We start from the raw sequence: 57,440 nt of genomic DNA on the forward strand, positions 1-57,440 counted from the left end.
AGTGCTGTTGTAGTGCACGTTATAAAAATTAAACGGCACTTTAAAGTTGCTGTCCGTCGGACCGGCAAAGAAATTCAGGCAACCATCTTCCGCGAGTAAATCGTCAGCCATTTCAATGACGGCTGGCACTGCCGCATACACAAAGACATCATCAAAACCTGCGTCATTAGTAAGGGCGCGCAGCATCGCGGTCGGGGAGTCCATACCGAAGGTATTCACATAGATAAGTTCAATCCCTTTTTCTGCCGCGAGCTCAACCGGCAACAATTTTTTAGCCTGCGTCAGTCGTGCTTCGTCAATGTCGACCACCACCACGCGTGACGGCTGAATACTGCCGTTAATGGCATAATCTATTGCGCCGATACCCATCGGCCCGGCGCAGGCCAGAAGCGCAATGCTTCCCCCCGGCTTAATCCCCATGCGATGCTCATAGACGTAAGGCGTGGTGTGAAAATTCGCGTTATACGCGCCAATAATGCAGCACATCGGTTCTGCCAATGAGGCGGCGGCAAAATAAGAGCCGTGGTAAGGTAGAACGCATCCCAGATTAATCGCCACTTCCGGGATAATCATATATGTCGCATTACCGCCAAAATATTCGTAGCTGTATCCCGCGGAATATCCACTTGGCAATCCCATCGCGGGTTGCAACACAAAACGCTGACCTTTCTTATATTTATCCGTAAGGTTTTTTCCCACCTCAACAATTATACCTGCACATTCATGTCCGGTAATGACCGGATGATTTTCCAAATCGTCCGGCACGCGTTTATGATCGCTCCCCAATGCCGCCGCTTTCCAGGTGGACAAACAAACGCTATCGGATATTACGCTTACTAACAATTCGTTATCTGTAATTTCAGGCAGATCAAATTCGCGGATACGAATATCCTGCTTGCCATATATGGCAGCCACTTTCGTTTTCATACTTACTCCCAAAATAGAAGAAGGTTAGTTCGCAGTAATGCGTTTAAATAAATCATCCAACAGTGGATCACCAATATAGTTCTTAATAAGTACTAATGGCTTTTCACTCACTCGTTTAACACGACCTTCAAGACTGGCATGGGTGACAATAATATCGGCATCTTGTGGAACGTTTTCGATAGCATAGTGCGTGACGTTAATATTTAATCCCGCTTTCTCCAGACGCTTACGAAACGTGGTTGCCCCCATCGCACTGGAACCCATTCCCGCATCACAGACAAAAGCGACGCGTTTAATATTTTTATAAGAGAATTTACCTTCCTGCTTCATCGCTTTGACGGTTCTGGCTGATTCAGCAAAGTCATCCTCACTTTCTGTTTCTACGCTCTTTTCCATTTTCAGGATTACAGATGTAATCACAAAAGTAACAATTGTTCCCGCTGTAACGCCTGCAATGGTCGCGAGGAAAGATCCTTTTGGCGTTAATGCCAGATAGGCGAATATTGATCCTGGGCTCGGTCCTGCAACCAACCCACCGTCCAGCAGGTGGAATACCCACGTCCCGGTCATTCCCCCGGCAATCATCGCAATCAGGGTTAAAGGCTTCATCAGCACATACGGGAAATACAGCTCATGAATACCACCGAGGAAGTGGATAATCATGGCACCTGGCGCGGATTTTTTACTCATCCCTTTACCGAAAATGGCAAAGCCGAGTAACAGGCCTAACCCCGGCCCTGGGTTAGATGCCACCATGAAGAAAATCGATTTTCCCGTTTCAGAAGCTTGTTGCATTCCCAGCGGATAATAGACGCCCTGATCGATAGCATTATTCAGAAAGAGGATTTTCGCGGGTTCATTGATTACGGATAGCAACGGCAGATAACCCGCATGAACCAACGCTTCAATACACTCTTTCACAAAGTTATTGGCAATGAGAACCGCCGGGCCAATGACTTCAAATCCCAGCAAACATAAGAGCATTCCCGCAATACCCAGGGAGAAGTTATTGATAACCATCTCGAAACCAGCGGGGATGCGTTTTTCCAGCAGGCGGTCGATATGCTTAATCACCCAGCCGCCAAGTGGTCCCATCACCATCGCGCCAAGGAACATCGGGATATCCGCGCCCACAATAACGCCAATAGAACCAATGCCTCCCATTACCGCGCCACGTTTCCCGCCAACCAGATGTCCCCCTGTGGAGCCAATCATGACAGGCAGTAAATAGGTAATCATCGGACCGACAATTTTGGCGAAATGCTCATTCGGCATCCAACCGGTAGGAATAAACAATGCGGTTATAAAACCCCAGGCAATAAAGGCACCGATATTGGGAATGACCATTGCAGTCAAAAAACCACCAAAAGCCTGGACTTTGGCACGAGCAGACTTGTTTTCCATAATATTATCCTGAAAGGAAACGATGAATTATGCAAAGGCGATAATATCCGCCAGCTGTTTTTCTGATTTAGCCGCTAACAAAGCGCTTAGCGCTTCCTCTTCACATAATAATTCGCTTAAAGCCTGAATAGCGCCAATGTGAGAGTCAGCATTTGCCGCCGACAACCCGATTAATAATCTGATACCTTCATCATCATCGGCAAATTTCACTTCCTGTTTAAGAAGCGTTAATGACATTCCGGTTTTTAACGCGCCACATTCCGGACGAGCGTGTGGCATGGCGACACCAGGCGCTAAAATATAATAAGGGCCATTGTTAATCGTTGAGTCTTTGATCGCCTGAATATAATCTGAATTGACATAATGATTGGCGAGTAAGGATGACATAGAAAAGTCAATTGCTTCCTGCCAGTTCTTTGCTGAATCTTTTATTGAGATAGATGATTCGGGAAAGTAATCAATCAGCCGCATACATTTTCCTTATTTTATTTTTAGGGTACGAGTTAGCGTTAAAAATAAAATACGCGTGCGGCAAAATGAAATCAATCGAGGGGGAAAATACGTATGGCGCGGAATGTCTTTTTGTGAAGTCTTTAAAAACAATGAATTGAGCCATTGAAAATAAAAAGCAACACTAATTGTGTGATGTGCATTGCAAATACCAAATAATACTAAATATCATATTTGTGATTCAGATCTAAATTTACTGATTGCGCAATGTGAATTAGATTCAGCTAAATTAAAAACGGGCCGCCTGAGCGACCCGTTTTCACCTGTAATCGAAATTACAGCAGTTCTTTTGCTTTCGCGACCACGTTGTCTACGGTGAAGCCGAATTCTTCAAACAGCAGTTCTGCCGGTGCAGACTCACCAAAGGTAGTCATACCGACAATAGCGCCGTTCAGGCCCACGTATTTGAACCAGTAGTCAGCAATGCCAGCTTCGATAGCGACGCGAGCAGAGACGGCTTTCGGCAGTACGGATTCACGGTAAGCCGCATCCTGCTTGTCGAATGCATCGGTAGACGGCATGGAAACCACGCGCGCTTTCACGCCTTCAGCGGTCAGTTTGTCCCAGGCAGCCACGGCAAGTTCAACTTCAGAACCGGTGGCGATGAAGATCAACTCCGGCTGACCCGCGCAATCTTTCAGCACGTAGCCACCGCGAGCGATGTTCGCCAGTTGCTCTGCAGTACGTTCCTGCTGTGCCAGGTTCTGACGGGAGAGGATCAGCGCGGTCGGGCCGTCCTGACGCTCAACACCGTATTTCCATGCTACTGCGGATTCAACCTGGTCACACGGACGCCATGTGCTCATGTTCGGGGTCACACGCAGAGAAGCAACCTGCTCTACCGGCTGGTGAGTCGGGCCATCTTCACCCAGACCGATGGAGTCGTGAGTATAGACCATCACCTGACGCTGTTTCATCAGCGCAGCCATACGCACCGCGTTACGGGCATATTCCACGAACATCAGGAAGGTGGAGGTGTACGGCAGGAAACCACCATGTAGGGAAATACCGTTTGCGATAGCGGTCATACCGAATTCACGTACACCGTAATGGATGTAGTTACCGGCAGTATCTTCGTTGATGGCCTTAGAACCAGACCACAGAGTCAGGTTAGACGGTGCCAGGTCAGCAGAGCCGCCGAGGAATTCAGGCAGCAGAGGACCGAAGGCTTCAATCGCGTTCTGAGAAGCTTTACGGCTGGCGATTTTCGCCGGATTAGCCTGCAGCTTAGCAATGAACTCGTTGGCTTTCGCGTCGAAGTCAGACGGCATTTCACCTTTCATACGACGGGTGAATTCAGCAGCTTCCTGCGGGAAAGCTTTGGCATAAGCAGCGAACTTCTCGTTCCATGCGGCTTCTTTTGCCTGGCCGGCTTCTTTCGCATCCCACTGCGCGTAGATTTCAGACGGGATTTCGAACGGCGCGTATTTCCAGCCCAGCTGTTCGCGGGTCAGTGCGATTTCTGCATCGCCCAGCGGTGCACCGTGAGAGTCGTGGGTACCGGCTTTGTTCGGAGAACCGAAACCGATGATGGTTTTGCACATCAGCAGGGACGGTTTGTCGGTCACTGCGCGTGCTTCTTCAACAGCGCGTTTAATCGCGTCAGCATCGTGACCATCTACACCACGAATCACGTGCCAGCCGTAAGCTTCGAAACGCTTCGCGGTGTCATCGGTGAACCAGCCTTCAACGTGGCCATCGATAGAGATGCCGTTGTCATCGTAGAACGCAACCAGTTTACCCAGTTTCAGCGTACCAGCCAGGGAACATACCTCGTGAGAGATACCTTCCATCATGCAGCCGTCGCCCATGAAAGCATAGGTGAAGTGGTCAACGATGTCGTGACCAGGACGGTTAAACTGCGCCGCCAGCGTTTTTTCAGCGATAGCCATACCCACTGCATTCGCAATGCCCTGACCCAAAGGACCGGTCGTGGTTTCAACACCCGCGGTGTAACCCACTTCCGGGTGACCCGGCGTTTTGGAGTGCAGCTGACGGAAGTTCTGCAGCTCGGACATAGGCAGATCATAGCCGGTGAGGTGCAGCAGGCTGTAAATCAGCATTGAACCGTGGCCGTTAGACAGCACGAAACGGTCACGGTCAGCCCAGGACGGGTTAGTCGGGTTGTGGTTCAGGAAATCACGCCACAGGACTTCGGCAATGTCAGCCATACCCATCGGGGCACCCGGGTGACCGGATTTGGCTTTCTGTACTGCGTCCATGCTCAGCGCACGAATAGCATTGGCAAGCTCTTTACGTGAGGACATTTTGACTCCAGATCGGATAATGAAGGCCACGCCCTAAACGACTTGACGACAGCGCGTTTTGGGCTACGCCGGAAAAAAGTGCCAACAATGTAACCCAAGCCGCGTGTCATGTACATGGAGCATCCTTTTACCGCTTCAGAAATCTCTGGATCATGCGCGCAAGTTGCGCAATCTTCTCGCCCGCTTATTGTTCTTTTCTTTATACTTATGCCGAGCGTCGGTTCACCTGCAAACGACGCATTTTTTAGAATAATCCTGACTTTGTGCGGAAGAGAAAAAATGAAAATTCGCGCTTTACTGCTTGCTACGAGCATGGCGGCGGCATTGACCGGCTGCCAGAACATGGACTCAAACGGACTGCTTTCCTCAGGCGCAGAGGCTTTTCAGGCCTACAGTCTGAGCGATGCGCAGGTAAAAGCGCTGAGCGATCAGGCCTGTAAGGATATGGACAGCAAAGCTACCATCGCCCCGGCTGGCAGCGAGTATGCAACGCGTCTTGGCAAAATCGCCGCCGCGCTTGGCGATAACATTAACGGCCAGCCGGTGAACTACAAAGTCTATATGGCGAAAGATGTAAATGCCTTTGCCATGGCGAACGGCTGTATCCGCGTATACAGCGGCCTGATGGATATGATGACAGACAACGAAGTCGAAGCGGTGATCGGCCACGAAATGGGTCACGTTGCGCTGGGTCACGTGAAAAAAGGGATGCAGGTTGCGCTGGGTACGAACGCCGTGCGCGCAGCTGCGGCTTCCGCTGGCGGTATTGTCGGCAGCCTGTCGCAATCGCAATTGGGCGATCTTGGCGAGAAACTGGTGAACTCGCAGTTCTCCCAGCGTCAGGAATCCGAGGCGGATGATTACTCGTATGATCTGTTGCGCAAACGTGGGATCAATCCGGCTGGCTTAGCCACCAGTTTTGAGAAACTGGCAAAACTGGAAGCAGGACGTCAAAGCTCAATGTTTGACGATCATCCGGCATCCGCAGAACGTGCGCAACATATTCGCGATCGCATGAGCGCAGACGGGATCAAATAATCTTCGAACAGTGCCGGATGGCGGCGTGAACGCCTTATCCGGCCTACAGAATTACAAATTTAGTCCAGCGATCGGGCGTTATTGGCGAAGCCAGTTTGAGACCGGACAGCGCACAGCCACCGGAGCGTACACGTAGTACGTGAGGATGGCGAGCACTGCCCGGGTTCAAAATGGCGAGTAAAATAGCCCGAAACCGTTACTCGCCTTTTTTCGCCGCCTGGATATAGAGCATTTCTAATGCTAACGTTGCCGCCGCCAGTGCGGTGATCTCTGACTGATCGTAGGCCGGAGCCACTTCAACAACATCCATCCCGACGATGTTCAGATCTTTCAGACCACGTACCAGTTTAATAGCACGATCGGAAGTCAGACCGCCGATCACTGGCGTACCGGTTCCTGGTGCAAACGCCGGATCCAGACAGTCGATATCAAAAGTCAGGTATACCGGCATATCACCGACAATCTGCTTAACCTGAGCGATAATGTCATCAACGCTGCGGTCGTTAACCTGGCACGCATCCAGTACGGTAAAGCCGTTGTCTTTGTCAAACTCGGTACGAATACCGATCTGCACAGAGTGATTCGGATCGATCAGACCTTCGTTCGGCGCAGTGTAGAACATGGTACCGTGGTCGAATTCGCAGCCGTTCGCGTAGGTGTCGGTATGAGCATCAAAGTGCACCAGCGCCATTTTACCAAAGTGTTTAGCGTGTGCGCGCAGCAGCGGCAGCGTGACGAAGTGGTCGCCGCCAAAGGAGAGCATGCGCTTACCAGCAGACAGCAGCTTCTCAGCATGCGCCTGCAGTTTTTCACTCATTTCACGCGCATCCCCGAACGCATAAACCAGATCGCCGCAGTCCACCACGTTCAGGCGCTCGCGCATATCGAAGTTCCACGGGAATCGGTTGTGCTCCCAGGCCAGGTTGGTGGACACCTGACGGATTGCCGCCGGACCATGACGCCCGCCCGCACGACCAGACGTTGCCATATCAAACGGTACACCGGTGATCACCCAGTCGGCGTCGCTGTCGTACGGCATGAAGTTCATCGGCAGACGTAAAAAACCAAAGGCGTTAGAAACCAGGGAGTTGTCGTATTGATGACCTAAGGTGCTCATGTACTGACCTCTTTAAAAATCGATGAAAAAAAATCCCCTCCGCGTCGTTAAGCCCGACGAGGAAGGGATTGATTTGGTAACTGCATATTTACGGCAAATTATCGCCGTTATTTTGTACGGATTCAAGTGAGTGCCACAAATGCTGCCCCCGCGGATTCCGACTGCCGGATGGCGGCTTCGCCTTATCCGGCCTACTTTCGTAGGAACGGTAAGCGCAGCGCCACCAGGCATTTATCGTTACTCATCTTCCAGATAAGTATAACCGTACAGACCGGCTTCAAACTCTTCGAGGAACTGCTGTTGCAGCTCAGCGTCCAGATCGGTGTTTTTCACCTGGTCACGGAACTGCGTCAGCAGGGTGTTCGGATCCAGCTGCACGTATTGCAGCATATCCGCCACGGTATCCCCTTCGTCGGACAGCTCAACTTCTACGCTGCCGTCAGGGAAGACGAACACGTCAACCGCTTCGGTATCACCAAACAGGTTGTGCATGTTGCCGAGGATCTCCTGGTACGCACCCACCATAAAGAAGCCCAGCATCGGCGGGTTCTCAGGGTCATATTCCGGCATCGGCATGGTGGTCGCAATGCCATCACCGTCAACGTAGTGGTCGATAGCACCATCAGAGTCGCAGGTGATATCCAACAGCACCGCACGGCGTTCAGGCACCTGATTCAACCCTTCCAGCGGCATTACCGGGAACAGCTGATCGATCCCCCACGCATCCGGCATCGACTGGAACAGTGAGAAGTTGACGTAAATCTTATCCGCCATACGCTCCTGCAGCTCGTCGATAATCGGACGGTGCGCACGGTTGCTCGGGTCGAGTTGTTTCTGCACTTCATGGCACATGTTCAGATACAGCTGCTCTGCCCACGCACGCTCCTGCAGGCTAAAGGTGCCTGAAGAGTACCCAACGTGAATATCGTGCAGATCCATCTGGCTGTCGTGCAGCCATTCACGCAGCGAACGACGGGTTCCCGGTTCATGCATCTCTTGCCAGGTTTCCCACATGCTTTGCAGGGCACGTGGCGCATCGTCAGCCGGAGGCGTGGCTTCGGTGTGTTCACTACGCTCAACGCCGATAATGTTAGATACCAGCACGGTATGGTGCGCGGTTACCGCGCGGCCAGACTCGGTGATTACCGTCGGATGCGGCAGACCGTGTTCTTCACAGGCGTCGCCAATAGCCCAGATGATGTTGTTGGCGTATTCGTTCAAACCGTAGTTTACAGAACAGTCAGACTGCGAACGGGTACCTTCGTAATCTACGCCCAGACCACCGCCCACGTCGAAGCACTGGATATTAACGCCAAGCTTGTGCAGCTCAACGTAGAAACGCGCCGACTCACGTACGCCGGTGGCGATATCACGAATGTTCGCCATTTGGGAGCCGAGATGGAAGTGCAGCAACTGGATGCTGTCCAGACGACCACGCTCGCGCAGAATTTCTACCAGTTGCAGCACCTGGTTTGCCGCCAGGCCGAATTTTGATTTCTCACCGCCGGAGGACTGCCACTTGCCAGAGCCCTGCGACGCCAGACGCGCACGCACGCCCAGACGCGGAACGACATTCAGGCGTTCAGCTTCATCCAGCACGATAGCGATTTCAGACATCTTCTCGATGACCAGATAGACCTTATGGCCCATCTTCTCGCCAATCAGTGCCAGACGGATATATTCGCGGTCTTTATAACCGTTACACACGATCACGCTACGGGTCATTCCGGCATGGGCCAGAACGGCCATCAATTCAGCTTTGGAACCAGCTTCCAGCCCCAGCGGTTCGCCGGAGTGGATCAGCGATTCAATCACGCGACGATGCTGGTTGACCTTGATCGGGTAAACGAGGAAATAGTCACCGTTGTAACCGTAAGATTCACGGGCTCGTTTAAACGCGGCGTTAATCGAACGCAAACGATGTTGCAGGATCTGCGGGAAGCAGAACAATGCAGGCAGACGCTGGCCCTGCGCTTCACGGGCTTTCACCAACTCAGCAAGGTCAACGCGCGCTTCGGGTACGTCCGGATCCGGGCACACGCTAATGTGGCCCAGTTCATTGACGTCGTAGTAGTTATTACCCCACCAGGCAATATTGTAAGTACGCAGCATCTTGCTGGCTTCCTGGGAACTCATTGCAACCTCCTGCATGGAGCGTAGTACACCGTGTTCGCCTGCTGACGAAGGCGAACCCAAAGAAATGTCGTCAGACATAGCGAACCTCAAATTTTATTAACAAGTGTAAAACAGTTGACTACTATCGCAATCCGAAGACGCGATAACAACCCAAATACAGGCAGAATTTGCAGCAGATAGTGCTGACGCTCCGACTGTGCGACCGGTTTCTTTTTCATATCAATGTAAACACGTAACCGAACTTAATGCTGACGGTTCGGCGAAACCACGAGAAAACTCTTGTTTACCAAGAGCGCCCTTGTTCAGTTCTTAGTGACCGTTACCAGCCCTGGAGTCCTGAGAAGCGCCGAGATGGGTATAACATCGGCAGGTATGCAAGATGCAGATTGCGGGGAACATATGTACACCAGAACGGTGCGACAGATTCAGCAGAATACAACGGTTCATTATCTCGTATCACCTCCACGGTTGCTCCTTACGGAACGAACCCACAAGCCAAAGCTAAAGTCTTAACCCGGCTGGAAGTGGCAACACGATGAAAACGTCGTGTGCTTTTGTATGAGCCGCGCGCCGCGTTTTATACCCATAAGGAAGTCAAAAAGCAAAAGATAAATGCGCGCATTGCCAGCACCGTCAGGAAAAATTTCCAGTTACATTTTCAGTACAATGCGACCTCAATCAAAAAAAGCTGGAAATCAGGCGAAGAACTGTCCTAAAATAGCCGTCCAGATGTTAATCCATCTATACCGATTAACACTCAGACTGCCAGTGTCCGTCATCTGCAGACTCATGGTAGAATCTTCTACACATGGCTATTCCACTCGACAGTTTGAGCTAACCAAATTCTCCTTAGGTGAAATTAAATATGGCAAAACACCTTTTTACGTCCGAGTCCGTATCAGAAGGGCATCCTGACAAAATCGCTGACCAAATCTCTGACGCCGTACTGGACGCAATCCTCGAGCAGGATCCGAAAGCACGCGTTGCCTGCGAAACCTACGTCAAAACCGGTATGGTTTTAGTTGGCGGTGAGATCACCACCAGCGCATGGGTTGATATCGAAGAGATCACCCGTAATACGGTTCGCGAAATTGGCTATGTGCATTCCGACATGGGCTTTGACGCCAACTCTTGTGCGGTACTGAGCGCGATTGGTAAACAGTCTCCGGACATCAACCAGGGTGTTGACCGCGCCGATCCGCTGGAACAGGGCGCAGGCGACCAGGGTCTGATGTTTGGTTATGCAACCAACGAAACCGACGTGCTGATGCCAGCCCCGATCACCTATGCTCACCGTCTGGTGCAGCGTCAGGCTGAAGTGCGTAAAAACGGCACCTTATCCTGGCTGCGTCCGGATGCAAAAAGCCAGGTTACCTTCCAGTATGACGACGGCAAAATCGTCGGTATTGATGCGGTTGTTCTGTCGACTCAGCACTCTGAAGACATCGATCAGAAATCGCTGCAAGAAGCCGTTATGGAAGAGATCATCAAGCCGGTACTGCCGACAGAATGGCTGACTGCTTCGACCAAGTTCTTCATCAACCCAACCGGTCGTTTCGTAATCGGCGGTCCAATGGGCGACTGTGGACTGACAGGTCGTAAAATCATCGTTGATACCTACGGCGGCATGGCGCGTCACGGCGGCGGTGCATTCTCTGGTAAGGATCCGTCTAAAGTTGACCGTTCCGCAGCCTATGCAGCTCGTTACGTCGCGAAAAACATTGTTGCCGCTGGTCTGGCTGATCGCTGTGAGATTCAGGTTTCCTACGCAATCGGCGTGGCTGAACCGACCTCTATCATGGTGGAAACGTTTGGTACTGAAAAAGTGCCTTCTGAGCAACTGACCCTGCTGGTGCGCGAGTTCTTCGACCTGCGCCCGTATGGTCTGATTCAGATGCTGGATCTGCTGCACCCGATTTACAAAGAAACCGCTGCTTACGGTCACTTTGGTCGCGAACATTTCCCATGGGAAAAAACCGACAAAGCCGCTCTGCTGCGTGAAGCTGCCGGTCTGAAGTAATTCCCTCACGGCTCAACGCTTATGAAGACCAGCCTCGCGCTGGTCTTTTTTATGTCCTTTTCTCTTCCATACCCCATAGCCAAAGCTACGCTAATCTCCCTTGTTGCAAACAACAAATGAAAGCGATTACATATCGTAGAATTTCGATCCAACATGAATCAACATCTCTTCGTTACTATGATTGCATCACTGTTACATTATATTTCAGCATTATCTTAAACCCAGACAATCAATGTTATTCATGTGAAATAAATAACGTTATTTTTCAATCAAATAACCAATAACTTACATGAATGCTAGTGTAACCGATTACACTAATGTGATGTGATTCGCATTTTTTTACCCCGTACTCACCTACCCTTAACATCAACAAAACTAGCTACCCAACCGGAGGGCATCATGCCTGACAATAAAAAAACGGGGCGTTCCAACAAAGCCATGACATTTTTTGTCTGCTTTCTTGCAGCCCTGGCTGGATTACTTTTTGGCCTGGATATCGGTGTTATTGCCGGAGCTTTACCGTTCATCACCGACGAGTTCCAAATTACCCCCCACACTCAGGAATGGGTGGTGAGTTCGATGATGTTTGGTGCTGCCGTGGGTGCCGTCGGCAGCGGTTGGCTCTCCTTCAAACTGGGGCGTAAAAAGAGTTTGATGATCGGCGCAATCCTGTTTGTTGCCGGTTCACTGTTCTCCGCCGCGGCACCAAACGTTGAAGTGCTGTTGGTTTCCCGCGTGCTGCTCGGCCTTGCGGTAGGCGTTGCGTCTTATACCGCGCCGCTTTACCTGTCTGAAATTGCCCCGGAAAAAATTCGTGGCAGCATGATCTCTATGTATCAGTTGATGATCACCATCGGTATTTTGGGTGCGTATCTTTCCGATACGGCGTTTAGCTACAGCGGCGCATGGCGCTGGATGCTGGGCGTGATCATCATCCCTGCCCTGCTGCTGCTGGTTGGCGTTATCTTCCTGCCGGACAGCCCACGCTGGTTTGCTGCTAAACGTCGTTTTGTCGATGCTGAACGTGTTCTGTTGCGTTTGCGTGATACCAGCGCAGAAGCCAAACGCGAGCTGGATGAAATTCGTGAAAGTCTGCAGGTGAAGCAGAGCGGCTGGGCGCTGTTTAAAGAAAACAGCAACTTCCGCCGCGCGGTATTCCTTGGCGTCCTGTTACAGGTGATGCAGCAGTTCACCGGGATGAACGTCATTATGTATTACGCACCGAAAATCTTTGAGCTGGCGGGCTACACCAACACCACCGAGCAGATGTGGGGGACTGTTATCGTCGGTCTGACCAACGTGCTGGCAACCTTTATCGCCATTGGCCTGGTTGACCGTTGGGGCCGCAAGCCTACGCTGATCCTCGGCTTTATCGTCATGGCCGTCGGTATGGGCGTGCTGGGTACGATGATGCACGTGGGTATTCACTCGGCGGCCGCGCAATACTTCGCTGTACTGATGCTGCTGATGTTTATCGTTGGCTTTGCCATGAGCGCCGGTCCGCTGATTTGGGTTCTGTGCTCTGAAATCCAACCGCTGAAAGGCCGCGATTTCGGTATCACCTGCTCTACCGCAACCAACTGGATTGCCAATATGATCGTCGGTGCAACCTTCCTGACGATGCTGAACTCGCTGGGAAGCGCCAATACTTTCTGGGTCTACGGTGGTCTGAACGTCCTGTTCATCTTCCTGACCCTGTGGTTGATACCTGAAACTAAAAATGTCTCTCTGGAACACATTGAACGTAACCTGATGAAAGGTCGTAAACTGCGCGAAATTGGCGCACACGACTAATCACGAAAAGCTTCCTCCCCCGCGGGAGGAAGCCTTCCTCTTGCAGTCCCTTCCCTGTCGCACTATCCTCTGGCGTTATGAAAACCTCCCGTCTCCCTATCGCCATCCAGCAAGCCGTTATGCGCAGCCTGCGGGAAAAACTCGCTCAGGCCAATCTCAAGCTAGAACGCAATTACCCGGAGCCAAAGCTGGTTTACCAACAGCGCGGAACCGCCGCGGGTACCGCGTGGCTACAAACCTACGAAATTCGTCTGAATCCCGTCCTGCTGATGGAGAACGTTGACGCGTTCGTTAACGAAGTGGTGCCCCATGAACTGGCGCATTTACTGGTGTGGAAATACTTTGGCCGCGTGCCGCCGCACGGCAAAGAGTGGAAATGGATGATGGAAAGCGTGCTGGGCGTGCCAGCCCGACGTACGCATCAGTTCGAACTGCAATCCGTGCAGCGTAAGACCTTTACTTACCGCTGCAAGTGTCAGGAACACCAACTGACCGTACGCCGCCATAACCGCGTGATACGCGGCGAAGCCACCTACCGCTGCGTTCACTGCGGCGAACTACTGATTGCAGAATAATCTTCAGAATTATCAGTAACTTTTCTGATCTAACTGATTGCATACAGGAATGACTTTCGCTACGTTGCGGGCTCGTTTTGACACGGAGTTCGTGATGTACCGTAATTTTTCTTTTGCTGCGGCCTTGTTAGCCGCAGCATTTTCAGGCCCGGCTTTAGCCGAAGGCATCAACAGTTTTTCTCAGGCAAAAGCGGCGGGCGTCAAAGTTAACGCCGATGCACCAGGCGATTTCTACTGCGGTTGTAAAATTAACTGGCAAGGCAAAAAAGGGGTCGTGGACCTCGAATCCTGCGGCTATAAAGTGCGAAAAAACGAAAACCGCGCCAGTCGAATTGAATGGGAGCACGTTGTCCCCGCCTGGCAGTTTGGTCATCAGCGTCAGTGCTGGCAGGACGGAGGGCGTAAAAACTGCGCTAAAGATCCGGTCTATCGCAAAATGGAAAGCGATATGCATAACCTGCAGCCTGCGGTAGGTGAAGTGAATGGCGATCGCGCTAACTTCATGTACAGCCAGTGGAACGGTGGCGAAGGCCAGTATGGACAGTGCGCGATGAAGGTTGATTTCAAAGAGAAAGTTGCCGAGCCGCCTGCCCGCGCCCGTGGCGCCATCGCGCGTACCTATTTTTATATGCGCGACCAATACAACCTGACGCTCTCTCGCCAGCAAACCCAGCTTTTTAATGCCTGGAATAAGCAGTATCCGGTCACCGACTGGGAGTGTGAGCGCGACGAACGCATCGCGAAGGTACAGGGGAATCATAACCCCTATGTGCAACGCGCTTGCCAGGCGCAAAAGAGCTAACCTACACTAGCGGCAATATTTTTAACCATGCCCTGCCTGTTGCAGCCCAGGGCCATGACGCGGATGTTTAACTATGCGCATTCCTCGCATTTATCACCCAGAGCCACTCGCTTCCGGTAGCCAAATTTCACTGTGTGAAGATGCTGCCAACCATATCGGCCGTGTACTACGTATGGGGCCAGGCCAGCCGCTACAGCTGTTTGATGGCAGCAATCAGGTATTCGACGCCGAAATTACCCATGCCAGTAAGAAAAGCGTGGAAGTGAAGGTGCTTAACGCTGAACTCGACGATCGGGAATCACCGTTGCATATCCACCTGGGCCAGGTAATGTCGCGCGGTGAAAAAATGGAATTTACTATCCAGAAATCGATTGAACTGGGTGTAAGCCTCATTACGCCACTTTTTTCTGAGCGTTGCGGCGTTAAACTGGACAATGAACGCCTGAACAAGAAGCTCCAGCAGTGGCAGAAAATCGCTATTGCCGCCTGCGAACAGTGCGGTCGTAATCGGGTGCCTGAAATTCGCCCGGCAATGGATCTGGAAGCATGGTGCGCAGAACAGGACGAAGGACTGAAGCTCAATCTGCATCCTCGCGCCAGCGCCAGCATTAACACGCTGCCGCTCCCGGTGGAGCGCATCCGCTTGCTGATTGGCCCGGAAGGTGGGTTGTCGGCAGATGAAATTGCCATGACCGCACGGTATCAGTTTACTGATATTCTGTTAGGACCTCGCGTTCTGCGTACTGAGACAACTGCGCTCACCGCCATTACCGCGCTTCAGGTGCGTTTTGGCGATCTGGGCTAAGGCATAAACGGAGAAGAACATGATCAAGCTCGGCATCGTGATGGATCCCATCGCAAGCATCAACATCAAGAAAGATTCCAGTTTCGCTATGCTGCTGGAAGCGCAACGCCGCGGTTACGAAATTCATTATATGGAGATGGCCGATCTTTATCTGATCAACGGTGAAGCCCGCGCCCATACGCGTACCCTGAGCGTAGAGCAGAACTACGACAAATGGTATGAGTTCAAGAGCGAACAGGATCTCCCGCTGGCAGACCTGGACGTTATTCTGATGCGTAAGGATCCGCCGTTTGATACCGAGTTCATCTACGCGACCTATATTCTGGAACGTGCAGAAGAGAAAGGAACGCTGATCGTCAACAAACCGCAGAGCCTGCGCGACTGCAACGAAAAGTTGTTCACCGCATGGTTTGCCGATCTGACGCCGGAAACTCTGGTCACGCGTAATAAAGCGCAGCTGAAAGCCTTCTGGCAAAAACACAGCGACATCATTCTCAAACCGCTGGACGGCATGGGCGGGGCCTCTATTTTCCGCGTGAAGGAAGGCGATCCGAACCTTGGCGTTATTGCGGAAACGCTGACCGAGCACGGTACCCGCTACTGCATGGCGCAGAACTATCTGCCAGCCATTAAAGACGGCGATAAACGCGTGCTGGTGGTCGATGGCGAACCCGTTCCTTACTGCCTGGCGCGTATTCCGCAGGGCGGCGAAACCCGTGGCAACCTGGCCGCAGGTGGTCGTGGCGAGCCGCGTCCATTAACCGACAGTGACTGGGAAATTGCCCGTCGCATTGGGCCAACGCTGAAAGCGAAAGGTTTGATTTTTGTCGGTCTGGATATCATTGGCGATCGTCTGACGGAAATTAACGTCACCAGCCCAACCTGTATTCGTGAAATTGAAGCGGAGTTCCCGGTTTCGATTACCGGTATGCTGATGGATGCTATTGAAGCGCGCCTGCAAAAATAAAAGAACTCGCCGGTAGAAGGGACCCTACCGATACTAATAGTGACAGCGCTCCTGTTTGTACGCATACTGGGCGCTGTTGCTTTTTTGAACCAGGAAACAGAACCTCTGACAATGAATTTACAGCATCACTTTCTAATTGCCATGCCTGCTCTCCAGGATCCAATTTTCCGCCGTTCCGTGGTGTATATTTGCGAACACAATGAGAACGGAGCAATGGGGATTATCGTCAATAAGCCTCTGGAAAACTTACAAATTGAAGGGATTCTGGAAAAGCTGAAGATTACTCCAGAAGAACGCGATCCGGCCATTCGTCTGGATAAGCCCGTGATGCTCGGCGGCCCGCTGGCAGAAGACCGTGGATTTATACTTCATACCCCACCGTCGCGCTTTGCGTCCAGTATTCGCATTTCTGATAACACCATCATCACAACCTCCCGCGATGTATTAGAAACTCTGGGCACGCAGGAGCAACCATCCGAGGTGCTGGTGGCATTAGGCTATTCATCATGGGAAAAGGGCCAACTGGAACAAGAGTTACTGGATAACGCCTGGCTTACGGCCCCTGCCGATCTCAACATCTTATTCAAAACGCCGATTGCCGACCGCTGGCGCGATGCGGCGAAGCTTATCGGGATAGATATTCAGACCATGCCCGGCGTGGCGGGACACGCATGATGAACGGAACATTACTCTCTTTTGATTTTGGTACGAAAAGTATCGGCGTCGCCGTGGGTCAGCGCATTACCGGTACGGCCAGGCCATTGCCCGCCATCAAAGCACAGGACGGTACGCCAGACTGGAATTTGATTGAACGCCTGCTGAAAGAGTGGCAACCGGATGAAATCATTGTCGGCCTGCCGCTCAACATGGATGGCACCGAACAGCCCCTTACCGCGCGCGCACGTAAATTCGCTAACCGCATTCATGGTCGCTTTGGCGTAACCGTAACGCTGCACGATGAACGTTTGAGCACCGTCGAAGCCCGCTCAGGCCTGTTTGAGCAAGGCGGTTACCGGGCGTTGAATAAAGGCAAAGTAGACTCCGCTTCTGCCGTTATTATCCTGGAAAGCTATTTCGAGCAGGGCTATTAAAGCCGCCCCTGCGCCTGTCGCTGCTGTAAACTTTGTGCAAACGTCTGCATACCTGTCTGCTGCCCGGTTTGAATCACGCCGGGTAGCTGATGCGTTTTCCCTTCGCGGATCAAATTGCCCACGGCGGGCGTGTTGACGAGCAGTTCGAATAGCGCCACGCGTCCCCCCTGCTTATCCTCCTCCAGTTTTTGCGAAAGAACCGCCCGCAGGCTATCTGCCAGTTGGTTACGCACAGGATCTTTCTCTGTTGCTGCAAAGGAATCCACCAGCCGCGCGATGGCCTGCGCCGCACCTCGCGTATGTAACGTTGCCAGCACCAGATGTCCGGTCTCCGCCGCCGTTAATGCCAGCCGAATGGTTTCCACGTCGCGCAGCTCGCCCAGCAAAATAACGTCGGGATCTTCGCGTAGCGCACCGCGCAAACCGGTGGCGAAAGAGGCGCAATGTGCGCCCACCTCCCGCTGTTGAATCAGACAACGTCGGCTGGTGTAGCGATATTCAATAGGATCTTCCAGCGTCAGAATGTGCCCCTCAATATGCTGATTAAGATACTCCACCATCGCCGCCAGGGTCGTAGATTTACCGCTGCCGGTAGCGCCTGTCACCAGAATCAACCCATTTTCACTGTGAAGCAGTTCAGGTATGACCGCGGGAGGCTGAAGATCGTCTAAATGAGGACAATCCAGCGGTAGCAGTCTTAGCGCCAGCGAGGTTCCCTGCAGATGGACAAATGCGCTGGCGCGCAGCCGCCGGGAGTCCGTCAGGGTAACGGCAAAATCAATCTGCCCTTGCTCCTGCAACTGTACCTGTTGTTGCTCACTGAGCCAGCACATCAGCAGATTCTCTACGTCAGGCGCGGTAAACGGTGCGCTTTCGACTTTTCCATGTCTGCGCCAACGCGCAGGCCATGCATTGCACAGGTGTAGATCCGACACGTTATGCTTTACACTAAGGGCCACTATTTCTTCCATATTCATATGAACATCCTCGGAAAATGAACGATATCGCGCATAACCTGGCACATGTCCGGGACAAAATCTCAGCCGCCGCGACGCGTTGCGGGCGGTCTTCAGAAGAAGTTATGTTGCTTGCAGTCAGCAAAACCAAACCTGCGAGCGCCATCGAAGAAGCCATTACCGCAGGGCAGCGTGCCTTCGGTGAAAACTATGTCCAGGAAGGGGTGGATAAAATCCGCTACTTTCAGGAAAAAAGCGTCAACGATCTGCAGTGGCACTTTATCGGCCCGCTGCAGTCCAACAAAAGTCGTCTGGTCGCTGAACATTTTGACTGGTGCCATACGATCGACCGTCTACGTATCGCTGCCCGTCTGAGCGAACAGCGCCCGGCAGACCTGCCGCCGCTGAATGTGCTGATCCAGATTAATATCAGCGATGAGAACAGTAAGTCAGGGATTCCGCTGGCAGAGCTTGATGCCCTGGCCGCTGAAGTCGCTGCGCTGCCGCGCATTACCCTGCGTGGTTTGATGGCTATTCCCGCTCCTGAGTCAGATTATGTAAGGCAGTTTGAAGTTGCACAGCAAATGGCTGTAGCATTTGCCGGGTTGAAAACACGCTATCCAAATATCGATACGCTCTCGCTGGGGATGTCTGATGATATGGATGCCGCTATCGCGGCGGGTAGCACGATGGTGCGCATCGGCACTGCCATTTTTGGTGCTCGTGATTACACTAAAAAATAAGGAAAATTAAGGAACACCATGAATACGTTGACCTTCCTGCTCTCAACGGTAATTGAGCTGTATACCATGGCGCTGCTGCTGCGCGTGTGGATGCAATGGTCTCGCTGCGATTTCTACAACCCGTTCTCGCAGTTTATTGTGAAAATCACTCAGCCCATTATTGGGCCGTTACGCCGTATTATTCCGCCAATGGGGCCCATTGACAGCGCATCAGCATTAGTCGCGCTCGTTCTCAGCTTTATCAAAGCCATCGTGCTATTTAAGGTGGTCACGTTCCAGCCGATCATCTGGATCGCCGCCGTGCTGATTGTCCTGAAGACCATTGGGCTGCTGATTTTCTGGGTGCTGCTGGTAATGGCGATTATGAGCTGGGTCAGCCAGGGTCGCAGTCCGGTGGAGTACGTGCTGATTCAACTGGCGGATCCGCTGTTGCGTCCTATCCGTCGCATACTTCCAGGCATGGGCGGGATCGATTTCTCCCCAATGATTCTGGTTCTGCTGCTCTATGTCATTAACATGGGTATCGCGGAAGTGTTACAGGCGACAGGCAACATGCTGCTGCCGGGGCTGTGGATGGCGCTATGAGTGCCGTTACACCCTGCGACGACGGTCTGGTTTTACGGCTCTATATTCAGCCGAAAGCCAGCCGTGACAGTATTGTGGGTTTACATGGCGACGAAGTTAAAGTCGCCATTACCGCCCCGCCGGTCGATGGACAAGCCAACAGCCATCTGGTGAAGTTTCTCGGCAAACAGTTCCGCGTAGCGAAAAGCCAGGTCGTTATTGAGAAGGGCGAGCTTGGTCGCCACAAACAGGTTAAAATTATTCATCCGCAACAGATCCCGCCCGAAATTGCGGCGCTAACTGATTAGGTATCCCATGCAAAAAGTTGTCCTCGCGACCGGCAATGCCGGTAAAGTGCGTGAACTCTCCTCTCTTCTGAGTGATTTCGGTCTTGATGTTGTTGCCCAAACGGATCTGGGAGTTGATTCTGCAGAAGAGACCGGACTGACGTTTATTGAGAACGCCATTCTGAAGGCGCGTCATGCCGCGCAAATTACGGGTTTGCCAGCCATTGCTGATGACTCCGGCCTGGCAGTAAATGCCCTTGGCGGCGCGCCGGGTATCTATTCAGCCCGCTATTCCGGCGAAGATGCGACCGATCAGCAGAACCTGGAAAAACTGCTGCACACCCTGCGGGATGTCCCGGATGACCAGCGTCAGGCGCAATTCCACTGCGTGCTGGTGTATATGCGCCATGCGGACGATCCCACGCCTTTAGTGTGCCACGGAAGCTGGCCGGGCGTGATTACCCGTGAACCGGCCGGAAACGGTGGTTTTGGTTACGACCCAATCTTTTTTGTGCCGTCCGAAGGAAAAACAGCTGCTGAGCTGACCCGCGAAGAAAAAAGTGCGATTTCTCACCGCGGACAGGCACTGAAGCTGCTGCTGGATGCCCTGCGCAATGGTTAACCTTCCGCCGCTAAGTCTTTATATTCACATCCCCTGGTGCGTGCAGAAATGCCCGTACTGCGACTTTAACTCGCATGCGCTTAAGGGCGAGGTTCCTCATGACGACTATGTTCAGCACCTGCTGAGCGATCTGGATACTGAGGTGGCCCACGCCCAGGGGCGGGAAGTAAAGACAATTTTTATCGGTGGTGGTACGCCGAGCCTGCTTTCTGGCCCGGCAATGCAAACGCTGCTCGACGGCGTGCGTGCACGGCTGAATCTGGCCGCAGATGCAGAAATCACAATGGAGGCGAATCCCGGGACGGTGGAAGCCGATCGCTTTGTTGATTATCAACGCGCTGGCGTAAACCGTATCTCGATTGGCGTACAGAGCTTTAGCTCCGCCAAACTCGAGCGTCTGGGACGTATTCACGGGCCGGAAGAAGCCAAACGAGCAGCACACCTGGCGAGCGGTCTGGGGCTACGCAGCTTTAACCTCGACCTGATGCATGGTTTGCCAGATCAGACGCTGGAAGAGGCGCTGGGCGATTTACAGCAGGCCATCGCGCTCAACCCACCGCATCTTTCCTGGTATCAGTTGACCATCGAACCCAACACGCTGTTCGGTTCCCAACCGCCTGTTTTACCAGACGATGATGCGCTGTGGGATATTTTTGAGCAAGGCCACCAGTTGCTGACCGCCGCCGGGTATCAACAGTACGAAACCTCAGCCTATGCGAAGCCGGGCTATCAGTGTCAGCACAACCTTAATTACTGGCGTTTTGGCGACTATCTCGGTATTGGCTGCGGCGCGCATGGCAAAATTACGTTCCCGGACGGGCGCATTCTGCGTACCACCAAAACGCGGCATCCGCGTGGCTACATGCAAGGGCGTTATCTCGAAAGCCAGCGTGATGTCGCCGAAGCCGATAAGCCGTTCGAGTTCTTTATGAACCGTTTCCGGTTGCTTGAGGCCGCGCCTCGCGCGGAGTTCAGACAATATACCGGGCTTACCGAGGACGTTATTCGTCGACAGATCGATGAGGCTATTTCCCAGGGCTACCTGAGTGAATGCGATGAATACTGGCAGATTACTCAACACGGTAAGCTGTTTTTGAACTCTCTGTTGGAGCTGTTTCTGGCGGAGTAATACGGTAACGATGTAGGCCGGATAAGGCCTTGAGCCGCATCCGGCAAATTGCCTGATGGCGCTGCGCTTATCAGGCCTACAGGGTTAGGTCGATGAGCGCAGCCACCTTCAGTCATTAATACTGATTAAACATTTCCTGGATCTGTTTAGGATCCTTGGTTTGAGTCAGCGCAAGCTGCAGCAGAACACGTGCTTTTTGCGGGTTCAGGGAACCTGAAGCCACAAATCCGTATTTTGCATCATCAACTTCTGCATCCTGCGTGGTGGCACCCGTTGGTACACGAGATGAACGCACCACAACGGTACCTTTATGCGCGGCGGTTGCCAGCGTATCGAAAATGGTTTTATACAAGTTACCGTTACCTACACCTGCACTAACGATCCCTGCGTAACCCGCATCTACCAGTGCTTTTGCCGGCAGATCGGAGGCGTTAGCATAGTTGTAAACAATCCCAACTTTCGGCAACTCGGTCAGCTTAGAAACATCGAACGGAGTAGACGTGGTGTGCTTACGCGCAGGCGTACGCTGGTAGTCGATTTTACCGTTATGAATGTAACCCAACGGGCCGTAGTTAACGGATTTGAAGGTAGCAACGTCGGTAGTGTTGGTTTTAGTCACGTCGCGACCATCCATAACGGTGTCGTTCATCACCACCAGCACTCCGCGGTTGGCAGAGGCTTTGTCTGCGGCAGTTACCACTGCGTTATACAGGTTGAACGGGCCATCAGCACTCATACCCGTAGATGGACGCATGGCGCCGACCAGCACGACCGGCTTGTTGCACTTGACGGTCAGGTCGAGGAAATAGGCGGTTTCTTCCATGGTATCCGTACCATGTGTCACCACGAAGCCGTCGGTTTTATCACACTCGGTATTAATCTTTTTGGCCAGCGTTAACCAGACTTCGTCATTCATATCCTGGGAGCCGATGTTCACCACCTGCTCGCCTTTAACGACAGCGATATCTTTCAACTGAGGTACGGCCTCAACCAGATTTTCTACGCCAACCTTGCCTGCCGTGTAGTTAGATTTTGTCGCGGAATCACCACCGCCAGCAATCGTCCCGCCGGTCGCTAAAATGGTGATGTTTGGCAGTGCAAGCGCCGCGCCGCTGAAACCCATAACCAGTGCGGCAAGTGCCGTTTTCTTGAAAAACTCCATGTTATTTCTCCAGTTACTTGAATTTGCAGCATTATGTCTATCCTACAGATGAATAATGTGACGAGTTCCAATTAACCAGATTTATATCTCCACCAAATTGCCATTCTTAGAGATGGATATCAAAAAAACAGAAATATACAAAATAAAACGGCGCAGAATGTTTCTGCGCCGTTAAAAAGAGGTGAAGATTATTTCAGAGTGCTAACCAGCGTTTTACGATCGTTTTCCAGCGTCACGACGCGGGCACAAACATCTTTGCCAAACTGCTGGAAGTCTTGTTCCTGATTCTTCCATTCGTTCTGAATTGAGGTTTGCAAGCCACCGAGACTCCCGAGCACGCCCTGCAACGGATTACCACCGCCTTTGAGTACGGCTTTGGCACCCATTTCGTTGATGCTGTCCTGCAAAATACCGCCCATCGCCTGATTAACCAGCTGTTGTCCGTCCGCGCGGACTTGATCAATCGCCTTATAATGGAAGGTCAGGCCATCAGTTCGATGCTCGATGATGCGGTTCATCTGCTCTTTCAATTGCGCATCCAGCTTGGTTAAGCGGCCACGCATGTTGCTGCTTTCACCGACCTCTTTGGCGATGATTTTATCCAGCGCCACGCGACCTTTCTCTACGCGCGCTCTGGCACCTTCGTCAATCCACGGCAGGCTGCTACGCAACGCCGCCTGATAATCTTTGGCCTGCTCACGCTGTGCGGCGTTCAGGCTGTACTGTTTACCGTTGAAGGTGACATCGCCGGTCTGGGTAATAATCAGGTCGCCGTTCTCGCCCTTCACCTGCACCGTTTGTGGGCTCAAAATCACATCGTCACGCGGGGTGACGCTGCACTGGTAATCTGCATGTGCGGCCATCGCCGTGAACGTTAGGACTGCCGCCAGCAGCGTTTTGCGCATCATATCTTTCCCTCAAGACAAATCGGGCCGGCATTTGCCGACCCTGTGCTACTTAGTCCCACCAAATATCGAAAAGTTCGCTGGTACGCACTTCTTCTAGTTTGTGCTCTTCCAGCCACTTACGCACGATTGCCTGGTGTTCTTCGGTGCATTTGCCGATTTCCTGCAGACAGATCAGACCTTCCCAGGCCAGATAGCCGCTGCCGTCAAAAGCCAGCTTGTTCGGTTCGATAACTTCATTGATAAAGTCATCAACGATTTGATCGACCTGCTCTCCAGATGTACCTTCCGGGAAACGCCATGCAACCGAAAATCCTACTTCCTGGAATTCTTCGATGTGCATCTTTTTACGCAGACGACGGCTACGGTTCTTTGCCATTATTTCACCCTCTCGAACATTAAGTCCCATACGCCGTGGCCAAGACGATGACCACGTTGTTCAAATTTGGTTACCGGGCGCGATTGTGGGCGCGGTACATAATCGTTACTCTCGGACTGGTTTTTATACCCGTCAATGGAGGACATCACTTCCAGCATATGTTCCGCATAAGCTTCCCAGTCGGTTGCCATGTGGAATACGCCGCCCAGCTTCAGCTTACTTAAGATATGCTCAGCAAACGGTACCTGAACGATACGGCGTTTATTATGACGTGCTTTATGCCACGGGTCAGGGAAAAACAACTGAACCATAGATAAAGAATTGTCAGGAATCATTTTATGCAGGACTTCAACGGCATCATGGCACATGACGCGCAGGTTCTCGACACCCTCTTCATGGGCTGAAGCCAGACACGCACCAACGCCCGGCGAGTGAACCTCAATGCCAAGGAAATTCTGTTCCGGACGCGCTTTCGCCATTGCGACCAGCGACGCTCCCATACCAAAACCGATTTCCAGCGTGACTGGCGCATCACGGCCAAACAGTTCTGCGAAATTTACAGGCTCTTCGCTGAACTCAACGCCCATCACCGGCCAGTAGTTTTCCAGCGCGTGCTCCTGCCCTTTCGTCAGTCGCCCCTGGCGACGAACAAAACTACGAATCCGGCGCAGAGGGCGGCCGTTTTCATCAAATTCCGGTGAAATGACGTCGTTCTTCATAAAAGTTTAGTCTGCTGTGTTTGAGTTCTGAAAACGGGCATTATCCAAAGTTAGTTGCCGGATGCAAGTAAAGGAAGAAAGTGAGCAGCGGAAAGTTCCGGTTTACACCCCGTTGCCGCTGTGCTGCAATCTTGCCCCCGGCAATAATGAAACGGTAATCATGCAAGCGTCTCAATTCTCGGCTCAGGTTTTGAGCTGGTACGACAAATACGGGCGGAAAACGCTGCCCTGGCAAATTGATAAGACGCCTTACAAAGTATGGCTCTCTGAGGTAATGCTGCAACAAACTCAGGTTGCGACCGTTATCCCTTATTTTGAACGCTTTATGGCGCGCTTCCCAACGGTAACGGATTTAGCCCATGCGCCGCTGGATGAGGTTCTGCATTTGTGGACCGGGCTGGGTTATTACGCCCGAGCGCGTAATCTGCATAAAGCCGCGCAGCAGGTTGTCACGCTGCATAGCGGTATATTTCCGCAAACTTTTGATGAGGTGGCCGCCCTACCTGGCGTCGGTCGCTCAACCGCAGGCGCGATCCTTTCCCTCTCTCTGGGTCAGCATTTTCCGATTCTCGACGGTAACGTCAAACGCGTGCTGGCTCGCTGTTATGCTGTAAGCGGCTGGCCGGGTAAAAAAGAGGTCGAAAAGAAGCTGTGGGAGTTGAGCGAGCAGGTGACGCCCGCCCATGGCGTTGAGCGTTTTAATCAGGCGATGATGGATTTAGGCGCCATGGTCTGTACGCGCTCAAAACCTAAATGTTCGCTGTGTCCGTTGGAAAATGGCTGTGTGGCCAGCGCCAATGCAAGCTGGGCGTTGTACCCGGGTAAAAAACCCAAGCAAACGCTGCCGGAACGAACGGGCTATTTTTTACTGATGCAGCATGATGACGAAGTGCTGCTCGCACAGCGACCGCCCAGCGGCTTATGGGGTGGTTTATACTGTTTTCCACAGTTTGACGGCGAAGATGGACTGCGCAACTGGCTGGCGCAACGGCAAATTAACGCAGATAATCTGACCCAACTTAATGCGTTTCGCCATACCTTTAGCCATTTCCACTTAGACATTGTGCCTATGTGGCTTCCTGTGTCTTCATTCGGCGCATGCTTGGATGAAGGCAACGCGCTCTGGTATAACTTAGCGCAACCGCCGTCGGTCGGACTGGCGGCTCCCGTGGAGCGTTTGTTACAGCAATTACGTGCCGGTACACACGTTTAACGTACCGGTCGATAGAGAGGATTTTTTATGAGCAGAACGATTTTTTGCACTTTCCTGCAACGCGAAGCAGAAGGCCAGGATTTTCAGCTGTACCCGGGCGATCTGGGGAAACGCATCTACAACGAGATTTCTAAAGAAGCATGGGCGCAATGGCAGCATAAGCAAACCATGCTGATTAACGAGAAGAAGCTCAATATGATGAACGTTGAGCATCGTAAACTGCTTGAGCAGGAGATGATCAACTTCCTGTTTGAAGGCAAAGACGTGCATATTGAAGGCTATACACCAGAGTCTTAAGAACCGTTGCCGGATGGCGCTGCGCTTATCCGGCCTACGATTTAATCTGGTCCTTGCAAATAACAAACACAACACGCACTCCCGGAATGATGAAAAAATTTCTCGCGCTTGCCGTTATTGCGCCGTTGCTCATCTCCTGTTCCAGTTCGACCAAAAAAGGCGATTCCTATAACGAAGCCTGGGTCAAGGATACCAACGGTTTTGATATTCTGATGGGGCAATTTGCCCATAACATTGAGAATTTGTGGGGATTTAAGGAAGTGCTGATTGCGGGTCCAAAGGACTACGTAAAGTATACCGATCAGTATCAAACCCGCAGCCATATCAACTTTGATGACGGTACGATAACCGTCGAGACCATTGCCGGGACAGATCCCGCCGGGCACCTGCGTCGGGCGATTATCAAGACATTGCTGATGGGGGATGATCCAGGTTCTATCGACCTCTATTCCGATGTCGACGACATTAAGATTTCCAAAGAGCCGTTCCTGTACGGGCAGGTGGTCGATAATACCGGCAAGCCCATTCGTTGGGAGGGGCGTGCCACCAATTTCGCTGACTATCTGCTGAAAACACGCCTGAAAAGCCGCAGCAATGGTATTCGCATCATCTATAGCGTGACGATCAACCTGGTACCGAACCACCTTGATAAGCGCGCGCATAAATACGTCGGCATGGTGCGTCAGGCTTCGCGTAAGTATGGCGTCGATGAGTCACTGATTCTGGCCATCATGCAAACCGAATCCTCATTTAACCCATATGCGGTCAGCCATGCCGATGCGCTGGGACTGATGCAGGTGGTACAGCACAGCGCCGGGAAAGATGTGTTTCGCTCGCAAGGGCGCTCCGGCACACCGAGCCGTAGCTTCCTGTTTGACCCGGCCAGCAACATTGATACCGGTACCGCCTATCTGGCTATGCTCAACAATGTCTATTTAGGCGGCATTGATAATCCAACATCCCGTCGCTACGCGGTGATCACGGCATATAACGGCGGTGCGGGCAGCGTGCTGCGCGTTTTCTCGAACGATAAAATCCAGGCCGCGAATATTATCAACAGCATGACCCCGGGGGACGTTTATCAAACGCTGACTACCCGACATCCGTCTGCTGAATCACGCCGATACCTTTACAAGGTCAATTCCGCACAAAAATCATATCGACGCCGCTAATATATCCCCTCTTCTGCCCCGGTAAACGGGGTCCGGAAGAGGGTAAAGTGTTAACTCCATCACTCTTTTGCTTTGCAATCAGAAATTGTTTGCAAATATTTGTCACAGGTAACAAAAAAAGAGTGTCCCTCGTTGATAGAATCACATCATCAAACCCCGGCAAATGTGCCTTTTAAAACATTCATCCGCATTACGGTGTGAGGAAATTAACATGAATCTTAAGCTGCAGCTGAAAGTGCTCTCGTTTCTGCAGTTCTGCTTATGGGGTAGTTGGCTCACTACCCTCGGCTCCTATATGTTTGTCACCCTAAAATTCGATGGTGCATCCATTGGCGCAGTGTATAGCTCGCTGGGGATCGCCGCCGTGTTTATGCCTACGCTGTTAGGGATCGTGGCCGACAAATGGATCAGTGCGAAATGGGTGTACGCCATTTGTCACCTGGTCGGTGCAGCAACGCTGTTCGCCGCAGCCGAAGTCACCACCCCAGGTGCGATGTTCTTTGTGATCTTGCTTAACTCTTTGGCCTATATGCCAACGCTGGGGTTAATCAACACCATTTCTTACTATCGCCTGCAGTCAGCCGGGATGGATATCGTAACGGACTTCCCGCCAATCCGTATCTGGGGCACTATCGGCTTTATCATGGCGATGTGGGGCGTGAGCTTCTCCGGCTTCGAGCTGAGTCATATGCAGCTGTATATCGGTGCAACGCTGTCCGTTGTTTTGGCGCTGTTCACGCTGACGCTGCCGCATATTCCGGTGGCTAACCAGCAGAAAAACCAGAGCTGGTCGTCCATGCTGGGCCTGGATGCTTTCGCGCTGTTTAAAAACAAGCGTATGGCGATTTTCTTCATCTTCTCCATGATGCTGGGCGCGGAGCTGCAGATTACAAATATGTTCGGTAATACCTTCCTGCACAGCTTCGATAACAACCCGCTGTTCTCCGGTAGTTTCATCGTTGAACACGCCTCGGTGATGATGTCGATCTCGCAGATTTCCGAGACGCTGTTTATCCTGACCATCCCGTTCTTCTTGAGCCGTTACGGTATTAAGAATGTAATGCTTATCAGTATTGTGGCGTGGATGCTGCGTTTCGGCCTGTTTGCCTACGGCGATCCGACACCGTTCGGTACCGTGCTGCTGGTTCTGTCGATGATTGTTTACGGCTGCGCCTTCGACTTCTTCAACATCTCTGGCTCGGTATTCGTGGAGAAAGAAGTTCGCCCTGAAATCCGCGCTAGCGCACAGGGTATGTTCCTGATGATGACCAACGGCTTCGGTTGTATTCTGGGCGGACTGGTGAGCGGTAAAGTAGTTGAACACTATACGCTGAACGGTATTACCGACTGGCAGACCGTGTGGCTGATCTTCGCAGGTTACTCGCTGGTTCTGGCTTTTGCCTTCGTGGCGCTGTTTAAATATAAACACGTACGCGTTCCGGCAGGCACCCAAACTATCGCGCACTAACGTTTACGCAGAGAAAAGCGGGTTGCCAAAAGGTAACCCGTTTTTTTTGCGCTTACTTCACAACATATCCATACAGACGCTTAATACCGTCTGCATCCGTTTCACTGTACACACCTTGCAGCTCCGGCGAGAAGCCCGGCAGCAGGTTAACACCCTCTTCCAGCGCCAGGAAATAACGTTGCACCGCCCCGCCCCAGATTTCGCCCGGTACCACGCACTGAACGCCTGGAGGATAAGGCAGCGCACCTTCTGCCGCAACGCGACCTGCGGCATCACAAATACGCACCAGTTCGACATCACCACGGATAAAGGCGCTGTTGGCATCCTGCGGGTTCATCGCCACGGCAGGCAAACTCTCCTGTCGGAACATCGCTTTTTGCAGATCCTTCACATCAAAGCTGACGTATAAATCGTGCATCTCCTGACACAGTTCACGCAGCGTGTAATCCCGATAGCGTACCGGATACTTGTTGAAGATGGTGGGCAGCACATCTGCCAGCGGCGTATCGTCCTCAATATGCTGCTCAAACTGCGCCAGCATCGCCACCAGTTGCGCCAGTTTCTCGGTGCTTTCTGCCGGGGTCAGCAGGAACAGAATCGAGTTAAGGTCGCATTTCTCCGGAACAATGCCGTTTTCACGCAGGTAATGCGCCAGAATCGTCGCCGGAATACCAAACTCAGTATATTGCCCGGTTTGCGCATCAATGCCCGGAGTAGTTAACAACAGCTTACAGGGATCAACGAAGTACTGGTCGCGCGCGTAGCCGGAAAAACCATGCCATTTAGCACCCGGTTCAAAGCTAAAGAAGCGGCGCTCGCTGGCAATCACCTGCGTCGGATAGCTTTCCCACGGCTTACCATCAACTACCGGAGGAATAAACGGCTGAATCATCTTACAGTGGGTAAGAATCGCTTTACGGGCCTCAATGCCCAGCGCTACACACTCCGCCCATAGCCGACGCCCACTCTCGCCTTCATGGATTTTAGCGTTAACATCCAGCGCCGCAAACAGCGGGTAAAACGGACTAGTGGAAGCATGCAGCATAAATGCATTGTTCAGACGCTTATGCGGACAGAACCGCGCCTGACCGCGAATATGGTTATCCTTTTTGTGGATCTGCGAGGTTTGCGAGAATCCGGCCTGCTGTTTGTGTACCGATTGGGTGACAAAGATCCCCGGATCGTCAGCATTGAGCTCCAGTAGCAGCGGTGACCCATCGGCCATCATCGGAATAAATTGCTCGTAGCCAACCCAGGCAGAATCAAACAGGATGTAATCACACAGGCTACCGATCTTGTCGATCACCTGCCGGGCGTTGTAGATCGTACCGTCATAGGTACCAAGCTGAATGATTGCAAGACGGAACGGGCGCGGTTGGTTAGCCTTGTGCGGCGCAACGTCACGCAGTTGCTGGCGCAGATACGCCTCATCAAAGCAGTGCTCGTCAATACCGCCAATAAAGCCAAACGGATTACGCGCCGCTTCCAGATAAACCGGCGTCGCACCGGCCTGGATCAGCGCACCGTGGTGGTTGGACTTATGGTTGTTGCGGTCAAACAGCACCAGATCGCCGCGCGTCAGCAGCGCGTTGGTGACCACTTTATTCGCCGCAGAGGTTCCGTTCAGCACAAAGTAGGTTTTATCCGCGTGAAAAACTTTCGCGGCAAATTTCTGCGCATGTTTCGCTGATCCCTCATGAATCAGCAGATCGCCCAGCTTAACGTCAGCGTTGCACATATCCGCGCGGAACAGGTTCTCGCCAAAGAACTCATAGAAATGTCTGCCCGCCGGATGCTTCTTAAAAAACTCACCGTGCTGGTGTCCCGGGCAGGCAAACGTGCTGTTTCCCATTTCGACATACTGTGTAAGCGTGTCATAGAACGGCGGCAGCAACTCTTCCTCATACTGACAGGCAGCAGACTCCAGCTCCAGCCAGTCCTGAGCCTGACCGCAAATCACCGCGTTAACGCCCGCAGGTACATCGACATCAGACTCTGCGAACAAAAACACCGGTATATGAAAACCAGTGCGTTTCAGCAAAGCCAGGATCCCACTGCGGCTGTCCGCAACGGTAATGACGACTGCCGCGACGTCAGTAAAATCGGTGCTGTCCAGCGCAACCACCTGGCGATGGCTGGAAAGACGAGAAGCCAGTTCACCACTGGCGGCAATTTTCATTGATTTCATAAGCGCAATAACCCGTTTCGGGAAAATCAAAAGTCCCGGGCAAAGCCGCATTGCTTTGCCCACGAAATGACGGGTCAAACTGGTTACCAGCCCCGACCGCCAGACATCAGTAAAAGCAGATAGCCTCTGATCTTACTGTTATCCTGCAGTGAGCATGCGCTGCCCTCACCGCATGGTGGCAGAGTATAGATAAGTCGCAGGAAGGGGAAAACGTCGCGCAAAAAGGCGATATTGAAGGCGATGTAGGGGGAGTAATATCATCCCAGGCAGCCCCATTCAGACAGGAGAAAATTCGCGCAATCATGGCACCTTTCACCTACTGGCGCAAGATAAAATCCTGTGCTTAAACCTCACAGATAAACAAGCATTTCGTCTGACAATAGCGGCATAATAATGCAATCTGAAACATAATTTCACCCAAACAGTTGCCTTTAACATCAAGACGATAATGGGTATGCAGGAGCAAACGTGGTAATCGGACCCTTTATTAATGCCAGCGCCATTTTATTAGGCGGTGTTCTCGGCGCGCTGCTCAGTCAGCACTTACCCGAACGTATTCGGATCTCAATGACCTCAATATTCGGGTTGTGCTCGTTGGGAATTGGTATCTTGTTGGTTATCAAATGCGTTAACTTGCCGGTGATGGTTCTGGCGACACTGATCGGTGCATTAATTGGCGAATTCTGCCATCTGGAAAAAGGAATCAATGCCGCGGTTGCCAAAGCGCAACAGCTTTTCACCAAATCGGATGTCAATGCAACACACGAATCCTTTATCCAAAGCTATGTGGCGATCATCGTGTTGTTTTGCGCCAGCGGGACCGGGATATTCGGGGCAATCCATGAAGGGATGACCGGCGATCCTAATATTTTAATCGCCAAGTCATTTCTCGATTTCTTCACCGCTATTATCTTCGCCTGCTCGCTAGGGATCGCCGTGTCTGCCATTTTCATACCGATGCTGGCAATTCAGTTGACGCTTGCCACCTGTGCAGCTCTGATTTTACCGCTGACAACCCCTGCTATGATGGCCGATTTCAGCGCTGTAGGCGGACTGTTGCTACTTGCAACCGGTTTGCGGATTTGCGGCATTAAAATGTTTGCGGTGGTGAATATGCTTCCTGCCCTTCTACTGGCAATGCCGCTTTCCGCAGCGTGGACGGCTTTTTTTGCCTGAGAATGCGTGCAATAGCAACAATGTGGTGATAGATTGTGCAGTCTGCATTGATTTGAAGAAATTTCGTTGACGAAACGAAGTGAATCGGGTTTAATGCGCCTCGTTGCCCGGATAGCTCAGTCGGTAGAGCAGGGGATTGAAAATCCCCGTGTCCTTGGTTCGATTCCGAGTCCGGGCACCACTATTAAAAGAACCCGCCCAAAAGGCGGGTTTTTGCTTTGGAGTATTTCTAAAATTATTCCCATCAAATAACCCCGTGGTAGTAACATCACCACCACAGGGGGTTGCGATTATTTCTTCACCACAATCAGCGGTTCGATATCGCTCTCTTTTTTAATCACCAGCGACTCATCGCCGCGCAGGCAGGTACCGCCGTAGTTACCGCCTACGGTGAAGGTACAAACCTGAATATATTTACCGGCAATGTTTGGCAGACACCAAAGCTGCTGATAAATGTTCTTCTGCTCGGCAAACTTACCGCTGGTTTTATCCAGTAGCTCTTCCTGATGGCTCACCAGATCGATGTTGCTGCCACAACGTCCTGCAATGGGTTTCACCGCATAACCTGTTTGTGCCAGCTCTTCATTAACAGTGAAATCGGTATCAAGCAGATAGCGGTGGTGCGGGAAAAGCTGCCAGAGGATTGGCAATATCGCTTTGTTGCCTGGGATCACCGTCCACAGAGGTTCGAAGACCAGCACTTCCGGGCGCAGCAACACGTCGATTAAACGCACTTCCTGATTCGTATGCCCGGTACGAATTGGTACCGCGGCGTACTCCGTTTCGCTGACCTCTCGCACCTGCTCAATCGCGGTTTCCCACGCCCAGGTTTTCCAGACACAGTTCACCAGGCGGCCGTCACCGTCAATCAGTTGACCGGCATCATCCCAACGTAGCTCATCGAGGCCACGCAGAATTTTGCTGTCAAACCCGGCCTGACGCAGCGCCTGCTGCATAAACTGCGCGTGATAGTTTTCTTCGATATCCTTATCCTGCATGATGTGGACAAACGGACGTGCGCGACTGTGCTTCCAGGCACCCGCCAGTTCGTTGATCAACCCTTCAGCCGGGTTGTGTCCCTGCCCTGTGTAGCCACGCTCGGCCCATCTTTCGAGAATCAAGCCAGCTTCGGTATGGCACGAGGCGGAATCGGCGTTGTACTCATACACCTTCAGTCCACGTTCATCCATACAGAAATCCATACGACCCGTAATCATATGATGCCGACGACGCTGCCAGGAAAGGCGCAAGCGCGGCCAGAGGATTTTCGGAATATCGAACAGTGCCAGCAAGTTATCGTCTTTCAGCACCTTGTCGGTCGCGTGCAAGTACATCAGGTGCAGCTCGTTAGTGGCTTTGATCAGCTCCTGCTCGGCACTTTCGGTAATGGTGAAGTACTGATGCGGATCCTGATTAATCACATGCCCATTCGCCAGCACGTAGGCTTTTTGCAGCGGATCCTGTTCATCCAGCCATTTACCGTCAAACTGCCCGTTATCTTCCAGTCGTGCGCCGCCAATTTTCAGTGAGTCACTGGCGATCTCCGGCTGCGGCAGGCTGTAACGAGTATCCTCGGTCTGGATCATCCAGCCAAGGATGGTGGTGTCGTCAAAGGTATCCCGCAGAGTGTAGCAACCGTTTTCAACCACCATCTCCAGCTCGCGGGTCCACTGCTGTCCGGGAGGCAGCGGCGTATGGAGCACGTTCTGTTCGGCAATACGGATTTTGTTTTCCAGCAACTGGGTAACGACCGCCACATGCCCGGTATCTTTAAATTCGCCGCCTTTTTGCCAGATAAGCAACGCGCCTGCTACCGGTGCGCGGGGTGAACCATTGGGAAATGCCTGTAACGGCAGGATATTGTCATTCACCACTTCACGCAGGAAGCGTAAGGAGAAGATCTCCCAGGCCATGCCTACATCGGTGAAGACCACACCATAGTTAAGGAAGAGAAAGCGGCGTGCGAACTCTACGCACTGCCATTTGTGGCCCATGTATTCGTCGTCGATATAGCTGCGAAATGCCGCATCATCGTCGTAGTCCCGTGGGTCGAGGGAGCTGTAATCTGAAGAGTAGATTGCTACGCCACCTGGGGCGTAGCCCAATAATGTCCCGAATGGGGCATCCTGACTGGTCGTTCCTTTGCTCATGCACCTTACCTCAAAACAATACAGCCTGAGCAGGTTGGCGTGAATTTTTCGCTCTGATTGCCTGCTCTGCGACACTAACCGGACAGAGGTCGACATCATCATACACCTCAACGCAGCGACTGGCGCTCAGAGGCGAAAAATTCACAACAGGAACTACACCTGGGTAAGGATTACCGGCACGCTTTTATAGGCCGGAGTCAAACTTTGTGTATCCACCGCGTCCAACGAGAGCAGGACATTCGCTTCAGGTAGATACGCGCCAATTGAGCCCGCCGCCATGTTGTAAATCACCACCGTTAAGCCGTACATGATGCGATCCGCGCAGGGCTGACCGTTGTCGTCCAGCGCCTGAACGTTGACCACATCACCCTGGCTCAGACCGCGGCTCATCGCTTCTTCGACGCTTAAAAACACCACATCCCGACGACCGGTAATGCCACGATAGCGATCGTTCATACCATAAATCGTGGTGTTGTACTGATCGTGGCTGCGTAGCGTCGCCAGTATCAGCGTATCGGCAGGCTGATTTTCCCGCTCTACCGCCCGCTGATGGCTGACGATAAAGTTGGCTTTGCCATTCTCCGTTCGCCATTCACGGCGCGAAGCAGGCGTATCCATACGAAACCCGCCCGGTTCAGCAATACGGGCGTTGTAGTCGTGGAACGCCGGGATCACGGCTTCAATGGCATTACGGATCAGCGCGTAGTCCCCGGTCAACGCTTCCCAGTTTACCGGCGAAAGCGGCAGCGTTGCGCGCGCCATGCCCGCCACAATCGCGGGCTCGGATTTTAGCCAGCGGGAAGCCGGCTTCAGCGCGCCACAGGACGCGTGGACCATCGACATTGAGTCTTCGACGGTCACAGACTGAATGCCCGTAGCTTGCAGATCGCGCTCGGTTCTACCCAACGCGGGGAGCAAATAGTTGTGTTTTGCCAGCAGCAGGTGCGATCTGTTCAGTTTGGTCGCCACATGGACCTGCAGATCCAGCTTTTTCATCGCCGCAAAGGTACGCTGCGGCTGGGGCATCGCCACCGCCAGATTGCCACCCATGCAGATAAGTGCTTTTACGTCTCCGCGCTCAATGGCGCGAATACTCTCCACGCTGGAACGACCATGTTTGCGCGGAACACGGATAGAAAAATACGTCTCAAGGCGTTGCAGGAAATCTTCGGACGCCGCTTCGTTGATCCCCACAGAACGATCGCCCTGCACGTTAGAGTGACCGCGCAACGGGCAGATCCCCGCCCCCGGCTTACCTATATTGCCTTTCAGCAGCAGCAGGTTTACCAGTTGCTGGACGTTCTCAGTGCCGTTTTTATGCTGGGTGATGCCCAGGCCGTAACAAACAATCGTGGCGCGGGATTTACTGTAGCTGTGCGCCAGATCTTCCATCTGACTGCGCGTCAGACCCGAGTCCTGTTCCAGCTCCGCCCAGCTACGCTGGCGTAAGTCATCATACAACGCGGCATATCCAGCGGTATGCTCTTCGATAAACGCATGATCGAGCGTCGGCTGCTGATCCAATAAGATCCGCGCTTCGTCCATTTCGATTAGCGCTTTCATGATGCCTTTGAGCAGCGAAGCGTCACCGCCCATTTTTACCTGGTAGTAGTCGTTGCTCAGCGCCGTCGCCTGACCGGTGAACATCTCTTTCGCGCTTTGCGGGAAGCTAAAGCGCTCAAGCCCCCTTTCGTTCAGCGGATTAATGGAGATAATTTTAGCCCCGCGTTTGGCAACGTCGCGTAAGGTGGTCAGCATGCGCGGATGGTTAGTGCCAGGGTTATGCCCGATACAAATCACCAGATCGCAGTGGTCAAAGTCCTCAAGTTCAACGGTTCCTTTTCCAAGGCCAATGGCCGGCGTTAACCCTGCGCTGGTCGGTCCGTGGCACATGTTTGAGCAATCAGGGAAGTTGCTGCTGCCATATTCGCGGGCAAACAGCTGATACAGGAACGCTGCTTCATTTGACGTTCTGCCGGAGGTGTAAAACTCAACCTGCTGGGCTGAATCATAACTGCGCAGACGCTCGCCGATTTCCTGGAAGGCGATATCCCAATCCACCGCCTGCCATGTGTCTGACGCGGCATCGTATTTCATCGGCTGCGTTAAACGACCGATGTTTTCCAGCTCATAATCGCTGTAATGCCAGAGTGTGGAAACCGGGTGACGGCTGAAAAATTCTGGTGACGCTTTCTTGTTGGTTGTCTCCCAGGAAACCGCCTTAACGCCATTTTCGCACAGCTCCATCGGTGCCCGATGGCCAGGGTCCGGCCATGCACAGCCCGGACAGTCGAACCCTTTCACCTGGTTCATTTTAAACATCGCGATAATATCGCGGGCGACAGCCTTTTGCGAAAACAGCGAAGCAGTGACGGCTTTTACCGCGCCCCACCCACCCGCCGGGCCCTGATAACCGCTTACTCCTGGAACACCCTTTTTCATTATTACTGCTTATTCACCGCCAATTTTTGATGGTGAATACGGTAGCAATTTCCGTGCAACAATGATTTCCTCTTCATGGAGTACGGGCCAGGTACAATGAACGGGTTAGATTTATCTTCCCCTTTCAGCACAAAACGGCATAAAGTCCCAATCTGTTAAATTGAGTTCTACCTGGCTGCTACACTGCATCAAACAACCACTCAGAAGGCAGGTCACTATGTCAGACAATACCTATCAGCCCGCGAAAGTCTGGACGTGGGAAAAATCGAACGGCGGCGCATTCGCCAATATCAACCGCCCTGTTTCCGGCGCTACACACGAGAAAACGCTGCCGGTTGGCAAGCATCCGCTGCAGCTCTATTCGCTGGGTACGCCAAACGGGCAGAAAGTGACGATTATGCTGGAGGAGTTGCTGGCGCAGGGCGTGAAGGGCGCGGAATACGATGCCTGGATTATCCGCATCGGCGATGGCGATCAGTTTTCCAGCGGCTTTGTTGAGGTGAATCCGAACTCGAAGATCCCGGCACTGCGTGACCACTCGCAAAACCCACCGGTTCGCGTATTTGAATCTGGCGCAATCCTACTCTATCTGGCGGAAAAATATGGTTATTTCTTGCCGCAGGATTTGGCAAAACGTACTGAAACGCTAAACTGGTTGTTCTGGTTACAGGGTGCTGCCCCGTTCCTCGGCGGTGGCTTTGGTCACTTCTATAATTATGCGCCGGTTAAAATTGAATACGCGATTAATCGCTTCACCATGGAAGCCAAGCGCTTACTTGACGTGTTGGATAAACAGTTAGCGCAGCATCAGTTTGTCGCCGGAGATGAATACACCATCGCCGATATGGCTGTCTGGCCGTGGTTTGGCAATGTGGTTCTGGGTAACGTGTACGACGCGGCAGAGTTCCTTGATGCAGGAAGCTACAAGCACGTACAGCGCTGGGCAAAAGAGATTGCGGCGCGTCCGGCGGTTAAGCGTGGTCGTATTGTGAACCGTACCAACGGACCGCTGAACGAGCAGCTTCATGAACGCCATGACGCCAGCGATTTCGATACCCATACCGAAGATAAGCGCCAGGGTTAACGTAAGATGCCGGATGGCGGCGCAAACGCCTTATCCGGCCTACATATAAGGCGCGGGCCTGATAAGCGCTGCGCCATCCGGCATAAAATCACGCGCTGGTGACGTCGTACTCCATACGGCGAAGTGCGTCTAACGTGGCTTTAGCTTCATCTTCATCAATGATGCTCATGGCGAACCCTACGTGCACCAGCACCCATTGCCCGACCAGCTCAGCCGTATCACCTTCACAAATCAGGGCAATATTGACATCACGTTTGATGCCGCACACTTCAACCTGCGCAAGCTGGTGAATATCTTCACCAACGGCCAGAACCTGACCAGGGACTCCAATACACATATCTGACTCCGCCCCATAGCAACCTATGGGTTATTCGACTTCAATACTTTTCACTTTCAGTGAATCGCCCGCATCAACTCGCAGACGATCCCCCTGACAATGTGGACACTGCGCATCATGCTGGGTGATTTCCACAACCTGACTGCAATCCCAGCACCATGCCTGGGCTGGCTTGTAATCAATATGCAGCTCACACCCTTGCGCCAGCGTCCCCTGACAGACGATGTCGAAACTGAAACGCACGGCGCTCTCTTCAACGCAGGAGAGCGCCCCGATTTCCAGCCAAACGCCGGTTACACGTTTGACACCGTGCTGCTCTGCCTGCTGTTGAACAATCTCAACCGCGCTCTGACAAAGGGACAGCTCATGCATTTTCGCAGTTCCGACGACCCAGCAGCAGCGCGCGGCGATTGAGCTGCGGCGCATTTGGATCGCTCACCGGCAGCGATAACAGCATTCGCGCACAATCGTCAGTCAGGCGCACTCCTTCTTGCGCAGACATGCTGTGCGAAAGCGGCGACATCAGTGAACAGGAAAGGTATTGTGATACGCCCTCCAGTTCACCAACGGTAAAGGTCATCTCGCCATACGGCAGACGCAGCCCGATTTTTTCGCTGACTTTACGTACCGGCCAAACCTGGTCTGGTCCAGGGAAAATCAGTGCGCTGAGCATCCAGGGTGTGATAACACACCCCGTCCACTGCCCTTCAAACAGCGTAAAATCAGAGACATATACCGGCATATTCGGATGCAAGAAAGAGAGATCGTGCATCGAACGCCGGGCAACCTCTTCAAACGCTGCCTGAATCTGCATCTTCGGGGCCGTCTGAAAACCGACAAACTCCTCAGACATGAGCCGCCTCCCGAGGGATCGCTTCAACACCTGATTCGCGAAGCGCAGCAAGAACCTGCTCAAGCGCAGGTTCAATCATCGCTTCGACCGTTGGCGTTAGCCCGATATGCGGCTCCAGTGATTCCGGAATAATGCCGACTAACGTCAGCTTTTTCGGAAACTCTCCGGTGAAACGCAGGGCCGACAAAACGTCGGCCAGGCCAAGCTGGTGCGGTGAGATTTTGTTGGTAAACAGCGCCGGGATCTCTTCATCCCGCAGGACCATCATCGTTCCTGGCGTGTTTTTCTTCGACACAATGGCGTCAGCAATGATCAGATGATCTCTGTTCGCCATATCGCCGAGAAGCTCCATCCCAGCCGTACCACCGTCCAGAACATCAACAAAGTCTGGCAGGATGTACCGTTGCTCTAATGCCTCAACGATACGTACTCCGATGGCTTCGTCGGTCAGCAAAATATTGCCGACCCCTAAGACTAATATCCGCATTACAGAACCTTAACTGAGACCACTTCGTTCCCGTCAACGTCCACCACATGCACCGCACATGACATACAAGGATCGAAGGAGTGAATGGTACGAACCACTTCCAGCGGTTTGTTTGGATCGGCAATCGGCGTACCTACCAGCGAGCGCTCATACGGTCCCACTTCATCATTAAAGTTACGTGGGCCAGAGTTCCAGGTTGACGGTACAACCGCCTGGTAGTTGCTGATAATGCCATCTTTAATCACCATCCAGTGAGACAGCATACCGCGCGGCGCTTCGAGGAAACCAACACCTTTGAATTCGCCCGTTGCCGGAATATCCGGTTTCACGAAGGTGGTATGGTCGCCTTTACCGATGTTCACGATCAGCGCGTTGTACTGATCCTGCAGAACGTTCTGCAGTTCACAGCAGTGAACGGTACGGCCAATAATACGACCCAGCGTAGAGTGCAGCTGAGACACTTCGATAGTTTTACCGGTCAGCTTGGTGTAAATCGCGATGATTTCATTCAGCTTGGCATGAGTAGACTCGCGTTTGGCCGCCAGTTTACACAGCATGTTGGCCAGCGGACCCACTTCAACCGTTTTACCATAGAAGGTCGGTGCTTTAACCCAGGAGTACTTGCCGTCATCTGACCAACCGGTGTAATCAGGAACCGTTGTGCCTTCCCACGGAGCCTGCGGCGCTTCGTCTTTGTACCACGCGTGTTTCGCACTCTCCTGAATCCCTTTGATCAGGTACTCATCGGAGTGAGAGGTGATCGGACGATAGGTCGACAGATCTTCATTAGTAATGTAACCCCCCGGGAACAGGAAGCTGCCGTTTTTACCATCAGTCGGGAATTCCGGCGCGCTCAGGTAGTTAACCGCGCCCTGACCACGTTCCAGCCATTCAGGGTAGAACGCAGCAATGACTGCGGTATCAACCTTGTAAACCTGCTCAACGAAGTCGCTCAGCTTATCAATGAATGACTTGATGTACATCAGGCGTTCAAGGTTCAGCACGCCAAGACCGTCGAGGTTAATCGGGTTAGCAACCCCACCTACCGCCAGGTTCTGGATGTGCGGCGTTTTACCGCCCAACAGCGCCACAACGCGGTTGGCATCACGCTGGCATTCCAGCGCCTGCAGATAGTGAGCGACCGCAATCAGGTTCACTTCCGGCGGCAACTGCATTGCCGGGTGACCCCAGCAACCGTTAGCAAAAATGCCTAACTGACCGCTGGCAACAAGATCTTTGATCTTGTTCTGAACCTTGGTGAACTCTTCTGCGCTGTTCAGGTGCCAGGAGGACACGCCGTTCAGCATGGCAGATGCTTTCGCTGGGTCAGCTTTCAGGGCAGAGGTGATATCCACCCAGTCCAGCGCAGACAGCTGATAGAAGTGAACAATGTGGTCATGCGTGGTGTGCGCGGCCAGAATGATGTTACGGATATACTGTGCGTTCACCGGAACATCAATATTCAGCGCACTTTCTGCTGCACGAACGGAAGAGATAGCGTGAGTGGTCGTACAAACGCCACAGATACGCTGCACAATCATCCAGGCATCGCGCGGATCGCGGTTTTTCACGATCTCTTCCATGCCGCGCCACATGGTACCGGAAGCCCATGCTTTAGATACCACGCCATTTTCGATTTCGCAGTCGATGCGTAAATGACCCTCAATACGGGTTACCGGATCAATAGTAATTCTCTGGCTCATGCTTTGCTCGCCTCATGACGATTTTGATCGTTTTGTTTTAAAGGAGGAAGTATCGGCAGTAGACGAATGAGTACGATGTATGCACAAATCTCAATAGCCACAAAACCAATAGAAATCAATAGTTCTTCCCAGGTCGGGAAGTAGTGGTAGCCACCACCAGGATTGAACGCCACCAGCGAATAGGACAGACGCCATGTTGCACAACCCAGCAATGCGCTCAGCGCAGACAGATACAGCATGCGCGAGTCATTACGCAGCTTAGTGACGCGCAGCACCACCAGCGGGAAGACCATCAGCACGACCTCAAGCCAGAACATGGCTGAGTAGAAATCGCCTGCAAACGCATACGACAGCTTGTCGCGATAGATCAGTTCGCCAAAGCGCAGAACCACGAAAATCGCCAGCAGCACGCTGATGGTGTTCGTCAGCTTGATGAACAAACTTTTCTCGTCCGGACCGTTACCTTTCAGCCCCGCTTGTACCAGTGAGCCTTCAAAGATGACGATCGAGAAGCCCATAATAAAGGCGGTTAATACCGAGAAAAGCGGCAACATTTCATAAGCTTGCCAAAGCGGATGCACCTTATAACCCGCAGAAATCATCAATGACCCCATTGAAGACTGGTGCATGGTTGGCAGCAGCGCGCCGAGAGCAATAACAAAGAACATCACTTTATTCAAACGCTTGAGAGAAACTTTCCACCCCATACGTTCAAACAGAGCCGGAGCAAATTCCAGCGCCATGATGCCGATATAGATGGTCATACAGACCGCCGTTTCGAACAGTACCGAATTCACGTTGAAGTGGCCCGGAATGTAGAAATACGGCAGGTTCCAGTAACGACCGACGTCGATGGTGATTGACAGACCACCCAGCGAGTAGCCAAACAGGCTCGCCAACAGCGCCGGACGTACCAGCGGATGGTATTGTCCTCTGTTGAAAACATACACCGCCCACGCCAGCGCCCAACCGCCGCACGCAAAGCCAGTACCAATCAACAGGTCAAACGCGATCCATACACCCCATGGGAAACCGCCGTTCAGATCGGAGACTGAGCCCAGTCCGAAGACCAGACGTTTCACGATCAGGAGCATACACAGGACGATAAGCGGCCCAAAAATAATGACCGGTTTGCTGATTATTTTTCCGCCCAGCGGTTTAGGATCATGACTCATGATCGTCTCCTCCATCGTGATGGTCGTTTTTCGTGTTACGACGAACCAGCACGGTTAAGCCCGCCAGCGCAGCCAGGGGTAATATCATGCCCTTGTACAGGGAATGTTGAACATGTTCGGAACGCGCACCAGTTGAAAGATCATCCAGCTTCGGCAGATCCAAATCCTCGTAAGGAACACCCGTCAGCACCATAACCTGCGTACCACCACCTTCTTTCTCACCGTACAGGTGTGGGTAGTACTTCGGTACCGTATGCAGATAGGTATCGCCTGCTTTCACCGTTTGACGCGGATAGTGGTATTCGCTGCCAGGCTTCAGCGCGAGACGTTTTTTCGCCTCAGCCATCAGCTCTTCACGGGTACCAAAAATCACCGCACCGGCTGGGCACACTTCAACACAACCCGGCAAACCGCCTTTGTCCAGACGCTCAACGCCTTTCTGGTTACACAGTTCACATTTGTGAAGCGCACCAAACGGGTTGTTGTAGTCGTACTTAGGCACGTTGTACGGGCAGGCGACCATGCAGTAACGACAGCCCGTGCAGACGTCCTTGTCATAATGGACGATGCCGGTTTTCGGATCTTTCTTCAGCGCGGAGACCGGGCAAACGGAAACGCAGTTCGGATCAACACAGTGCATGCACTGTTTCTTGATGTATGCGTAGCCATTTTCTTCCTGGTCTTTGTTCACGCCTGTTCCGCTACGCCACACCTGGATGATGTTATTGGTATACGGAGACAGTTTGTCGTTGTTCGACCAGGTTTGCTCGCCTTCCGGGTTACGGGCCGGGAAGTTGATATCCTGACACTTGGTGACGCAGGCCTGGCAGCCTACGCACAGCGTCGAGTCATAGAGCATCCCAAGAGAACCCGGGATCGGCGGACGGTTTTCTGCAGCCGCATGACTGATGGACGGCGCTGCGCCCAACAGCAATGCCCCGCTGGAGGCTGCTTTAATAAAGTTACGTCTGTTCACGGTTATTCTCCCCGTGAGTCAGCGTTATCTTTCTTTTGCTGACGCCCCAGTTCACGTACCGCCATCACGCTGACGCCGGCAACCAGTCCTACTACGCCACCCAGCAGTCCAATCGCTCCGGCAGATACATTACCGCCTTCTTTCATATTGACGTCAGGCTTCTCGGAACGCGGCGTTTGGTTTTCCACATGAGCAAGCTGGTGAATACCTTTATGGAAACCGACGCCTTCTTCGTTACAGCCGTAGCAAGGGTGACCAATAGCCACCGGCCACACGCCGCCAACGTCGCAGAATTGCAGCGTTGAACAGTTGCCGTAGGTTTCTGGCCCTTTACAGCCCAGATGGTAGAGGCACCAACCTTCACGGTGGCCTTCATCGCCAAACTCTTTCGCAAAACGACCAGCATCGAAGTGCGGGCGACGTTCGCAGTGCTCGTGAATCAAACGGCCATAGGCGAATGTCGGACGGTTTTTGGTATCCAGCTTCGGCGGCTTACCGTAAGTGATGATATGGGCGACCGTTGCGAGGAAGTTATGCGGGTTCGGCGGACAGCCGGGGATGTTGATGATGGTTTTGCCTGGCAGAACTTCTTGCAGGCCGACGGCACCCGTTGGGTTAACGCCAGCGGCAGCAACACCACCCCACGCGGCGCAAGAGCCGATGGCAATGATAGCGGCTGCGCCTTCTGCGGCCCGGCGGATGTGATCCACGATCGGCTCACCGGCAACCATGCAGTAAATGCCATTATCTTTCAGTGGGATAGAACCATCCACTACCAGAACATATTGCCCTTTGTACTTCTCCAGAGCGTTATGTTTGTTCTCTTCAACCTGATGGCCGAAGGCGGCAGAGAGCACCTCATGGTATTCCAGAGAGATTGTCTCCAGAACGAGGTTTTCCACTGTAGGGTGTGTCGCGCGAAGCAGCGATTCAGTACAACCCGTACACTCCTGAGCACCAATCCAGATAACCGGTGGGCGCTGAGGACGAGAAACTGATTCGGCCATTTCTGCGGCGGCTTTGCTACTGAGCCCCATGGTAGCGGCCAGTGCTGCACAAAGCTTCATGAAATCACGGCGATTAATGCCGCTCGAATTGATGAGAGAGTTATCTCCAGTCATTTTATAGTTATTCCGTTGCGAAGACCTGGCTTTTTATTTTGCACCATTCGCATGTTGCATATTGCGATCGGCGCGCCATTACCACACTTTTTATATGGTTATGTGCGATATATTACTTCGACGGAGCAACAAAACGAAGGTGTTGGTCAATAGTGTAATTAATTAAAGCAACGGAATACCCCTTTCGGATCAAGCTTCGAGCCGATAGCCAGCCATGAAAAACCGAATTGTCGTACTGGACTGGTTCTCTTTAAAGAAATCCATCACCATCTCTTTATCCAGGCCATAGCGGCGCGTGAGGATGCCCGCCTCCCACGCACTAAGTTGTCGATCGCCCGTTTTTTCAAACATGCGATGTGAAAATCCCAACACAAAACCACGCTTATAATCCGCACAAAAATTCGCCACTGAGCGTGCGCTGTCCGCACTTGAGGCGTTTAATCCGGCCATCAGGCCTTTTCCAAAATGGTTGTCCATGCATAACCTCCAATCGCTATATAATAAATTATATAGCGATTTTTTGAGCAAAGACCAGAGGTATCACGAACTTTTTATGACAGCTTAAAAGGACACCCATTCATCCGTTTTAGCTGCCGCAGACGTTTTGCTGTCTGCTGAAGGGGAAGCAGTATTAGCAGCGGCGTATTGCACATCATTCGCTGAGAGGCGGAACTGTTGCACCGAGCGTTGCAGTTCCTCTGTTTGTCGTTCCAACGCCACGGCAGCGGCGGAGACTTGCTCTACCAATGCAGCGTTCTGTTGCGTTACGCTGTCCATCTGCGTGATCGCCACGCTCACCTGCGAGATGCCCTTATTCTGTTCTTCCGAGGCTGAGGCAATTTGCTTCATGATGACCGTCACTTCGGTGGCACCGCGCAGAATTGCCTCCATGGTTAATCCCGTTTCTTTAACCAGACGAGCCCCCTGGTCGACACGACGCGATGACTCGCAAATCAGCGTCTCAATCTCTTTCGCCGCCCCGGCGCTGCGACTGGCAAGGTTGCGTACTTCACCGGCAACGACGGCAAAACCGCGCCCCTGCTCGCCTGCCCTGGCAGCTTCAACTGCGGCGTTCAGCGCCAGAATATTGGTCTGGAAAGCAATGCTATTAATAACTGACGTGATTTCCGCGATCTGTTTAGAGCTGGCGGCAATGCCGTCCATCGTCTCAACCACTTCTGAAACCAGCGTGCTGCCTTTACCTGCCGTTTCTGTAGCCGTATCGGCAAGCTGGCTGGCTTCACGCGCATTTTCAGCGTTCAGTTTTACCGTTGCGGTCAGTTGCTCCATGCTGGCAGCGGTCTCTTCCAGCGCCGCGGCCTGCTCTTCAGTTCGTGAGGAGAGATCGTTATTACCGGTGGAAATTTCCGTCGCCCCTCGCCAGATGTTGTCACTACCTGAACGGATGGTACTGACGGCTTCACGCAGGCTGTCCTGCATCGCGCACAGTAACGGCACCAGTTGGCCCACGCAGTTACGCCCAAAATCTTCAATGGGATGGCTGAGATCGCCCTGCGCAATCTGCTGGAACTGCTGACGGATGCGTCCCAGAGGTTTCACCATCATGGCGACGAGGTAACGGTCGGTAAAGAACAGTAGGGCAATACCGAGGATAACGGCAGTAATAATTAATGTCCGGATGATAGACGTTTTGCCATCGACCATCACGCGGGTGGTATCAAGCTGCTCCCCTGCCGTGGCGTTAAAACGTTCGGCACTGGCGCCAAATTCACGGCTCAGCGCTGGCGTTATGGTACTGGCATGTTCCGCAAAGGCCGTGAGCGTGCCCTGCTTTGCCAACTGCATTTGCGGGATCACGCCATTGTCCAGCAGCGCCTGCCACTTCGTCAGTACCGCCGCGGCAACTTCCGGATCCATGGGGCCTGGAGACAATGTTTTCATCTCCTGGAGTTTTTTACTCATATTCTCCAGGGACTGCTGCGCCGGCGCAAAATCAGGCGTTCCGCCGCTCATTTTGACATCCATGGCGCGACTTAAGCGCGTTACGAAGCGAAAGTACTGATCGTTACCCTGACTGAGAACCGTCATCTGATGGACAAGATGGCGGTCAATATCATTGCCTTCAGATATTTTTGATAACGAATGAAGACTGAATAAACCCACGCCCGACCAGAGCAGGCAGAAAAGTCCCAGTATTGCCAACATGACAATACGAATAGTGAAGTTTTTCAGCAAACGCATAATAATTTCCTTGCCGTTGATGAGGAATTCGCCATCAGGCGATACTTATCCTTGTTATCGGCAGGCAGTAGAGAAGATATAATGCGTTCTTTATTTTTTTACTTTCTTAAGTACATCCACTATCTCTCCACCCTATATCAATATGAATGCTAATGAAATTAGGTAGCATTATTATTCAGGTAATTAATTAAAAGCATTAAATAATCTATTGTTTTCTATCGCAAATATTTGTCAAACCACGCAAGAGTACGTTCCCAGGCTAAATCAGCGGTAGCTTTATCATAACGGGGGGTAGAATCATTGTGAAAGCCATGATTAACACCGGGGTAGATATATGCTTCATAGACTTTCTTATTCGCCTTTAGCGCCGCTTCATATGCAGGCCATCCCTCATTAATTCGGGTATCTAATTGCGCATAGTGCAGTAATAAAGGCGCGCTTATTTTAGGGACATCTGATGCAGGAACCTGACGCCCATAAAAAGGCACCGCACAGGCCAGTTCAGGGAAAGCCACAGCTGCGGCATTCGACACACCACCACCATAGCAAAATCCGGTGATACCTACCTTTCCTGTCGTCCCTGAATAATGCTGCATAAATTCAATGGCGGCAAAAAAGTCGTTCATTAACTTTACGGGGTCAACCTGCTGCTGCAATTCCCGACCTTTATCATCATTGCCTGGATATCCCCCTACCGAACTTAACCCATCAGGCGCGAGTGCCATAAAGCCCGCCTTCGCCACCCGTCGCGCCACATCTTCAATATACGGATTCAGCCCACGATTCTCATGCACTACCACCACCGCCGGAACTTTTCCCGTCACCTTCGTAGGTTTAACCAAATACCCCCGCACATCACCATGTCCTTCAGGCGAGGGATAGGTAATATATTCCGCCAGAATATCGGGATCGGTAAATTCTACCTGCGTTGCGAGAGCGTAGTTGGGTTTCAATAAATTGAATAAGGCCAATGCCGTCATGCCACCCACTGCATATTTCGCTGCCATATTGAGAAACTCGCGTTTCGTTATTTTGCCATGAGCGTAATAGTCATAGTAGTCGAGCAGTTCTTGCGGAAAATCTTTGGCAGTCAAACGCGGCATCGTCGCACTCCTGATTGATGTTTTTTTAAGCAAAGCACAGTGACCTGTTTTTGCCCAGTTTTTCATCTCAGTGTGACCTGGTGAACGGGATATTCACCGTGAACCCGCTAGAATAGAAACGTTGTTTCGAAATTCACCTGCACTAAGGAGATCTCATGGCCTGGTTTGCCAATCCTGAACGTTACGAGCAGATGCTCTATCGCTACTGTGGGCGCAGCGGTTTGCGCTTACCCGCGCTATCGCTGGGTTTATGGCACAGTTTTGGGCACGTTCAGGCGCTGGATTCACAGCGAGCCCTGTTGCGTAAAGCATTTGATTTAGGCATCACGCATTTTGATTTAGCCAATAACTATGGGCCGCCACCAGGCAGCGCAGAAGAGAATTTTGGCCGATTACTGCGCGAGGATTTTGCACACTATCGCGATGAACTGATTATCTCCACCAAGGCAGGCTATGACATGTGGCCAGGGCCATACGGTTCTGGCGGTTCGCGCAAATACCTGCTCGCCAGCCTCGATCAGAGCCTGAAACGCATGGGCCTCGACTATGTCGATATCTTCTACTCGCACCGCGTCGACGAAAATACGCCAATGGAAGAGACCGCCTCAGCCCTGGCCCACGCCGTACAGAGCGGCAAAGCGCTGTATGTCGGCATCTCATCCTATTCGCCAGAGCGTACGCAAAAAATGGCCGAGCTGATGCGAGAATGGAAAATTCCCCTGCTGATCCACCAGCCGTCTTACAACCTGCTTAACCGCTGGGTAGACAGCAGCGGCCTGCTGGATACGCTGGAATCCAATGGCATGGGCTGCATCGCCTTTACGCCACTGGCTCAGGGACTACTGACGGGGAAATACCTCAACGGCATTCCGGAAGGTTCACGCATGCAGCGTGAAGGGAAAAAAGTTCGTGGGCTGACGGAAAATATGCTGACGGAAGAGAATCTTAACAGCCTGCGGTTGCTCAATGAGATGGCGCAACATCGTGGACAGTCGATGGCGCAAATGGCCTTAAGCTGGCTGCTAAAAGACAACCGGGTGACTTCGGTATTAATTGGCGCCAGTCGACCGGAGCAACTGGAGGAAAACGTTCAGGCGTTGGCGAATCTGACGTTCAGCACCGAAGAACTGGCGCAGATCGATAAGCACGTCGCGGACGGTAAGCTGAACCTGTGGCAGGCCTCATCTGACAAATAGCCGTATGTAACATCGTGCCGGGTGGCAGCGTTAGCCTCCCCGGCACGTAATACGGGACAAACAGTCCCCTTCACACCTCTTCCGCTTTGATCTCCGGGCGTTGATACTCCGGCCACACCAGCGCGACAAGCGCGGGATAAGCCTCCAGACTGAACTCCCTGAAACACTGACGCAGGTTGAGCACGTCCAGGTCGGCATGCGGGACCTTCTCACCGCTCAAACAGCGCTTTTTAATATTGTCGTAATATTTATACACCGCAGAGTTGAGATCGCTACAACGCCGCTGCGCATCAAATAATCCAGGTGTCTCATTCAACTCCACCATTGTCATCCGCTTGATCGTGGAGTGGATAAAATCGATATATTCGTGATTAACGCGCCAATACCAGACTGGCGTAATCGAATTCATCAATACCGAGAAATGGTCCTCGCCTTCTTCTTTACTCAGCATTTCCGGCTGGTTTTCAGAGTGCCCATTTTCGGCATGTCGGTTTTTATTTGCACTGCGCATTAACAAAAGTACCCCGCAGGTCAGCAATAGCAGGGTGATAACAGAATAAAATATACTGTTCATATACTGGCTCCATTTTTTTTGATTTTAAAATTACGCCATGCTATTGTCAACGCGGCCTGGTTTATTTAAAACAACATATCATTGGCATCAAAGGATATTTCAACATGCTTCCCGAGCATCTTGTTCCCTCGCACTTTCACTTATCCAGCCCCGCTACCAATACCAATCCCGTAGATAATAGTGAAAATTTGACTCAGGGAAAGAGAACATTAAGCGATTACGAATCCGATATTTTGATTAGCTCAACGGTTACCGGTCAGTCACGAAATATGCTATTTGAAGAGTGCGACCGTCATTTAAAAGAGCGTCTGTTTCGTGCAGCAAAAATTGAGTCATTCTCTCGCCTGCTCAATTCACTACAAGCAGAAGGCGATATTAACGCACAAGAATTAAGTAAAATTTTGACTCAAAAAACAGCCATCATAAATGAACAGGGCAACAAAATTTGGCTTAATTTAATTACGCGTGAAACCAGCGACCCTATTTTTTATTCTCTGGAAGAGAAATAGAATGAAAGATGTTGAGGATAACAATGTTTATTTGGCTTTAGATAACCATAAAAGCGATGAGTTTGTCTTAAAGCAAAATTTAGCCGTGTTGATTGCCAATAAAAACGCGACGCTGGAAAGCGTTGCTCAGGAGATAGTCTCTATTCCCGCTGCACTGGTGCGGATGAAATGGCAAAATCGGCGTGAAATTTACACGCTACAGGCTAAAGAAGAGATCTACGGTGCCGCGATCGAAGCCATTATGGAGCAGCAACCAGAACTGCGGGACAAAATCATGGCCCGACTGGAAAGCACCTACCAGCATATACTCGCGCGGGAAACAGCCACCTTACGCCTGACACGAAAGCTGTCTGAAGGGAACTACGAACCCACCAGGACAACCACAGTCGCGTTAGACGAGAACAGATAAGAACAGGTATGCGAGAGAGTTGAATCAGGAGAGGCACGCCGGGTAAGGCGACAACCATTACCCGGCAATGAGGAGGATTACTTCGCTTTCACAGTCTCTTCGCCAACCAGACCAATCTTCAGGAAGCCCGCCTGATGCAGCGTATCCATAACCTTCATCATGGTTTCATAATCAACGGTTTTATCTGCCCGGAAGAAAATGGTGGTGTCTTTCTTCCCATCTGTCAGTGCATTTAACTCGCTAATCATGGTGTCATCCGTCACCTGATTGTTGCCAATAAACATACTTTTATCGGCTTTAACAGATAGGTAAACCGGTTTTTCCGGACGCGGCTGCGGCGTGCTAGTGGAGGCAGGAAGATTCACTTTCACATCCACCGTTGCCAACGGTGCGGCCACCATAAAAATGATCAATAAAACCAACATAACGTCGATAAACGGCGTCACGTTGATTTCATGCATTTCACCGTTATCGTCCAGGTTTTCATTAAAGCTCATTGCCATGGAACATTATCCTACACGTAATTTCTGCGCTGCACGTACCGGATGCGCGGATGCGCTTGCGTTCAGGTCCAGATCGCGACTTTGCAGTAACAGCACCTGTGCCGCGACGTCACCCAGCATCGCTTTATAGCTGCCAATCTGACGTGCGAAAATGTTGTAGATAACAACCGCTGGAATTGCTGCGACCAGACCAATTGCGGTCGCTAACAGCGCTTCTGCGATACCCGGCGCAACAACGGCCAGGTTGGTCGTTTGAGTTTGTGCAATCCCGATGAAGCTATTCATGATGCCCCATACGGTACCGAACAGACCGACGAATGGAGAGATAGCCCCGATGGTGGCCAGGTACCCGTTACCACGCCCCATATGACGACCTACTGCCGCGACGCGACGCTCCAAACGGAAGCCGGTACGCTCTTTAATGCCTTCGTTATCGTCACTGCCTTCTGACAGTTCCAGCTCGTTTTGCGCTTCGTTAATCAACTGTGCGCCCAGGCTTTTGCCATCGAATCCTGCGGCAATCTCACTTGCCTGATCTAAAGAGCGGGCTTCCGCCAGCAGTTGCTGTTCACGCTTAAGGCGGCGTTTCTGAGTAAAGAACTCAAGGCTCTTACTAAAGAAGATAGCCCAAGTGACCACTGACGCCAAAATCAGCCCAATCATCACGCACTTAACCACGATATCGGCGTGCTGATACATACCCCAGACGGAAAGATCCGTCTGCATCAAATTATTACCCACTCTGTATCTCCAGGACGCAAATCACAAAATCTGAGCGTAATGATATCAAAACGACGTCGAATTGATAGTCGTTCTCATTACTATTTACATATTGTCGCACCTTTGGTTTCTTTTCCTTGCGCTTACGCAGTAAAAAAGTCACCAGAAGCATTTTGAGATTATTTTCTACTGTATAACCGTTCTGCAGGATGCGTCATCTTTGATTCATGGTAGTTTAGACATCCAGACGTATAAAAACAGGTAAGACAACATGGCAGATAAGCAACTTGAAACCAAGCTCGTTCACGCAGGACGCAGTAAAAAATACACGCTGGGCTCGGTAAATAGCGTGATACAGCGCGCTTCTTCGCTGGTGTTTGACACCGTGGAGGCCAAAAAGCAGGCCACACACAACCGTGCCAACGGTGCGCTTTTCTATGGACGTCGCGGAACCCTGACGCATTTCTCTCTGCAGGAAGCGATGTGCGAACTGGAAGGCGGCGCGGGTTGCGCCTTGTTCCCTTGCGGTGCGGCTGCCGTTGCCAACACCATCCTCGCTTTTGTGGAGCAAGGCGATCATGTGCTGATGACCAATACCGCCTATGAACCCAGTCAGGATTTCTGCACCAAAATTCTCGGCAAGCTTGGCGTGTCCACCGGCTGGTTCGATCCGCTGATTGGCGCCGATATTGTGAAGCACATGCAGCCGAACACCAAAGTCGTATTTCTGGAGTCGCCTGGCTCTGTCACCATGGAAGTGCATGATGTTCCGGCTATTGTTGCCGCCGTCAGAAGCGTAGCACCTGACGCAATCATCATGATTGATAACACCTGGGCTGCCGGAGTGCTGTTCAAAGCGCTGGATTTTGGTATCGATATTTCTATTCAGGCAGGCACCAAATATCTGATTGGCCATTCCGACGGCATGGTCGGCACGGCGGTCTCTAACGCCCGCTGCTGGGATCAACTTCGCGAAAATGCGTATCTAATGGGGCAAATGCTGGACGCCGATACCGCCTATATGACCAGCCGTGGGCTGCGTACGCTGAGTGTACGCCTGCGTCAGCACCATGAAAGCAGCTTAAAGGTCGCCGAGTGGCTGGCCAGCCATCCGCAGGTCGCCCGCGTGAACCACCCGGCACTGCCCGGCAGTAAAGGACATGAATTCTGGAAGCGTGATTTCACCGGCAGCAGCGGCCTGTTCTCCTTTGTATTGAATAAGAAACTCAATAATGAGGAGCTGGCCGCGTATCTGGATCACTTCAGCCTGTTCAGCATGGCCTACTCTTGGGGCGGTTTTGAGTCGCTGATTCTCGCCAACCAGCCGGAACACATTGCGGCAATCCGTCCGCAAGGCGAGGTGGACTTCAGCGGAACGCTCATCCGTTTGCATATCGGTTTAGAGAATGTTGACGATCTGATTGCCGATTTGGCCGCAGGATTTGCCCGAATCGAGTAAAATTGCCACAGATGGACATATATGCAGACACTTCTGGTGGAAAAGTCTGCAATTGTTGCGTCCGGGATCAAGGCATCCCGGACAATTCAGGAGTACAATCCACACATAGACGCTGTTCCACAGGAAAGTCCATGGTAGTCATTCAAGATATTGTCTCCGCGCTCTGGCAACACGATTTTGCCGCACTGGCGGATCCACACGTTGTGAGCGTGGTGTACTTCGTCATGTTCGCCACACTGTTTTTAGAAAATGGCCTGCTGCCCGCCTCCTTTTTACCCGGAGACAGCCTGTTATTGCTGGCAGGGGCGCTGATCGCTCAGGACGTGATGAGTTTTTTACCTACCATAGCTATTCTGACTGCCGCCGCCAGTCTGGGTTGCTGGCTGAGCTACATTCAGGGACGCTGGCTGGGCAACACGCGCACGGTGAAAGGCTGGCTGGCGCAATTACCTGAAAAATACCATCAACGCGCTACCTGCATGTTTGACCAACACGGGTTGATGGCGCTGCTTGCCGGGCGTTTCCTGGCGTTCGTCCGTACCTTGCTGCCAACGATGGCGGGCATTTCAGGGCTTCCTAACCGTCGGTTCCAGTTTTTTAACTGGCTGAGCGGACTGCTGTGGGTCACCGTCGTCACCAGCTTCGGCTATGCGCTGAGTATGATCCCGTTCGTCAAACGTCATGAAGATCAGGTGATGACCTTTTTAATGATCCTGCCGATTGCTCTGTTAACCGCAGGTCTGTTGGGAACGTTGTTCGTGGTGATTAAAAAAAAATACTGTAGCGCCTGAGTATTAGCCGTATGCCGGAGTCACTCCGGCATTTCATTGATGGCGCGCTGCTTTAAAGCCGACAAGAAATCAACTCCCCTGCATCATACGAATTCTTGCCGCATCTTCCCCCGGCGTTACGCCAAAGAAACGTTTGAACTCCCGACTGAATTGCGATGCGCTCTCATAGCCGACGCGCATTGCTGCCGCACTGGCCTTCATTCCATCGTGGATCATCATCATCCGTGCTTTATGCAGGCGATAGCTCTTCAGATATTGCAGCGGCGAGGTACTGGTCACCGCTTTAAAATTATGATGAAACGCCGATACGCTCATGTTCGCCTCTGCCGCCAGCTGTTCTACATTGAGGTTTTCGGTGTATTTGGTTTCAATCCGCTTGAGTACCCGGCTTATCAAACTGAAATGCGTCTGGCGACTGACCAGCGCAAGTAACGCGCCACCGCGCGGCCCGGTCAGCACATGGTAGAGGATTTCGCGAATGATCTGTTTGCCCAGAATTCGCGCGTCCAGCGGGCGCTCCATCACATCCAGTAAACGCTCAGCCGCGCAAAGAATCTCGTCAGAAAGCGTGGCAGAGTTAATCCCGCTCGCCGCCATTGAGGGCTGGAACAGTTCATCTTCGCCGATGTCCATCAGGAGCTCCTGCAATTGCAGGATATCGACATTCAGGCGCATACCGGCCAGTGGAACTTCCGGTGTCGCATATGTTTCACATTCAAAGGGTAAAGGTACGGTGAGCAGCAGGTATTCGTTGGCGTCATAACGAAATATGCGCTCATTGATATAACCAATTTTATGCCCCGAGAAGAGAAATATGATGCCCGGCTGATACATCACCGGTGTGCGTAGCCCCGGCTCTGTGCCATACAGTAGACGCACATCCGGCAGCAACTCACTGAGTTTATTTTCATTATTTTTCAGCTGCTTAATTTTATCTGTCAGCAGGAGGCAGATCTCATCACGGTTCATAGAACACCATTTCATCATCGGATTGCAACACCAACAGTGTGCGCATTTTTATCCTTTTTCTCCAGCAGCCTGTAGAAATAGGCAAGACATTGGCAGAAATGAGCATTGAGAGGAACGCGTCTGACGACCACAATGTTCACCATCAGGCAGACACTCGCCTGCCCTCTTTTTTACCCACATAAGGGAACGAGCAATGAACAACTTTAATCTCCACACCCCGACCCGCATTCTGTTTGGTAAGGGCGCTATCGCTGAACTGCGCGATCAAATCCCTCAGAATGCTCGCGTGCTGATTACCTACGGCGGCGGCAGCGTGAAAAAAACCGGCGTTCTGGCACAGGTTCAGGATGCACTGAAAGACCTGGACGTGCTGGAGTTTGGCGGTATCGAGCCAAATCCGTCTTATGAAACGCTGATGAACGCGGTAAAAATCGTGCGTGATGAGAAAGTGACGTTTCTGCTGGCAGTAGGCGGCGGTTCCGTGCTGGACGGCACCAAATTCATCGCGGCTGCTGCACAGTACGCTGACGGCATCGATCCATGGCGCATTCTGGAAACCCACGGCAACGATGTAACAAGCGCCATCCCGATGGGCTCCGTATTAACCCTGCCTGCAACCGGCTCTGAATCTAACTCCGGCGCGGTAATTTCGCGTAAAACCACCGGCGATAAACTGGCCTTTATGACCCCATTTGTGCAGCCAGTATTTGCCGTACTGGATCCGGTTTACACCTACACCCTGCCGCCACGTCAGGTTGCAAACGGCGTCGTGGATGCGTTCGTTCATACCGTTGAGCAGTATGTGACTTATCCGGTCGACGGGAAAATTCAGGATCGCTTTGCCGAAGGCATTCTGCTCACACTGGTAGAAGAAGGTCCGAAAGCCTTGCAGGAACCGGAAAACTACAACGTGCGTGCGAACGTCATGTGGGCGGCAACCCAAGCGCTGAACGGTCTGATTGGCGCAGGGGTACCGCAGGACTGGGCAACGCATATGCTGGGTCATGAACTGACTGCAATGCACGGTCTGGATCATGCTCAAACGCTGGCCATCGTTCTGCCAGCGCTGTGGAATGAAAAACGTGATACCAAGCGTGCCAAACTGCTGCAATACGCAGAGCGTATCTGGAATATCACCGAAGGAAGCGATGACCAGCGCATCGACGCCGCCATTGCCGCAACCCGCGCTTTCTTCGAACAAATGGGCGTACCGACTCGCCTGTCTGACTACGGTCTGGACGGTAGCTCCATCCCGGCGCTGCTGGAAAAACTGCAAGCGCATGGCGGTACGAAACTGGGCGAACATCAGGACATTACGCTTGAGGTCAGCCGTCGGATTTACGAAGCTGCCCGCTAAGGTTTTTTAACCTCCGCCTTTCGTTTTTGGGTATTTATACCAGACTTAAGTCACACCTATGTCACCGGAGTATGTTCCGGTGACAGTCATTAAGGGGAGGAATTATGACCACTCCAACCATTATCAAACTACAGGATGGTAACGTCATGCCGCAACTGGGCCTGGGGGTCTGGAAGGCAAGCAACGAAGAAGTCATCACTGCCATTCATAAAGCGCTGGAAGTGGGGTATCGCTCAATTGATACCGCGGCAGCGTACAAAAACGAAGAAGGTGTCGGCAAAGCAATACGTGACGCAGGCGTGCCACGGGAAGAGTTATTCATTACCACCAAGCTATGGAATGATGACCAGAAACGCCCCCGGGAAGCCTTGCTCGAAAGCATGGAGAAACTCCAGCTTGATTACCTCGATCTATACCTGATGCACTGGCCAGTTCCGGCGATCGACCACTACGTTGAAGCGTGGGAAAACATGATCGACCTGCAAAAAGAAGGGCTGATTAAGAGCATCGGCGTGTGCAACTTTCAGATCAACCATCTCCAGCGGCTGATGGATGAAACCGGCGTACCTCCGGTGATTAATCAGATAGAACTTCACCCGCTCATGCAGCAGCGCCAGCTACACGCCTGGAACGCCACACATAAAATCCAGACCGAATCCTGGAGCCCGCTGGCGCAGGGCGGCAAAGACGTCTTCGATCAAAAGATAATCCGTGACCTCGCAGAGAAATATGGCAAATCACCGGCGCAGATTGTCATCCGCTGGCATCTGGATAGCGGCCTGGTGGTGATTCCGAAATCGGTCACCCCTGCGCGTATCGCAGAAAACTTTAACGTCTGGGACTTCCGCCTGGATAAAGATGAATTAGGCGAAATCGCGAAACTCGAT

The 57,440-nt window shown here is 52.1% G+C and carries 58 protein-coding genes and 1 tRNA gene (2 of these 59 cut by a window edge); 28 read left to right on the forward strand and 31 right to left on the reverse strand.

Annotated features, from left to right (window positions below):
• The 4 genes from OGV74_RS07595 to tkt all read right to left on the reverse strand — a co-directional run.
• Positions 1–927: the 5' portion of a zinc-binding dehydrogenase gene (locus OGV74_RS07595; protein WP_048218565.1), read on the reverse strand. The gene continues 351 nt to the left of window position 1, outside the view; the window shows 927 of its 1,278 coding nt (coding positions 1–927); its start codon is at positions 925–927; its stop codon lies off the left edge, out of view.
• Between the two features lie 24 nt (positions 928–951).
• Positions 952–2,331, reverse strand: coding sequence for a PTS mannitol transporter subunit IIBC (locus OGV74_RS07600; protein ID WP_016150965.1), 1,380 nt, complete (start codon positions 2,329–2,331; stop codon positions 952–954).
• A gap of 27 nt (positions 2,332–2,358) precedes the next feature.
• Positions 2,359–2,802 (reverse strand): PTS mannitol transporter subunit IIA, encoded by a 444-nt coding sequence (gene cmtB, locus OGV74_RS07605; protein WP_032950059.1) that lies wholly within the window; start codon positions 2,800–2,802, stop codon positions 2,359–2,361.
• 314 nt (positions 2,803–3,116) lie between these two features.
• The gene (gene tkt, locus OGV74_RS07610; protein WP_003027049.1) at positions 3,117–5,108 is read right to left on the reverse strand and encodes a transketolase; all 1,992 of its coding nucleotides are present in this window, start codon (positions 5,106–5,108) and stop codon (positions 3,117–3,119) included.
• Between the two features lie 279 nt (positions 5,109–5,387).
• Between tkt and loiP the strand changes: the two genes are divergently transcribed.
• On the forward strand, positions 5,388–6,146 hold the full coding sequence (gene loiP / locus OGV74_RS07615; protein WP_003027053.1) for a metalloprotease LoiP: 759 nt from the start codon (positions 5,388–5,390) through the stop codon (positions 6,144–6,146).
• Between the two features lie 196 nt (positions 6,147–6,342).
• On the opposite strand, the gene speB is transcribed toward loiP, so the two are convergent.
• The 4 genes from speB to yqgG all read right to left on the reverse strand — a co-directional run bounded on the left by speB (position 6,343) and on the right by yqgG (position 9,846).
• Positions 6,343–7,263, reverse strand: a complete 921-nt coding sequence (gene speB / locus OGV74_RS07620) for an agmatinase (protein WP_003027056.1) — start codon at positions 7,261–7,263, stop codon at positions 6,343–6,345.
• A gap of 237 nt (positions 7,264–7,500) precedes the next feature.
• Positions 7,501–9,477 carry a biosynthetic arginine decarboxylase gene (gene speA, locus OGV74_RS07625; protein WP_003027059.1) on the reverse strand — a complete coding sequence of 659 codons (1,977 nt, stop codon included), beginning with the start codon at positions 9,475–9,477 and terminating at the stop codon, positions 7,501–7,503.
• Between the two features lie 8 nt (positions 9,478–9,485).
• Positions 9,486–9,617 (reverse strand): acid stress response protein YqgB, encoded by a 132-nt coding sequence (yqgB, locus tag OGV74_RS07630; protein ID WP_003027062.1) that lies wholly within the window; start codon positions 9,615–9,617, stop codon positions 9,486–9,488.
• Between the two features lie 91 nt (positions 9,618–9,708).
• Complete coding sequence (gene yqgG / locus OGV74_RS07635) at positions 9,709–9,846, reverse strand: small protein YqgG (RefSeq protein ID WP_269147429.1); 138 nt, start codon at positions 9,844–9,846, stop codon at positions 9,709–9,711.
• A gap of 418 nt (positions 9,847–10,264) precedes the next feature.
• Here yqgG and metK point away from each other — a divergent pair, with 418 nt between their 5' ends.
• The 8 genes from metK (at position 10,265) to ruvX (ending at position 17,453) form a co-directional block, all read left to right on the forward strand.
• Positions 10,265–11,419 carry a methionine adenosyltransferase gene (metK, locus tag OGV74_RS07640; RefSeq protein WP_003027071.1) on the forward strand — a complete coding sequence of 385 codons (1,155 nt, stop codon included), beginning with the start codon at positions 10,265–10,267 and terminating at the stop codon, positions 11,417–11,419.
• Between the two features lie 399 nt (positions 11,420–11,818).
• A complete protein-coding gene (galP, locus tag OGV74_RS07645; protein WP_003027074.1) occupies positions 11,819–13,213 on the forward strand; it encodes a galactose/proton symporter in 1,395 nt (464 codons plus the stop codon).
• A 77-nt stretch (positions 13,214–13,290) separates the two neighbouring features.
• Entirely contained in the window at positions 13,291–13,788 is a 498-nt protein-coding gene (locus OGV74_RS07650; protein ID WP_086504560.1) for a SprT family zinc-dependent metalloprotease, read from the forward strand.
• 94 nt (positions 13,789–13,882) lie between these two features.
• Entirely contained in the window at positions 13,883–14,590 is a 708-nt protein-coding gene (endA, locus tag OGV74_RS07655) for a deoxyribonuclease I (RefSeq protein ID WP_016150969.1), read from the forward strand.
• Between the two features lie 73 nt (positions 14,591–14,663).
• Positions 14,664–15,395, forward strand: coding sequence for a 16S rRNA (uracil(1498)-N(3))-methyltransferase (gene rsmE / locus OGV74_RS07660; protein ID WP_003027080.1), 732 nt, complete (start codon positions 14,664–14,666; stop codon positions 15,393–15,395).
• Positions 15,396–15,414: 19 nt separating this feature from the next.
• Positions 15,415–16,362, forward strand: coding sequence for a glutathione synthase (gene gshB / locus OGV74_RS07665; RefSeq protein WP_003027083.1), 948 nt, complete (start codon positions 15,415–15,417; stop codon positions 16,360–16,362).
• Between the two features lie 111 nt (positions 16,363–16,473).
• Positions 16,474–17,037, forward strand: coding sequence for a YqgE/AlgH family protein (locus tag OGV74_RS07670; protein WP_003027086.1), 564 nt, complete (start codon positions 16,474–16,476; stop codon positions 17,035–17,037).
• Complete coding sequence (ruvX, locus tag OGV74_RS07675; protein ID WP_003027087.1) at positions 17,037–17,453, forward strand: Holliday junction resolvase RuvX; 417 nt, start codon at positions 17,037–17,039, stop codon at positions 17,451–17,453. The genes OGV74_RS07670 and ruvX overlap by 1 nt, the downstream gene beginning before the upstream one ends.
• Here ruvX and OGV74_RS07680 read toward each other — a convergent pair.
• Positions 17,450–18,430: a type IV pilus twitching motility protein PilT gene (locus OGV74_RS07680; protein ID WP_003027090.1), complete on the reverse strand. Its 981-nt coding sequence runs from the start codon at positions 18,428–18,430 to the stop codon at positions 17,450–17,452. The two genes, ruvX and OGV74_RS07680, sit on opposite strands and share 4 nt — an antisense overlap.
• Before the next feature lie 17 nt (positions 18,431–18,447).
• On the opposite strand from OGV74_RS07680, the gene OGV74_RS07685 reads away from it, so the two are divergent.
• The 5 genes from OGV74_RS07685 to hemW are packed head-to-tail and all read left to right on the forward strand — an operon-like array spanning position 18,448 to position 21,754.
• On the forward strand, positions 18,448–19,152 hold the full coding sequence (locus OGV74_RS07685) for a YggS family pyridoxal phosphate-dependent enzyme (protein ID WP_086504562.1): 705 nt from the start codon (positions 18,448–18,450) through the stop codon (positions 19,150–19,152).
• A gap of 18 nt (positions 19,153–19,170) precedes the next feature.
• Positions 19,171–19,737: a YggT family protein gene (locus OGV74_RS07690; RefSeq protein WP_003825417.1), complete on the forward strand. Its 567-nt coding sequence runs from the start codon at positions 19,171–19,173 to the stop codon at positions 19,735–19,737.
• A complete protein-coding gene (yggU, locus tag OGV74_RS07695) occupies positions 19,734–20,024 on the forward strand; it encodes a DUF167 family protein YggU (RefSeq protein ID WP_003027101.1) in 291 nt (96 codons plus the stop codon). Before OGV74_RS07690 ends, yggU begins: the two co-directional genes overlap by 4 nt.
• 7 nt (positions 20,025–20,031) lie before the next feature.
• Positions 20,032–20,625, forward strand: a complete 594-nt coding sequence (locus OGV74_RS07700) for an XTP/dITP diphosphatase (RefSeq protein ID WP_286520617.1) — start codon at positions 20,032–20,034, stop codon at positions 20,623–20,625.
• Positions 20,618–21,754: a radical SAM family heme chaperone HemW gene (gene hemW / locus OGV74_RS07705; protein ID WP_086504563.1), complete on the forward strand. Its 1,137-nt coding sequence runs from the start codon at positions 20,618–20,620 to the stop codon at positions 21,752–21,754. The genes OGV74_RS07700 and hemW overlap by 8 nt, the downstream gene beginning before the upstream one ends.
• 115 nt (positions 21,755–21,869) lie before the next feature.
• Here the strand turns inward: hemW and ansB are convergent, their stop codons facing one another.
• The 4 genes from ansB to trmB all read right to left on the reverse strand — a co-directional run bounded on the left by ansB (position 21,870) and on the right by trmB (position 24,919).
• On the reverse strand, positions 21,870–22,916 hold the full coding sequence (gene ansB, locus OGV74_RS07710) for an L-asparaginase 2 (protein WP_003027108.1): 1,047 nt from the start codon (positions 22,914–22,916) through the stop codon (positions 21,870–21,872).
• A 188-nt stretch (positions 22,917–23,104) separates the two neighbouring features.
• Entirely contained in the window at positions 23,105–23,824 is a 720-nt protein-coding gene (locus tag OGV74_RS07715; protein ID WP_032950065.1) for a YggN family protein, read from the reverse strand.
• 49 nt (positions 23,825–23,873) lie between these two features.
• A complete protein-coding gene (locus OGV74_RS07720; protein WP_003027115.1) occupies positions 23,874–24,200 on the reverse strand; it encodes a YggL family protein in 327 nt (108 codons plus the stop codon).
• Positions 24,200–24,919, reverse strand: a complete 720-nt coding sequence (gene trmB, locus OGV74_RS07725; protein WP_003027117.1) for a tRNA (guanosine(46)-N7)-methyltransferase TrmB — start codon at positions 24,917–24,919, stop codon at positions 24,200–24,202. Before trmB ends, OGV74_RS07720 begins: the two co-directional genes overlap by 1 nt.
• A gap of 160 nt (positions 24,920–25,079) precedes the next feature.
• Between trmB and mutY the strand changes: the two genes are divergently transcribed.
• The 4 genes from mutY to OGV74_RS07745 all read left to right on the forward strand — a co-directional run bounded on the left by mutY (position 25,080) and on the right by OGV74_RS07745 (position 29,069).
• Positions 25,080–26,132: an A/G-specific adenine glycosylase gene (gene mutY, locus OGV74_RS07730; protein WP_200054964.1), complete on the forward strand. Its 1,053-nt coding sequence runs from the start codon at positions 25,080–25,082 to the stop codon at positions 26,130–26,132.
• Between the two features lie 27 nt (positions 26,133–26,159).
• Complete coding sequence (locus OGV74_RS07735) at positions 26,160–26,429, forward strand: oxidative damage protection protein (protein WP_003027126.1); 270 nt, start codon at positions 26,160–26,162, stop codon at positions 26,427–26,429.
• Positions 26,430–26,515: 86 nt separating this feature from the next.
• On the forward strand, positions 26,516–27,601 hold the full coding sequence (mltC, locus tag OGV74_RS07740; protein WP_008321260.1) for a membrane-bound lytic murein transglycosylase MltC: 1,086 nt from the start codon (positions 26,516–26,518) through the stop codon (positions 27,599–27,601).
• Between the two features lie 211 nt (positions 27,602–27,812).
• Positions 27,813–29,069, forward strand: a complete 1,257-nt coding sequence (locus tag OGV74_RS07745) for a nucleoside permease (RefSeq protein ID WP_003027130.1) — start codon at positions 27,813–27,815, stop codon at positions 29,067–29,069.
• 52 nt (positions 29,070–29,121) lie between these two features.
• Here the strand turns inward: OGV74_RS07745 and OGV74_RS07750 are convergent, their stop codons facing one another.
• A complete protein-coding gene (locus OGV74_RS07750) occupies positions 29,122–31,257 on the reverse strand; it encodes an ornithine decarboxylase (RefSeq protein ID WP_086504564.1) in 2,136 nt (711 codons plus the stop codon).
• Positions 31,258–31,725: 468 nt separating this feature from the next.
• Between OGV74_RS07750 and OGV74_RS07755 the strand changes: the two genes are divergently transcribed.
• On the forward strand, positions 31,726–32,433 hold the full coding sequence (locus OGV74_RS07755; RefSeq protein ID WP_003846348.1) for a DUF554 domain-containing protein: 708 nt from the start codon (positions 31,726–31,728) through the stop codon (positions 32,431–32,433).
• 105 nt (positions 32,434–32,538) lie between these two features.
• A tRNA-Phe gene (locus OGV74_RS07760) sits at positions 32,539–32,614 on the forward strand.
• A gap of 109 nt (positions 32,615–32,723) precedes the next feature.
• On the opposite strand, the gene gss is transcribed toward OGV74_RS07760, so the two are convergent.
• Positions 32,724–34,583 carry a bifunctional glutathionylspermidine amidase/synthase gene (gene gss, locus OGV74_RS07765; protein ID WP_032950101.1) on the reverse strand — a complete coding sequence of 620 codons (1,860 nt, stop codon included), beginning with the start codon at positions 34,581–34,583 and terminating at the stop codon, positions 32,724–32,726.
• Between the two features lie 153 nt (positions 34,584–34,736).
• Positions 34,737–37,025 carry an FdhF/YdeP family oxidoreductase gene (locus OGV74_RS07770; protein ID WP_032950103.1) on the reverse strand — a complete coding sequence of 763 codons (2,289 nt, stop codon included), beginning with the start codon at positions 37,023–37,025 and terminating at the stop codon, positions 34,737–34,739.
• A gap of 217 nt (positions 37,026–37,242) precedes the next feature.
• On the opposite strand from OGV74_RS07770, the gene yghU reads away from it, so the two are divergent.
• Positions 37,243–38,109, forward strand: coding sequence for a glutathione-dependent disulfide-bond oxidoreductase (gene yghU / locus OGV74_RS07775; RefSeq protein WP_003024455.1), 867 nt, complete (start codon positions 37,243–37,245; stop codon positions 38,107–38,109).
• An 88-nt stretch (positions 38,110–38,197) separates the two neighbouring features.
• Here the strand turns inward: yghU and hybG are convergent, their stop codons facing one another.
• The 11 genes from hybG to yghX form a co-directional block, all read right to left on the reverse strand.
• On the reverse strand, positions 38,198–38,446 hold the full coding sequence (gene hybG / locus OGV74_RS07780) for a hydrogenase maturation factor HybG (protein ID WP_003024459.1): 249 nt from the start codon (positions 38,444–38,446) through the stop codon (positions 38,198–38,200).
• Positions 38,447–38,476: 30 nt separating this feature from the next.
• A complete protein-coding gene (gene hypA / locus OGV74_RS07785; protein WP_003024462.1) occupies positions 38,477–38,818 on the reverse strand; it encodes a hydrogenase maturation nickel metallochaperone HypA in 342 nt (113 codons plus the stop codon).
• Positions 38,811–39,299 (reverse strand): hydrogenase-2 assembly chaperone, encoded by a 489-nt coding sequence (gene hybE / locus OGV74_RS07790; RefSeq protein ID WP_003024465.1) that lies wholly within the window; start codon positions 39,297–39,299, stop codon positions 38,811–38,813. Before hybE ends, hypA begins: the two co-directional genes overlap by 8 nt.
• Positions 39,292–39,786, reverse strand: a complete 495-nt coding sequence (locus tag OGV74_RS07795; protein WP_003024473.1) for a HyaD/HybD family hydrogenase maturation endopeptidase — start codon at positions 39,784–39,786, stop codon at positions 39,292–39,294. Before OGV74_RS07795 ends, hybE begins: the two co-directional genes overlap by 8 nt.
• Entirely contained in the window at positions 39,786–41,489 is a 1,704-nt protein-coding gene (gene hybC, locus OGV74_RS07800) for a hydrogenase 2 large subunit (RefSeq protein ID WP_003024476.1), read from the reverse strand. The genes OGV74_RS07795 and hybC overlap by 1 nt, the downstream gene beginning before the upstream one ends.
• Positions 41,486–42,664, reverse strand: a complete 1,179-nt coding sequence (gene hybB, locus OGV74_RS07805; protein WP_071696284.1) for a Ni/Fe-hydrogenase cytochrome b subunit — start codon at positions 42,662–42,664, stop codon at positions 41,486–41,488. The genes hybC and hybB overlap by 4 nt, the downstream gene beginning before the upstream one ends.
• Positions 42,654–43,640 carry a hydrogenase 2 operon protein HybA gene (gene hybA, locus OGV74_RS07810; RefSeq protein ID WP_003828357.1) on the reverse strand — a complete coding sequence of 329 codons (987 nt, stop codon included), beginning with the start codon at positions 43,638–43,640 and terminating at the stop codon, positions 42,654–42,656. The genes hybB and hybA overlap by 11 nt, the downstream gene beginning before the upstream one ends.
• Positions 43,641–43,642: 2 nt before the next feature.
• Complete coding sequence (gene hybO, locus OGV74_RS07815) at positions 43,643–44,761, reverse strand: hydrogenase 2 small subunit (protein ID WP_003024486.1); 1,119 nt, start codon at positions 44,759–44,761, stop codon at positions 43,643–43,645.
• Positions 44,762–44,950: 189 nt separating this feature from the next.
• Positions 44,951–45,238, reverse strand: coding sequence for a DUF2623 family protein (locus OGV74_RS07820; protein WP_003024490.1), 288 nt, complete (start codon positions 45,236–45,238; stop codon positions 44,951–44,953).
• Positions 45,239–45,322: 84 nt separating this feature from the next.
• Complete coding sequence (locus OGV74_RS07825; RefSeq protein ID WP_086504567.1) at positions 45,323–46,963, reverse strand: methyl-accepting chemotaxis protein; 1,641 nt, start codon at positions 46,961–46,963, stop codon at positions 45,323–45,325.
• A 215-nt stretch (positions 46,964–47,178) separates the two neighbouring features.
• Positions 47,179–48,066: a YghX family hydrolase gene (gene yghX / locus OGV74_RS07830; protein ID WP_086504568.1), complete on the reverse strand. Its 888-nt coding sequence runs from the start codon at positions 48,064–48,066 to the stop codon at positions 47,179–47,181.
• A gap of 155 nt (positions 48,067–48,221) precedes the next feature.
• On the opposite strand from yghX, the gene OGV74_RS07835 reads away from it, so the two are divergent.
• Positions 48,222–49,262 carry an aldo/keto reductase gene (locus OGV74_RS07835; protein WP_054528781.1) on the forward strand — a complete coding sequence of 347 codons (1,041 nt, stop codon included), beginning with the start codon at positions 48,222–48,224 and terminating at the stop codon, positions 49,260–49,262.
• A 70-nt stretch (positions 49,263–49,332) separates the two neighbouring features.
• Here the strand turns inward: OGV74_RS07835 and OGV74_RS07840 are convergent, their stop codons facing one another.
• Positions 49,333–49,836: an ESA_00282 family adhesion-associated protein gene (locus tag OGV74_RS07840; protein ID WP_003024499.1), complete on the reverse strand. Its 504-nt coding sequence runs from the start codon at positions 49,834–49,836 to the stop codon at positions 49,333–49,335.
• A gap of 104 nt (positions 49,837–49,940) precedes the next feature.
• Between OGV74_RS07840 and OGV74_RS07845 the strand changes: the two genes are divergently transcribed.
• Both OGV74_RS07845 and OGV74_RS07850 read left to right on the forward strand, forming a co-directional pair.
• The gene (locus OGV74_RS07845) at positions 49,941–50,345 is read left to right on the forward strand and encodes a hypothetical protein (RefSeq protein WP_032950110.1); all 405 of its coding nucleotides are present in this window, start codon (positions 49,941–49,943) and stop codon (positions 50,343–50,345) included.
• A gap of 1 nt (position 50,346) precedes the next feature.
• Positions 50,347–50,754 carry a hypothetical protein gene (locus tag OGV74_RS07850; RefSeq protein WP_003024504.1) on the forward strand — a complete coding sequence of 136 codons (408 nt, stop codon included), beginning with the start codon at positions 50,347–50,349 and terminating at the stop codon, positions 50,752–50,754.
• Positions 50,755–50,831: 77 nt separating this feature from the next.
• On the opposite strand, the gene exbD is transcribed toward OGV74_RS07850, so the two are convergent.
• The gene (gene exbD / locus OGV74_RS07855; RefSeq protein WP_003024505.1) at positions 50,832–51,257 is read right to left on the reverse strand and encodes a TonB system transport protein ExbD; all 426 of its coding nucleotides are present in this window, start codon (positions 51,255–51,257) and stop codon (positions 50,832–50,834) included.
• A 6-nt stretch (positions 51,258–51,263) separates the two neighbouring features.
• A complete protein-coding gene (gene exbB, locus OGV74_RS07860) occupies positions 51,264–51,998 on the reverse strand; it encodes a tol-pal system-associated acyl-CoA thioesterase (RefSeq protein ID WP_003024507.1) in 735 nt (244 codons plus the stop codon).
• A gap of 250 nt (positions 51,999–52,248) precedes the next feature.
• On the opposite strand from exbB, the gene metC reads away from it, so the two are divergent.
• Positions 52,249–53,436, forward strand: a complete 1,188-nt coding sequence (metC, locus tag OGV74_RS07865; RefSeq protein ID WP_003024509.1) for a cystathionine beta-lyase — start codon at positions 52,249–52,251, stop codon at positions 53,434–53,436.
• 131 nt (positions 53,437–53,567) lie between these two features.
• A complete protein-coding gene (yghB, locus tag OGV74_RS07870) occupies positions 53,568–54,227 on the forward strand; it encodes a DedA family general envelope maintenance protein YghB (RefSeq protein WP_003024510.1) in 660 nt (219 codons plus the stop codon).
• A 69-nt stretch (positions 54,228–54,296) separates the two neighbouring features.
• Here the strand turns inward: yghB and OGV74_RS07875 are convergent, their stop codons facing one another.
• Positions 54,297–55,196, reverse strand: a complete 900-nt coding sequence (locus OGV74_RS07875; RefSeq protein WP_162771969.1) for an AraC family transcriptional regulator — start codon at positions 55,194–55,196, stop codon at positions 54,297–54,299.
• A 193-nt stretch (positions 55,197–55,389) separates the two neighbouring features.
• On the opposite strand from OGV74_RS07875, the gene yqhD reads away from it, so the two are divergent.
• A complete protein-coding gene (gene yqhD / locus OGV74_RS07880) occupies positions 55,390–56,553 on the forward strand; it encodes an alcohol dehydrogenase (protein WP_086504569.1) in 1,164 nt (387 codons plus the stop codon).
• A 104-nt stretch (positions 56,554–56,657) separates the two neighbouring features.
• Positions 56,658–57,440, forward strand: partial view of a 2,5-didehydrogluconate reductase DkgA gene (dkgA, locus tag OGV74_RS07885; protein ID WP_003024520.1) — the 5' portion only. It continues 45 nt past the right edge of the window; 783 of the gene's 828 nt are visible here — the first part of the coding sequence; the start codon lies at positions 56,658–56,660; its stop codon lies off the right edge, out of view.

It is taken from the genome of Citrobacter sp. Cf116, from assembly GCF_030336505.1.
Classification (GTDB): domain Bacteria; phylum Pseudomonadota; class Gammaproteobacteria; order Enterobacterales; family Enterobacteriaceae; genus Citrobacter; species Citrobacter freundii.

Coding starts and splice junctions, on each gene's coding strand:
- OGV74_RS07715 (WP_032950065.1), bottom strand. CDS start 23,824: ATGATGCGCAAAACGCTGCTGGCGGCAGTCCTAACGTTCACGGCGATG.
- galP (WP_003027074.1), top strand. CDS start 11,819: ATGCCTGACAATAAAAAAACGGGGCGTTCCAACAAAGCCATGACATTT.
- mutY (WP_200054964.1), top strand. CDS start 25,080: ATGCAAGCGTCTCAATTCTCGGCTCAGGTTTTGAGCTGGTACGACAAA.
- OGV74_RS07770 (WP_032950103.1), bottom strand. CDS start 37,025: ATGAAAAAGGGTGTTCCAGGAGTAAGCGGTTATCAGGGCCCGGCGGGT.
- OGV74_RS07745 (WP_003027130.1), top strand. CDS start 27,813: ATGAATCTTAAGCTGCAGCTGAAAGTGCTCTCGTTTCTGCAGTTCTGC.
- hemW (WP_086504563.1), top strand. CDS start 20,618: ATGGTTAACCTTCCGCCGCTAAGTCTTTATATTCACATCCCCTGGTGC.
- yghB (WP_003024510.1), top strand. CDS start 53,568: ATGGTAGTCATTCAAGATATTGTCTCCGCGCTCTGGCAACACGATTTT.
- metK (WP_003027071.1), top strand. CDS start 10,265: ATGGCAAAACACCTTTTTACGTCCGAGTCCGTATCAGAAGGGCATCCT.
- OGV74_RS07795 (WP_003024473.1), bottom strand. CDS start 39,786: ATGCGGATATTAGTCTTAGGGGTCGGCAATATTTTGCTGACCGACGAA.
- OGV74_RS07820 (WP_003024490.1), bottom strand. CDS start 45,238: ATGGACAACCATTTTGGAAAAGGCCTGATGGCCGGATTAAACGCCTCA.
- metC (WP_003024509.1), top strand. CDS start 52,249: ATGGCAGATAAGCAACTTGAAACCAAGCTCGTTCACGCAGGACGCAGT.
- gss (WP_032950101.1), bottom strand. CDS start 34,583: ATGAGCAAAGGAACGACCAGTCAGGATGCCCCATTCGGGACATTATTG.
- hybB (WP_071696284.1), bottom strand. CDS start 42,664: ATGAGTCATGATCCTAAACCGCTGGGCGGAAAAATAATCAGCAAACCG.
- trmB (WP_003027117.1), bottom strand. CDS start 24,919: ATGAAGAACGACGTCATTTCACCGGAATTTGATGAAAACGGCCGCCCT.
- hybG (WP_003024459.1), bottom strand. CDS start 38,446: ATGTGTATTGGAGTCCCTGGTCAGGTTCTGGCCGTTGGTGAAGATATT.
- hypA (WP_003024462.1), bottom strand. CDS start 38,818: ATGCATGAGCTGTCCCTTTGTCAGAGCGCGGTTGAGATTGTTCAACAG.
- OGV74_RS07825 (WP_086504567.1), bottom strand. CDS start 46,963: ATGCGTTTGCTGAAAAACTTCACTATTCGTATTGTCATGTTGGCAATA.
- OGV74_RS07835 (WP_054528781.1), top strand. CDS start 48,222: ATGGCCTGGTTTGCCAATCCTGAACGTTACGAGCAGATGCTCTATCGC.
- hybC (WP_003024476.1), bottom strand. CDS start 41,489: ATGAGCCAGAGAATTACTATTGATCCGGTAACCCGTATTGAGGGTCAT.
- endA (WP_016150969.1), top strand. CDS start 13,883: ATGTACCGTAATTTTTCTTTTGCTGCGGCCTTGTTAGCCGCAGCATTT.
- OGV74_RS07700 (WP_286520617.1), top strand. CDS start 20,032: ATGCAAAAAGTTGTCCTCGCGACCGGCAATGCCGGTAAAGTGCGTGAA.
- ruvX (WP_003027087.1), top strand. CDS start 17,037: ATGAACGGAACATTACTCTCTTTTGATTTTGGTACGAAAAGTATCGGC.
- OGV74_RS07850 (WP_003024504.1), top strand. CDS start 50,347: ATGAAAGATGTTGAGGATAACAATGTTTATTTGGCTTTAGATAACCAT.
- yqgB (WP_003027062.1), bottom strand. CDS start 9,617: ATGAAAAAGAAACCGGTCGCACAGTCGGAGCGTCAGCACTATCTGCTG.
- gshB (WP_003027083.1), top strand. CDS start 15,415: ATGATCAAGCTCGGCATCGTGATGGATCCCATCGCAAGCATCAACATC.
- yghX (WP_086504568.1), bottom strand. CDS start 48,066: ATGCCGCGTTTGACTGCCAAAGATTTTCCGCAAGAACTGCTCGACTAC.
- speB (WP_003027056.1), bottom strand. CDS start 7,263: ATGAGCACCTTAGGTCATCAATACGACAACTCCCTGGTTTCTAACGCC.
- ansB (WP_003027108.1), bottom strand. CDS start 22,916: ATGGAGTTTTTCAAGAAAACGGCACTTGCCGCACTGGTTATGGGTTTC.
- yqhD (WP_086504569.1), top strand. CDS start 55,390: ATGAACAACTTTAATCTCCACACCCCGACCCGCATTCTGTTTGGTAAG.
- OGV74_RS07845 (WP_032950110.1), top strand. CDS start 49,941: ATGCTTCCCGAGCATCTTGTTCCCTCGCACTTTCACTTATCCAGCCCC.
- speA (WP_003027059.1), bottom strand. CDS start 9,477: ATGTCTGACGACATTTCTTTGGGTTCGCCTTCGTCAGCAGGCGAACAC.
- OGV74_RS07650 (WP_086504560.1), top strand. CDS start 13,291: ATGAAAACCTCCCGTCTCCCTATCGCCATCCAGCAAGCCGTTATGCGC.
- cmtB (WP_032950059.1), bottom strand. CDS start 2,802: ATGCGGCTGATTGATTACTTTCCCGAATCATCTATCTCAATAAAAGAT.
- OGV74_RS07690 (WP_003825417.1), top strand. CDS start 19,171: ATGAATACGTTGACCTTCCTGCTCTCAACGGTAATTGAGCTGTATACC.
- tkt (WP_003027049.1), bottom strand. CDS start 5,108: ATGTCCTCACGTAAAGAGCTTGCCAATGCTATTCGTGCGCTGAGCATG.
- hybO (WP_003024486.1), bottom strand. CDS start 44,761: ATGACTGGAGATAACTCTCTCATCAATTCGAGCGGCATTAATCGCCGT.
- yggU (WP_003027101.1), top strand. CDS start 19,734: ATGAGTGCCGTTACACCCTGCGACGACGGTCTGGTTTTACGGCTCTAT.
- loiP (WP_003027053.1), top strand. CDS start 5,388: ATGAAAATTCGCGCTTTACTGCTTGCTACGAGCATGGCGGCGGCATTG.
- yghU (WP_003024455.1), top strand. CDS start 37,243: ATGTCAGACAATACCTATCAGCCCGCGAAAGTCTGGACGTGGGAAAAA.
- OGV74_RS07875 (WP_162771969.1), bottom strand. CDS start 55,196: ATGAACCGTGATGAGATCTGCCTCCTGCTGACAGATAAAATTAAGCAG.
- OGV74_RS07840 (WP_003024499.1), bottom strand. CDS start 49,836: ATGAACAGTATATTTTATTCTGTTATCACCCTGCTATTGCTGACCTGC.
- OGV74_RS07685 (WP_086504562.1), top strand. CDS start 18,448: ATGAACGATATCGCGCATAACCTGGCACATGTCCGGGACAAAATCTCA.
- OGV74_RS07600 (WP_016150965.1), bottom strand. CDS start 2,331: ATGGAAAACAAGTCTGCTCGTGCCAAAGTCCAGGCTTTTGGTGGTTTT.
- rsmE (WP_003027080.1), top strand. CDS start 14,664: ATGCGCATTCCTCGCATTTATCACCCAGAGCCACTCGCTTCCGGTAGC.
- yqgG (WP_269147429.1), bottom strand. CDS start 9,846: ATGAACCGTTGTATTCTGCTGAATCTGTCGCACCGTTCTGGTGTACAT.
- mltC (WP_008321260.1), top strand. CDS start 26,516: ATGATGAAAAAATTTCTCGCGCTTGCCGTTATTGCGCCGTTGCTCATC.
- OGV74_RS07680 (WP_003027090.1), bottom strand. CDS start 18,430: ATGAATATGGAAGAAATAGTGGCCCTTAGTGTAAAGCATAACGTGTCG.
- OGV74_RS07720 (WP_003027115.1), bottom strand. CDS start 24,200: ATGGCAAAGAACCGTAGCCGTCGTCTGCGTAAAAAGATGCACATCGAA.
- hybE (WP_003024465.1), bottom strand. CDS start 39,299: ATGTCTGAGGAGTTTGTCGGTTTTCAGACGGCCCCGAAGATGCAGATT.
- OGV74_RS07750 (WP_086504564.1), bottom strand. CDS start 31,257: ATGAAATCAATGAAAATTGCCGCCAGTGGTGAACTGGCTTCTCGTCTT.
- exbD (WP_003024505.1), bottom strand. CDS start 51,257: ATGGCAATGAGCTTTAATGAAAACCTGGACGATAACGGTGAAATGCAT.
- OGV74_RS07735 (WP_003027126.1), top strand. CDS start 26,160: ATGAGCAGAACGATTTTTTGCACTTTCCTGCAACGCGAAGCAGAAGGC.
- OGV74_RS07670 (WP_003027086.1), top strand. CDS start 16,474: ATGAATTTACAGCATCACTTTCTAATTGCCATGCCTGCTCTCCAGGAT.